This window comes from Shewanella sp. MF05956 (genome assembly GCF_059758055.1).
The window spans coordinates 1-57,671 of the sequence record NZ_JCAYNV010000021.1; the positions used below are offsets into that span (position 1 = coordinate 1).

A 57,671-nucleotide genomic window follows, 5' to 3' on the forward strand; every position below is an offset into this window, starting at 1 on the left:
CCTGTGAATGTCCACACAGATTACTTGATAAATTGTTAAAGAGCGTTGACCGTTTCAGTAGGTCAGGGCTGCGTATTCTACGCATTCCCTTTATGGCGTCAAGTGTTTTTTCAAACTTCTTTTTGCCGTTATCTCTGCCACCTCAATGGCTTGATAACACTCACCGGCTTTTGCTTTCGCTGTCTGCCGTGTCAGTGGATGCGCATTATAGGCAGCTTAAGATTTAGTGCAAGCGCTTTTACGTAAAAAAACGATCTTTTTATGATCTTTTATCACTTTGGCTACTTAACTACATGTTACGCACTATTTACCCCCAAAGTTATCCACAATAGCCCGATTTTGTTGGGATTTAGTCTTACCTAGAAATAAAAAAGGCAGCGTATATACGCTGCCTTTTAATTCGTGAAATGGATTATTAACTTAACTTTCCATGGCACTGTTTGTATTTTTGACCAGAGCCACATGGACAAGGATCATTACGACCGACTTTTTCACCATCACGAATAACGGTGCGCGGTGTTTCTGGTGCTTGTTCTTCTGATCCCGTTAATGATTCTGCTGCTGCGTGTTGATAAGCGTGTTGTATTTTTGCTTCTTCATCACGGCGACGCTGTTCCATTTCATCAACATCAGATTGGGCTTGCACCTGAACTTTAGACAGTACGCTGATAACATCATTCTTTAATGATTCGAGCATTTGCTGGAATAATTCAAATGATTCACGCTTGTATTCCTGTTTAGGGTTCTTTTGCGCATATCCACGTAAGTGAATGCCTTGGCGTAAATGATCCATTGCAGCTAGATGCTCTTTCCACAATCCATCTAACGTTTGCAGCATTACCGCTTTTTCAAATTGACGCAGCACTTGCGCCCCGACCATTTGCTCTTTCGCTTGGTAAGCTTCAGTCCATGAACCTAATATCCGTTCACGTAACGTTTCTTCGTGTAAGTCTTCTTCTTTATCTAACCATTCTTGAATAGTGAGTTTGAGATTAAATTCATTACTGAGACGTTGCTCTAAACCTTTAACATCCCATAACTCTTCAAGTGACTGTGGTGGGATATACTGGTCGACAATACCGGCAATAACATCTTGTTCGATGTTTTTAATGGTATCTTCAATACTCTCAGCGTCCATTAACTCATTACGTTGTGCGTAGACAACTTGGCGTTGGTCGTTGGCAACATCGTCATATTCAAGAAGTTGCTTACGAATATCAAAGTTACGCGCTTCTACTTTGCGTTGAGCATTTTCAATTGCACGCGATACCCAGGGATGCTCAATAGCTTCACCCTCTTCCATACCAAGCTTTTTCATCATGCCCGACACGCGGTCTGATGCGAAGATGCGCATTAAGCTGTCTTCCATCGATAAGTAGAAACGTGAAGAACCCGCATCACCTTGACGACCCGCACGACCACGTAGCTGGTTATCGATACGGCGTGACTCATGACGCTCTGTACCTAAAATGTGTAAACCACCTGCTGCAAGTACTTCGTCGTGACGTATTTGCCAATCTGCTTTAATTTTAGCTTTTTGTTCTGCAGTTGGATTATCTAACGCTTCAATTTCCATGTTCCAGTTACCGCCTAATACGATATCTGTACCACGACCAGCCATGTTAGTTGCAATAGTCACTGCACCTAAACTACCGGCTTGGGCAACAATTTCAGCTTCTTTCTCATGGAATTTAGCATTAAGCACGCTATGTGGAATGTTAGCTTTTTTCAATAATGAATTAAGCAATTCTGATTGCTCAATGGACACGGTACCGACTAATACCGGCTGACCACGTTCACGACAACCTTCGATGTCTTTAATAATGGCGGCATATTTCTCTGGTGCAGTCAGATAGACTAAGTCGGCCATATCGTTACGAACCATAGGACGGTTAGTTGGCACCACAACGGTGTCTAATCCATAGATGTGTTGAAATTCGAATGCTTCAGTATCTGCGGTACCTGTCATACCGGCCAGTTTTTCATACTGACGGAAGTAGTTCTGGAACGTAATTGACGCTAACGTTTGGTTTTCATTTTGGATATTAACACCTTCTTTAGCTTCAACAGCTTGGTGTAATCCTTCTGACCAACGGCGACCTGGCATGGTACGACCGGTATGTTCATCAACAATAATGACTTCATCATCTTGAACAATATAGTCGACATCTTTTTCGAATAATGTATGCGCACGTAATGCGGCATTAACATGATGTAATAAAGAGATGTTAGTGGCTGAGTAAAGTGAATCACCCTCAGCTAACATGCCTTTTTCGATAAGAAGCAGCTCAACTTTCTCTTGGCCTCGTTCAGTTAAATGAACTTGCTTGCCTTTTTCGTCGATGCTGTAATCGCCTTCACCAATTTCATCTTCGGTGTCTTCTTTATCTTGGCGAATTAAACTTGGAATTAACAAGTTAATTTTAGCGTATAGCTCTGAGCTATCTTCTGCAGCACCTGAAATAATTAATGGCGTACGAGCTTCATCAATTAAGATTGAATCGACTTCGTCAATCAGTGCGTAATGCAGTGGGCGCTGTACACGTTCTTGTGGTGAAAACGCCATGTTGTCACGAAGGTAGTCGAAGCCAAATTCGTTGTTAGTACCATAGGTAATATCAGCATTATAAGCTTCTTTCTTTTCATGTTGACCTAAACCGGCAACGTTAATGCCTACGGTTAAGCCTAAGAATTCAAATAATGGACGGTTGTTTTCAGCATCACGACGCGCTAAGTAATCGTTTACGGTAATAACGTGAACACCTTTACCTGATATTCCGTTAAGGTATGCAGGTAATGTTGCCGTTAATGTTTTACCTTCACCGGTTCTCATTTCAGCAATACGGTTACTGTCTAATACCATACCGCCAAGTAGCTGTACGTCGAAGGGGCGCATATCGAAAACACGTTTTGACGCTTCACGAACTACCGCGAAAGCTTCAGCCATGATGCCGTCTAGGTTTTCGCCGCCGTCTAAGCGCTGACGAAACTCTTCTGTTTTGGCTCTTAACTCTTCATCAGATAGCTTTTCATAGTCAGCCTCTAATGCGTTAATTTGATTTACGATTTTGCCGAGATTTTTCAGAGTGCGATCGTTGCGACTTCCGAATACTTTTGTCAGTAGTTTGCCTAACATCTTAATCACTTATCTGTTGTAGGTTTGGCTCATTTGAGCGCATTAACCGTTAATATTATTAACTTGCTTTGCGGTAAACGTACTCTTGTGGATCTATTTGTTGCTTACCGCGCAACACTTCGTAATGCACATGGGGGCCGGTTGAACGGCCTGTGCTTCCCATACTGGCAATTTTATCGCCTTTGGCAACCACGTCACCTACGTTTACTGACAGAGATTTATTATGACCATATCGAGTGCGAAGACCATTACCATGATCTATTTCGACTAACTCGCCATACCCAAGCATGCTTCCTGACCATGTTACAACACCTGCTGCAGTTGCTGTAACATCCGCCCCTTCTTTACCAGCAAAATCAATGCCTTTATGCATTGTTCGTCGGCCGCTAAAAGGGTCATTTCGTAAACCATAGGGCGAAGATAACCAACCTTTATCGATTGGCCGCCCTGATATATAACGCTCTTCATCTATATGGAGATTAGATGCTACTGTTTCAAGTAGGGATAACTGAACATTATTATTATCAATTCTGGATGCCAGCTTACTCATTTCATCGATAAGCTGACTTAATTCGACGCCATTACCTATTTCGCTTAAACCACCGAGTCCAACTTCTGTAGAGAAATCAAATTGATCATCAAGGAGGTTATTTTGCGCAACTTGTTGGCCAAGGGCTTCAAGTCGGGTAATTTTGGCTTGCATTTTCGCCACATGAGCAACAAGTGCTGCTAATTGGGTTTCAGTTGCGGTTTTGAGTTCAATCACTTGTTGCGTTTGCTGTTGACGTAATTGTTTGTTTTCGTCAACTTTAGCTTGTTGGCTAGCAAAGCGGTCAGTGTTGTATTGATATATTCCAGTGCCTGTGGCCATAAGAATAATAGGTAGGAGTAACCACCGTTTGCTGGGTTGCCAACGTGTTACGCCATTTCGACCTTGAATAAAAACTGTTACACTCATAGCCTAATTCAGCCATCTTATTATCATATGAAAAAGCCCCCTCAAGATCTCAGTAATTTAGTCCATTTGTCTGGGAGACTGCCTGAACTTGCCGAGAAAGCAGAACTATTAAATAATCTGAATCAATATGTAAAACAGACATTAAATGGTCCTGTAGCAGAGCAGCTTAAAGTTGCTAATCTCCGCCAGGGTGTTCTTGTTATTGAAACTACATCTGCAGCATGGGCTGCAAGAATAAACTTTCAAAAGCAGAAGCTATTACAACAGCTTCAAATTGACACGCTTCCGATGCTTACCGCTATTGAAGTTAAAGTCAATCCTGGGCTTGCATTAGTTAAACCACAAGTTAGCACCAATCAAAACGTTATTAGTACCACTGCAGCACAACATATTGAAGCATTAGCGGAACATGTCGATGGTACGCTAGGTGAAAAACTAAAACGGCTGGCTGCATTAGCCAGCCGTAATAGGCAATCTTAACGATTAAGCGTGCGCGAGCGCACCCGGAACCATGAAGCTGACGGGAACATCAGCCTCTTTGTCAAAGCTGACTAACTCCCATGCATCTTGCTGAGCAAGTAATGCACGCACGAGTTGGTTGTTTAACGCATGTCCGGTTTTATAAGCAACAAATTCGCCAACGATGGCATGACCTGCAACATACAAATCACCAAATGCATCGAGAATTTTGTGCTTAACGAATTCGTCTTCATAACGCAGACCATCAGGGTTTAATACACGATATTCGTCAAGTACAACGGCATTTTCCATGCTGCCACCAAGTGCAAGATTATTTGCACGTAGGTATTCAATATCACGCATAAAACCAAATGTTCTGGCACGACTAATGTCTTTAACAAACGCTGAAGTTGAAAAATCCATAATCATGTGTTGTTGACTACGGGCAATTTCTGGATGAGCAAAGTCAATTTTAAAATCAACTCTAAACCCTTTAAAAGGTTTTAGCTCAGCCCATTTATCACCATCTTCAACACGCACGGGTTTGGTAATTTTCAGGTATTTTTTCGGCGCCGCTTGTTCTTTGATGCCTGCACTTTGCAGTAAGAACACAAACGGGCTTGCACTACCATCCATAATCGGGATTTCTGGTGCATCGACTTCGATAATTGCATTATCGATGCCTAAGCCGGCAAGTGCCGCAAACAGATGCTCAATCGTTGATATTCTAATACCAGCATCGTTTACTAAGGCTGTACACATAGTGGTTTCACGCACCATATCGGCCTTGGCTGGAATAGACACAGCTGGGCTTAAATCGGTACGCTTAAGTACAATCCCTGTATTTACTGGTGCGGGCATAATGCATAGAGTCACTTTATTGCCAGAATGCAATCCGACTCCAGTGCTCTTCACCATTTTTTGAACAGTTCTTTGAAAAATCATTCATTAACCCGTAAATATCAATATTAAACAAATAGTTGCAAAAATAGCCTAAGACTATCATGCAGAGCTGGTATGACATGCTACCATAAGTTTGGATTTTCACAAAAAAATCACTGACCCAGTAGCAAATCCGTAAACCGGCTTGCAACATAACCTTTATTACAACAGCGTACTCATTAATCACGCGAAAACATCACGTTTTATCCGAGTTTTAGTCAGCCTGCTTACGTAAGAATGCTGGAATATCAAGATAATCAGCATCAGGACGTTGAGAAGGTTGTTGCTGTGGAACCGCGTTGCCTTTTGGCGCCGCATAGCTAGTTTGAGGAATCACTTCTTCAACAGGCTCTGGACGAGGCTCAATGGCAACTGGCTCTGGACGTGCAACAGGTTTAGACACCAATTGAATGTCTGGCTTTTTCTCTGCGCCAATACCGGTAGCAACAACAGTCACACGTAACTCGTCGCTCATTTCAGGATCAATGACAGCACCAACAACAACAGTCGCATTGTCTGATGCGTAAGCTTTAACGTGGTTACCCACAGTTTCAAGCTCTTCGATTGTAATGTCCATACCTGCGGTAATGTTAACCAATACGCCACGCGCACCCGCTAGATCAATATCTTCAAGTAATGGGCTGGCCACTGCAGCTTCTGCAGCTTCTTCAGCGCGATCATCACCACGTGCGACACCGGTGCCCATCATGGCATTACCCATTTCAGACATTACCGTTTTCACATCGGCGAAATCGACGTTGATTAGACCTGGACGAGTAATTAACTCTGCGATACCTTGAACTGCACCAAGTAGTACGTTGTTAGCTGCAGCGAATGCATCAAGCAATGAAGTACCACGGCCAAGCACTTTAAGCAGCTTTTCATTTGGGATCGTAATTAACGAATCCACGTGTTTAGCTAACTCGGCAATGCCCAGTTCTGCATAGGCCATACGCTTTTTACCTTCAAAAGGAAAAGGCTTGGTCACTACAGCAACAGTTAAAATACCTTCTTCGCGCGCAATTTCTGCTACGACAGGTGCGGCACCAGTACCCGTACCACCGCCCATACCGGCTGCGATAAAGATCATATCTGACCCTTTAATGGCAGCACGAATATTTTCGCGATCTTCTTCAGCGGCTTGACGACCCACATCTGGGTTTGCACCAGCACCAAGGCCTTTTGTCACATCACGTCCAAGCTGGATTGTAGAACCCGCGCTTGATTTACGTAATGCTTGCGCATCTGTATTTGTGACGATAAATTCAACACCTTCGATGCTGTGTTTTACCATATGTTCGACAGCGTTTCCGCCGCCACCACCGACGCCGATGACCTTAATCACCGCTTCGTCTGAATGAGTGTCCATGATCTCAAACATTGTCTGATCTCCGTATGTCTGCGTTATTAAAATTCACCTTTAAACCAACTTTTGACCCGATTCAAAAAGCTGGTAACCCCTTGACGCTCTGGTCGCTCGAACTGACGTTCGATAACTCGCCTAGCGCCATAATGAAGCAAGCCTATTCCTGTTGAGTAAATAGGTTGATCCACATATTCGTATAACCCTTTTACAGGCAACGGTGATGCCACACGAACTGGCATACCAAATGTTGCCTCGGCAATGTCAACTGCACCTGATATTGAGGACGTGCCTCCGGTGAGTACAATACCTGCTGCAATTTGGTCTTCTAACCCACTGTCTTGCAGCTGCTTAAGCACGAGCTCAAACAATTCTTGATATCTTGGCTCAACAACTTCAGCCAATGTATGCCTGGACATACTGCGCGAAGGACGACCGCCTACTGACGGAACTTCAATGCTGTCTTCGCGGCTTACCGTTGAACTTCTTGCGCTGGCAAATTGCACTTTAATTTGTTCGGCATGCGTTAACGGTGTTCTAAAAATTTTAGCGATATCACTGGTCACTTGATTACCCGCGACTGGGATAACCGCACAATGACGTAATGCGCCGTTGGTATATACAGCAATATCGGTCGTTCCACCACCAATATCGACGATACATACGCCTAAATCTTTCTCGTCGTTAGTCAGTACAGAGTCTGCTGACGCAATCCCTGAAAACACTAAGTCGTCGACTTTTAACCCACAACGTTCAACACTTTTGGTTATGTTTTTGGCCATATCATTGGCGCATGTCACGATGTGCGCTTTGGCTTCCATTCGCATGCCGGACATTCCAATAGGGCTTTTAATGCCATCTTGAACGTCGATTGAATACTCTTGCGGTAACACATGCAAAATACGGCGCTCTGTCGGTATTTTTACTGAGCGAGCGGTATGAATAACATTATCAACGTCTTCTTGAGTCACTTCTTCGTCGTTAATTGACACCATGCCGTTTTCATTTTGACAAGCAATGTGCTTACCCGAAATGCTTAAATACACTGACGACACTTGGCAATCAGCCATTAACTCAGCCTGATCTAATGCACGTTGCACACTGCGTACTATAGAGTCGAGATCGTTAACACCGCCCTTGTCCATACCACGTGAAGGATGGTTACCTAAACCAATGACACTAATCTCACCATCAGGTAATACTTCACCAATGATCACTGCGACCTTGGATGTCCCTATATCTAGCCCCACGATGAGGTTTCTTTCCTGATTTTTGGTCATTTATTGTCGACTCTCTGTTTTGAATCACCCCAGCCTACTGCAAACCCGGTATCGTAACGTAAATCAACGGTTGCAACTGGTTTATCACTTTGCTTCAACGTCGGATACACATTAATAAAGCGTTGTATCCGTGACATTTTATCTTCTCGCCCGAGCTCAATTTCAATCCCGTTGGCTAATACTGCATGCCAAGCATGACGAGGACTTAAACGTAAATTGACTAAGGTGAAGCCATTTATTGTTAGTAAATCATTTAATTGCTGAAAACTGGTTAACACCTCTTGCTCAGTTCCTTCTGGACCTGATAAGAGTGGTAAACTGGTGTGTTCTGCATGCGCAAGCGCTTCAAAAACCTCACCATTTACATTCAACCACGCGGTGTTATTCCAATGTGCCACTGCTTGTTGCTCTTGCAGAGTCACTTTAAATTTTGCCGGCCACTCTCGTCTTACTGAAGCATGATAAACCCACGGTAAGGCTTCTAATGCTCTTTGCACATCAAGTACATCTGCGCTAAAAAAACTATTTTGCATTAACGATTGCAGCGCATTTTTAATCTCGTCATCGGTGGTGTAAAGCCTCTCACCTTTAACGGCTACCGCCTCAATGGGCAGAGCATCTGCATCATTAAGCAGATTATGAAGCTGTATTCCACCCCAAACAACTGTGCCAAGCACACATAGTAAAAACAGTACGCCAGTGCAAAAATACCAATTTACACGAGCTAGATTCTGTTTTAATTGGCGCCCTTTATCGCTCCACGACACCTTAAATCCGCCTCTGACGTTGTTCCGGGGTTAGCCCCAAAAGATCGGCCATTATATCGACCAATCCTTTAGGATTAAAGCTCGATTTTTCAACACAACAATTGATGAAAAATCAATCATTTCCTTGTTCTTCTTGCTGACCTTTAAATCCTAATTCGCTAAGGGCTAATTCTTTCGATAATGCCCCGATATTGCCTGCACCTTGAGTAAAAAATAAATCACCATCCTGTAATACATCTGGCAAGACAGCGGCTAATTGATCTGGGCTGGCAACAAAAATAGGATCAATTTGCCCACGCAAACGAATTGAACGACACAACGCTCGTCCATCAGCACCTGGAATAGGTGCTTCACCTGCGGCATAAACATCAAGTAGCAGTAAACAATCGACTTGCGACAACACATCAACAAAGTCTTCATATAAATCACGTGTACGACTATAACGATGCGGTTGATACGCCATAACGAGGCGTTTATCTGGCCAACCCGCTCGCGCAGCTTTAATCGTTGCCAGCACTTCACTTGGATGATGACCATAATCGTCGACCAACATGACACTACCGTTAGGAGTCGCAAATTCACCTAGGTGCTGGAATCGACGGCCAATGCCTTCAAACTCTGCTAACGCTTGTACAATCGAGTTATCATCTATGTCGTCTTCACTTGCTACCGCTATCGCGGCTAAAGCATTCAATACGTTATGCTGCCCAGGTAGATTTAAGACAATGTCTAAATCATCCTTATTATGGCGTTTCACAGTGAAGCTTGATTGATGGCCATTTTGCGCAAAATTAATCGCTTGCACATCGGCATCTTCACTAAAGCCATAAGTCACTACCTGGCGACCAATACGCGGCATAATTTCACGGATGACATCGTCGTCAATACACATAACGGCAACACCATAAAACGGCAAGTTATGTAAAAAATCGACAAAGGTGGTTTTTAACTTTTCAAAGTCGCCACCATAAGTATCCATGTGATCCGCTTCGATATTGGTGATCACACTGACCATTGGCTGCAAGTGCAAAAAGCTTGCATCGCTTTCATCCGCTTCAGCAATCAAATAACGGCTTTTGCCTAAACGTGCATTAGTGCCTGCGCTGTTGAGCAGTCCACCAATCACAAATGTTGGATCACGCTCTGCCTGACCATACACACTGGCAATTAAACTGGTGGTTGTTGTTTTACCGTGAGTGCCAGCAATAGCTACACCATGACGATAACGCATCAGCTCTGCCAGCATTTCAGCACGGCGAACAATCGGAATACGTAATTCTTTTGCAGCAATAATCTCAGGGTTTTGCGGGTTAATTGCGGTAGACACCACCACCACATCAACTTGCTCAACACTTTGGGCCTGATGGCCAATAATGATTTTTGCACCCAAGCTTTGTAGGCGTTCTGTTACGCTATTAACCGCAATGTCAGAACCACTGATTTGATAGCCTTCATTGACTAACACTTCGGCAATACCACCCATGCCAGCACCACCGATGCCAACAAAATGAATGCGCTTGATCCGTCTCATTTCAGGGATCATGCTACGAAGTTGTGCGTATCTTTCTGTCTTTGTCATTTCAACCCTTTGTTGCAACTGAGGCACAAATATCTGCTACTCGTTGAGTGGCATCTAACACTGCAACGCCTCGTGCTTTTCGGCCCATTTGGGCGAGTTCTTCTCTATGTTCAGCAAACAACTGCAATTTTTCAGCAAGATTGTCTGCATTTAAAATCGTTTGCGGTAATAAAAAGCCTGCACCGGCATCAACCAACACTGACGCATTTACGGTTTGATGATCGTCTACTGCATGTGGATAAGGCACCAAAATACTTGGAAGCCCTACTGCGGCGAGTTCAGATACGGTTAACGCACCTGAGCGACAAACAACCACATCTGTCCAACGATAAGCGGCTTCCATATCATCAATAAATTCGGCCACATTAACCGTGTCTAGCTGGCCTAATTGCTGATAACTGGCTTTAACTGCAGTATGGTTATTTTTACCCACTTGGTGCCATACCGTAATCGAGTGATGTTTGCTTAAATGAGCTACCACTGCAGGCATCACATCATTGAGCACTTTGGCACCTAAACTGCCACCGACCACTAAAATGCGTAACGCATCGACTTGCGGCTTTTTGGTTTGTTCACCTAATGCGATAAGCTCTTGGCGAATAGGATTACCAACAACTTCCACATTCGCGACGTTATTGCCAAAGGTATTGGGAAACGCGCACAATACTTTTTTAGCAATTTTAGACAGCAATTTATTTGTCATTCCGGGTATTGCATTTTGCTCATGCAAAACGACTGGTACACCCGATAACTTACCCGCTACACCGCCAGGGCCGCTGGCAAATCCACCCATGCCTAAAATGACATTCGGTTTAAAATCATCTATCACGGCTTTAGCTTGAATAATCGAACGCACTATTTTAAATGGTGCGGCTAATTTTCTAATAAGGCCATTGCCGCGAACACCTTTAATATCAATAAACTCAATATCAAAGCCGTGCTGAGGCACTAAACGCGCCTCCATTCGGTCAGCCGTGCCTAACCAACGCACTTGCCAGCCTTTTTCAGCCAAATATTTCGCCACTGCCAGAGCAGGAAATACATGCCCGCCAGTGCCGCCTGCCATCACCAAAATACGTGGAGAACGACTCACATTGCTATTCATTAACTTGTTCTCCCTTGGACGGCTTGCACCAAACTCAGCCGGCGCTCGTAATCAATTCTGACCAGTAACATCACCGCCGCGGTCATGACCCATAAACTACTGCCGCCATAACTAATAAAGGGAAGTGTTAACCCTTTAGTTGGCAGCATACCAATACTGGCGCCCACGTTAACGACTGTTTGGAAACACACCCAAATCCCGACGCCGTATGCCACGTAGCTTTCAAATGGACGCTGCATCTTTAAACACAAGTTGCCTAATCTAATCGCACGGATAGCCACAAAAAATAACGCCAGCAACACCATAATGATGCCAACAAAACCGAGCTCTTCACCTATCACGGCAAAAATAAAGTCGGTATGTGCCTCAGGTAAATAAGCTAACTTCTGAATACTGTTACCTAAACCTTGGCCAAACCAATCACCACGGCCATATGCCATTAATGATTGTGTTAACTGATAACCACTACCAAATGGGTCTTCCCATGGGTCCATAAACGAGGTCACTCGTCGCATACGGTATGGCTCAAACAATATCAGCAGCACAAATGTGATGACCCCTAACAAAATCAACGCCATAAAGTCGATGATTCTGGCGCCGGCTAAAAACAATAAACTTACCGTACACACGAACAATACCACCACGGTACCCAAGTCAGGCTGCAATAGAATTAACAATGCAAATAAACCATATACACCAATAGGTTTAATAAAGCCTTTACGGTTTTCGCGTAACTCACCATGACGCCTAACCAAATAGCCTGCCATGTAAACAATAAACACAAACTTGGCCATTTCAGCGACTTGAATACGTATTGGCCCAATAGACAACCAGCGCCTTGCGCCGTTTACCGAGGTACCAATAAACAATACGGCAATGAGCAATACCAGTACGCCTAGCATCAACATGCCACTGTTTTTTTCCCAGTAGCTAACCTCAAACTTCAACACAAAAAACGCAATCACCACACAGCCAACTAAATACAGCACGTGGCGATACATAAAATAAAATGGATCGCCAGTTAGCTTTGTGGCTTCCGGCATAGAAGCCGACATCACCATGACAAAACCAAAACACATCAAGCCAATAATCGCCACTAAAAAACTGCGATCATACAGCGGCATTCCCGGTGCACTTTTGTCAGACAACAATGACGGTAAAGCCCAATTCAAGCCTTGTTTAAACAAGCTGAGTTGTTGCTCGTTACTCGCCATCGGGTAACGACTCCACACATTGCTTAAAGTCATCGCCACGAGCCATAAAGCTCTTATACATATCTAAACTGGCACAGGCAGGCGACAGTAAAACGATATCACCAGACGATGCTAATTCTGCCGCTTTGGCTACCGCTTCTGCCATACTATTAACGGCTATTGAGTCTGCTTTTAACTTGGCAATTTTAGGTCCATCACGACCTAACGTAATCAGCTGAGTAATGTTAGCCAGCGGTTCAGTAAGCGGACTGAAATCACTGCCTTTACCGTCACCGCCCGCAATTAAATATAAATCACCCAGGTGCGAATTTAACCCTTCTAATGCAGCAACGGTTGCACCTACGTTTGTGGCTTTTGAGTCGTTAATATACGACACACCTTGTTTGACACTGATCAATTCACAGCGATGGCTTAAGCCAACAAAATGCTTCGCGACATCAACCATCGACTCTTTATCGACACCACAGGCATACGCGAGTGACATTGCCGCAAGTAAGTTGGCGTGGTTGTGGCTACCAATCAATGACACTTCATTTAAGTTAACAATCTCACTGTCGCCATGAAAAATCTTGCCATCACTTAATCCCCAAGCATCGCCTTCTGGTACGCCAAGGCAAAAATGATTTTGGTTCATTGGCTCTAATGGATACGTGAGCTCATCATCAAGGTTATACATCACAAATCGACTTTGTGGGTATAAACGTAATTTGGCTTCGCGATACGAGTTCAAGTCACTGTAGCGATCCATATGATCTTCGCTAATGTTTAAACAGGTCGCAGCAATACAATTTAACGAATGCGTGGTTTCCAACTGAAAACTCGACAATTCAAGCACATAAAACTCAGCATCTTCGCTGAGTAAATCCAATGCCGGCGTGCCGATATTGCCGCCAATGGCGACTGACATACCGGCTTTTTGCAGCATCTCGTAAACCAATGTGGTCACGGTAGATTTACCGTTTGAGCCGGTAATACCAACAACACAAGGTTTACGATCGGCAATCTCACGAGCAAATAACTCTACGTCGCCAATGACTTCAATACCCATGTCCAGTGCAGCACGCACTTCAGGGGTATCAATAGGTACACCAGGGCTGATAATGATCTGACTCGATTGCACTAAGTAGCGACAATCAAACCCACCCTTTATTAATTCAATATCTGCAAATTCTTGTGCCAGTGTCTCGGCCCCAGGAGGATTACGACGACTGTCCATCACTAAGGGCTTAATGCCCTTGGTTGCTAAAAAACGCACGACTGAAAGCCCTGTAGCTCCCAAGCCTAAAACAATGTGCGTGTACTTAGATTGCATAATATCTACCTTAATGATTGCTTAGCGTAGTTTTAGAGTCGCAAGACCCAATAACACTAAAAACAATGAGATAATCCAAAAGCGCACAATAACCCGTGGCTCTGGCCATCCTTTTAACTCATAGTGATGATGAATAGGCGCCATACGGAAAATACGCTGACCGCGCAATTTGTACGAGCCCACTTGTAAGATCACCGACACGGTTTCCATTACAAATACACCGCCCATAATCACTAACAAAATCTCTTGGCGAACCAAAATCGCGATAACACCTAATGCAGCACCTAATGCCAATGAACCAACATCGCCCATAAATACTTGTGCTGGGTAAGTGTTAAACCACAAAAAGCCTAAGCCAGCACCGACCATTGCGGTACACACAATCACGAGTTCACCGGCTAGAGGTAAATGCGGTAAATGCAAATAACTGGCAAATTGTGCATGACCAGACAAGTAAGCAATTAACGCAAATGCTGCCGCAACCATAACCGTTGGCATAATCGCCAAACCGTCTAAACCATCGGTTAAGTTCACGGCATTACTCGCGCCCACAATGGTGAAGTAAGCCAGTACAATAAACATCAACCCAAGTTGTGGCATCACGTCTTTAAAAAACGGCACCACTAATTGTGTTTCGCCATTCATGGTCGAAGAGCTGTATAAAAACACCGCCACGATGATTGCAGCTATAGATTGCAGTGCATATTTCCAACGAGCAATAAGGCCTTTAGAGTCCTTTTTAACCACTTTGCGGTAATCGTCAATAAAGCCAATCGCACCAAAACTGCCTAACACAAACAGCGTGACTAATACGTAGCGATTCGATAAATCACCCCATAGCAACACGCTGATAAAAATACCTGCAAGGATCAGAATCCCCCCCATTGTCGGGGTGCCACGCTTGCTGAAATGCGATTCTGGACCGTCATCACGTACAACCTGACCAATTTGCAGCATTTGCAGACGCTTAATTAAAATCGGTCCCCACCACAAACTAAACACCAATGCAGTCAACAAGCCTAAAATAGCCCGGAACGTTACATATGAAAAAACGTTAAACCCGCTATAAAATTGGGTTAAATACTCGGCTAGATAAACCAGCATCTACACTAACTCCCCACGCCCATAGGCATTCAATAAACTGTCGACAACCCGCTCCATAGCAGCGCTGCGAGAACCTTTAACTAAAATAGTCACATTGCCTTCAACATCTTTGAGGTGTTGTTGTAATGCGACAATCAATTTGTCTTGTGCTGAAAAATGCTCGCTACCAAAAGCCTCACTGGTATAGCCCGAAAGTTGGCCGCAACAGAATAAACCCTCTATTGCTGCATTTTTCGCCTGCAATCCAACGCTGGCGTGCAAAGGGGCAGCATTGTCGCCTAATTCGCCCAAATCTCCCAGCACTAAACAACGATAACCATCACGTTGTTGCAACCAATTGATTGCAGCACTGACTGAAGTGGGATTTGCGTTATAACTGTCATCAATTAACAGCATGCGCCCGAGCTTATGCGGTTGCATACGCCCTTTTACCGGTTGCAATAATACAAACCCTTGCGCGATAACCGATAACGGAATATTGAGTGCTAGACACATAGACGCGGCAGCGAGTGCATTACTGACTTGGTGTAATCCTGCCAGAGGTAATTGCACCGCGACTTGCTGACCATTGAAGGTCAACATGAACTGGCAACAGCCATTTTCGTCAGCTTCAATATCGATAGCTTTAACGTCTGCATCAACGTCTGCCTGACACGAAAAATGTAACTGCTTGTGGCCTTGCGAGCGTTGCAGCATATAAGGGGCATATTTATCATCAGCATTAATAATCGCAGTGCCATTGCTAGCCAGATGATTAAAAATTTCTGATTTGGCTTCGGCCACACCCTCTAGCGAACCAAAGCCTTCTAGGTGTGCACTGCCAATATTATTCACTAATGCCACTTGCGGTTGCACTAATGAAGAGGTGTAATCTATTTCACCACGATGATTAGCACCTAACTCAAACACGCCATATTCATCGCCTTGAGTTAAACGCAGCAGTGTTAACGGTACGCCGATTTCATTATTGAAATTACCCGCGGTAAATAACACCTGGTGTTGTTGCGATAAAATAGTGGCAACCATTTCTTTCACGCTGGTTTTACCGTTAGAACCCGTCAGCGCAATGCTGATTGGGTTAACGTGTTGACGCACAAGCGCGCCAATATTGCCCATGGCTTTTTGAGTGTCGGTAACTACAATTTGCGCAACATCAAACGGCAGAACATGATCAACCAACAATGCCGCTGCGCCATTATCGATGGCCGTTTTGGCAAAATCATGGCCATCAAAACGCTCACCTTTTAACGCTACAAATAAACACTTTGCTTCAATTTTGCGACTATCGGTACTTACCGATGTAATTTCATGGTCACAACCTTGGCCATTACCGTCGTCAACACCGTCGTCAACACCGTGTAATGCGCCCTGTAAGTGCTCGGTAATCTGCGCTAAAGATAAACTTATCATAATGTGTCCTTAGACAAAGCAAGTGCTAAAGCGCGTTCATCATAATCGATACGTTGGCCTGCAACTTCTTGATAGGTTTCATGCCCTTTACCTGCAAGCAATACAATGTCGTCTGCTTGTGCTAATGCTGCAACACGAGTAATAGCCTCTATACGATCAACATGTGTTAGCACATTATTGGGTTGGCTGATGCCTTGTAAAATATCGTTGATAATGGTTTGTGGATCTTCGCTGCGCGCATTGTCGCTAGTGATCATCACTTTGTCTGCATATTGCTCAGCGGCTTGCGCCATTAATGGTCGTTTACCTTTGTCGCGATCACCGCCGCAACCAAACACACACCACAAGGTACCCTGGCAGTGCACGCGCAATGCTTTTAGTGCTTGCTCAATGGCATCTGGCGTATGCGCATAATCAACCACTAGAGTGGCTTTATTAGCAGCGGAAAAACGCTCCATTCTACCGGCAACAGGGACTAAATTTGGTATCACCGCGAGCATGGCGGTCATCGACATGCCTTGCAAATACAACGCTGCAATGGCTGCGACTAAATTTGATAAATTAAACGCGCCAAGTAAGGGTGATTCAACGCTGGCCGATAAACTGCTTTGGCCATTTAATGCTGGATAATGCAACACAGCGCTCACACCTGCATCATGGTATTGCACCTCGGTACAATAAAAGTCGGCACTGGCATCGCCTTGAGTACTGAACGACTTAATCTGACGATTAGCGAGCTCAGCAAACCACTTGGTACCTGTGGCGTCATCAATGTTAATCACACCGTGTTTTAAGCTAGGGAAATGAAATAAGCGTTTCTTAGCAGCGGCATAAGCATCCATATCACCATGATAATCAAGGTGATCACGGCTTAAATTAGTAAAAATAGCCGTTTCGAAGGGGACGGCCTCTACACGGCCTTGCACTAAACCATGGCTAGACACTTCCATGGCGCACACTTTCACCCCTTGAGCATTAAACTCGGCTAATTGCTTCATGACGGTGATGGCGTCGGCCGTTGTATTACCGCTGTCGACTAATTGTCCCCAAATGCCATTACCTAACGTACCCATAACGGCCGCTGGGTGTCCGAGCAAATTCACGATTTGTGCAATGATTTGGCTAACAGAGGTTTTGCCGTTAGTGCCAGTTACGCCAATTAATGCTAATGAATGGGTATGAGTTGCATAGAATTGGGCAGCAACGGCAGACAACTGTCGCGACAGTTGGAAAAAATACACCAACGGAACTTGGTATTGCTGTAAATCGACTAAGCCGTGCTGATCAGGATTATCAGTATGAATCAATATTGCAGCAGCGCCGGCATCAATAGCTTGTGAAATATACTCGCGACCATCGACTTTATAACCAGGTAGAGCAACAAATAATCCACCTTGGCTGACGCTGCGGCTGTCTAGTGTTAAGCCATTAATCGACTCTGAGCCAGCATAATGAAACCACGGTGCTAATAAATCATTTAATAACATCATGCTGCGCTCCTTGCGCAGTGGCTAAATGGATAGCCTCTCGCTCTGAAATTGGCTCAACATTCAGCATTTGCAATGCCCCGGACATAATTTTGGCAAAAGCAGGCCCTGCGACATCACCGCCATAATATTTGTCACCTTTCGGTTCATTAATCACCACTGAAATCGCTAATCGAGGTTTGTGAACAGGCGCGACACCGGCAAATAAGCCAACATAATCATCACCATAACCTCCTGCAACGGCTTTACGGCTGGTACCGGTTTTACCCGCCACCGGATAACCGTCAATATGAGCCTTTCTCGCGGTGCCGCCCAGTTCGGTCACGCCCACAAGCATTTGCATGACATCTTTAGCCACTTGAGTAGAAATAACTTGCTCGCCTTTAGGGGCTTGCTTGAGTTTTAAAATCGAAACGGGATACAACACACCGCCGCTGCCTAACGTGGCGTACATACGCGCAATTTGCAGAGGCGTCGCGGTAAAGCCATAACCAAATGATAAGGTGGCGCGTTCAAAGTCAGACCAGCGGTTGCGGTCATGAATAAGCCCAGCACTTTCGCCAGTTAAATTGATGCCAGAATAATTACCCAGCCCCATTGACTGATAAGTGCCTAATAACTGTTGCACCGGCATAGACAATGCCAACTTACTGATGCCAACGTTACTTGATTTAACAAGGATTTTCGCCAGCGACATCTCACCATAGTTGTTAGAGTCGCGCACTTGACGACCACCAATACGCATCCAACCTGGCGAGGTTTGGATAAGCTCATTTGCCTTAACGGTGCCAGCTTCTAATGCAGCTGCAACCACAAACGGTTTGACGGTAGAGCCAGGCTCAAAGGTGTCGGTTAATGCGCGATTACGCATACGGTGAGTTTGTAAGTTGTCGCGAGAATTAGGATTATAAGAGGGAGTATTTGCCATTGCTAACACTTCACCGGTGAGCACGTCTATCACCACAACGGAGCCCGATGTTGCTTGGTACATCTCAGTGGCACGCTTGAGTTCACGATAGGCCAATTGCTGAATACGTTGGTCAATACTTAATACAAGGTCGTTCGAGCTTTCACCCTCCTGCACCATATCTAAACGTTCAACTACACTACCGTCGCGCGACTTACGCACTTTTTGTTTTGAGGGTGTACCAGTAAGCCAGGTGTTGTAGGTATTTTCGATACCTTCAATACCCACGTCATCGATATTAGTAATACCGATTAACTGGGCTGCTATTTCACCACTCGGATAATAACGACGCGATTCTGACTTAAGATAAATCCCGCCAATTTTGAGCTGTTGAATGTAATCAGCTACAGCAGGAGTCACTTGGCGTTTTAAGTAAACGAAACGTTTTTTCGGGTTGCCTTTTACTTTACGAACCAATTCATCGACAGGCTCTTGCAATACATCCGCTAGAGCTTGCCAACGACGCATGTCTTTAAATGCATTTTGATCGTGAGCATGCTTAGGATCAGCCCACACCGCACGCACAGGAACGCTGACAGCGAGCATATCGCCGTTACGATCCGTAATTAATCCACGTTGAACTTGATTACTGGTGGTACGCAAGGTGCGCATGTCACTTTCGTGCCGCAGTTTGTCAGGCTCAATAATTTGAATATAAGCTGCACGTGCAATCAGGCTGCAAAATAATAGCAAAACAAACCCCACCACAACGTATAAACGCCATGGAATCAGTTCGTGATTTAATTTTCGTTTTGCTTGTCTTGCCATAATCCCTATGCTCACTGAACTCGAATGATGATTTCTTCTTTTGGAAGCGGCCGCGCCATATTGAGTTCTTTTGTTGCCATTCGCGTCACACGGCTGTGTTCAGACTGCGACTGCTCTTCTAATAATAAGTTGCGCCATTCAATATCTAATCGATCTTGCTCTTGCAGCAAATGGTCCCACTGCGATATCAATTGTCGCGTCACATGGCTGGTATACACCACAACAATGCCATTAGAGACGACTAACATCCCCAACAACACAATCCACTTGTGACGCCAAAGATCTTGCAACACAATTCGAGGTAAACTTAATGTCGATTGGCTCACATTAACCTCAAAGACTAATAATCTAAGCGCTCAGCAACTCGTAAAACCGAGCTGCGGGCACGAGGATTTTGTTCTAATTCTGCATCAGAAGGCTTTAGAGCCTTACTAACCGCCTTTAATTTACGCGATTTATTAAGCTCTGCTTCCATAATAGGCAATCCATATGGCACGCTTTCAGCTTGGCTATGGCGGCGAATAAAACGCTTTACCATACGGTCTTCTAACGAGTGGAAACTGATCACCGACAAACGCCCCTGTGGCGCCAATACCGTTAATGCACCTTCAAGAGCTTGATCAATCTGCTCTAGCTCGCTATTGATATAAATACGAATTGCCTGAAAAACTCGCGTTGCAGGGTGCTTATTGCGTTCTTTATTTTTAGTAATACGTGCGATTAAATCGGCTAAATCTTTAGTACGTAAAAACGGTGTTTTTTCACGGTCTGCCGCAATACAGCGAGCAATATGACGAGAGTTTTTCTCTTCGCCATAGGTTTTAAATACCCATGCCATGTCTTCAATTTCAGCGCGAGCAATCCATTGAGCTGCCGTTTGCCCCTGACTGTTGTCCATACGCATGTCTAATGGTCCGTCTCGTAAAAAACTAAAACCACGTTCGGCATCATCTAACTGCGGTGACGACACGCCTAAATCCAATAACACGCCATTAATTTTACCGGTCAGTCCTAACTCTTCGACATATTGTGCTAATTGACCAAAACCGCCATGTACGATTTGAAACCGCGGATCATCTGCAAATTGCTTTGCCGCTTCAATGGCTTGAGGATCGCGATCGATTGCAATTAAGCGACCGTTTTCACCCAAATGGCTCAGCACATGACGAGAATGTCCACCACGACCAAACGTGCCATCAATATAGATGCCATCACGTTGGATATTGAGACCATCAACGGTCTCATTCAGTAATACAGATAAATGGGCAAACTCTTGGCTCATTGGGTTCTTCTAACCTTTTGGTCTCTACAGTGAAAAGTGTGCCAAGCGTTCATTGCTGGCTAAATCTTGGCTGTGGATGAGTGTATTACCGTCATCCATCTGTTGCTGCCAAGCTGACTCTTCCCATAGTTCAAATTTATTCAGTAAGCCCACCAGCATGGTTTTCTTTTCTAAGCTGGCAAAACTTCGTAAAGCCGGCGGAATCACAATGCGTCCGTGGCTGTCTAGTTCACAATCTTGGGCATGACCTAGTAATTTTCGTTTAAAGGAACGTTCAAGTGGAACGGTATCTGACAGCAATTTAAGCTTTGCTTCAATCTGCTCCCATTCATGTAATGGATAAATCAACAAACAGGCGGATTCAATATCAACAGTGATAATCACAGTACCGGCATGCTCTACACGTAACGCGTCACGGTATCTCGCAGGAATTGCGATCCGTCCTTTAGCGTCCATATTGATAGCACTGGCACCCCGAAACACGTTATGAGACCTCTTTTGTTAGCATTTGATCCACAATGATCCACTTTTCCCCACAAATGCTAAGTTTAGGGACTCTATGCAAGTGTTGTCAAGCAATGGACAGATATATTAAATCCAGACCCCAAGCGGGTTAGCAGCAAATTAATCTCAAACGGGATGAATGACAAAGCCAGTTGTTAAAAACAGCTTAAAATCAGGGTAAATGAGTTAAACCAGACACATAACGGTCATTTTATCGGCTAAAAATCGGTGGTGATCTTTTTATTAACATCTCTTAATAGCGCTAACAATCCACCTTTTGGTTGAATTAGCACCGCAATCGATGCGAATTAATCAGAATAAAAACTCACAAATTGTCGATCTTGATCATTAATTAGTGTTAAAAAAGCACTCCCATCTTCATTTGCACGGCAACTATTATGCTAAATGGCCATACTTTACGCCGCTTTCATCGCTGGTTTGCACTTTTTGCCGGGTTACAAATGTTCTTATGGATATTGTCAGGGGCCTACATGGTGTTAATGGACATCAATTTCATTCACGGTGATACACTAACATCGGCGCCCAAAAACGTTGCTCTCACCACAGTGACTTATCCAATAACAACGTTACTGAAACACTATCCAGACGCGAGTCAAATACGTTTAACTCAGCGACAAGGGCAGGCATTTTATCAATTCACCTCGCAATCACAGTTAATTATTCTTAATGCCAACACGGGGTTACCGCTTGATCCTCTGACTGAACAACAAGCCAAACATATTGCGCTTAGCGCTTATACTGGAGCGGGCGTTATTAGCAGTGCGCAGTTATATGTACAAACCGCTCCCAGTGAGTTAAACCCTAAATGGTTACCTGTGTGGCAAATTAATTTTGCCGATATTAAACAAAGTAGTTTGTATGTCTCTGTAGACACAGGAGAAATCGTGACCAAGCGCCATGTGTACTGGCGTTTATTTGATGTTATGTGGATGCTGCATATTATGGACTACGATACGCGCGACAATATCCATAACAATCTACTGACGTTAATGACCAGTTTGAGTTTGCTCACGGCACTGTTCGGCACAATGTTGTTATGGTTTCGCTTAAGTCACAATAAAAAGGTGGCTCGATGATCCGCTGGCAACAATTGCATAAATGGCTGGGGTTATTGATTGGCTTGCAACTACTGCTGTGGATAGTTACTGGCTTATTGTTAAACATGATTCCGTCAGCCTGGTTTTCTGCCAGCATGCATCAACAACAATCTGTATCAGCACAAGCAATACCAATAAGCCTGCAGATGACGGTGTCGATTAATGATGTGGTGAGGTTATCTCACATGCCGCTTAGCGACATAGAATTAATCACCATTCTAGCCCGTCCGGCTTATCAACTGACTCAAGTGAATGGTCAGCAAGTGTTTGTATGGGCCGACACCCTACAAACCACGACAAAGCATCAGCAGGTATTAAGTAGAGTGAGCCTGACAGATCTGCAAATACATCAGATCGCCCGTGCCAGTTATCGCGGCGATGCCAAACTTGCACCAGCAAAGGTACTTAAACACGACACCACAATGCCTGCTGGTACATTAATGTTTGCTGCTAGCGATGGCGTCGATACCCGTATTTATGTTAATCGCCACTCAGGTAGCGTGATTGCGCATCAAAATAATCGCTCTGATTATCAACAATGGTTATTGATGTTACATTTTATGGATTACAACTCGGAAAATGGCGTAAGTTTTAATCACCTCTGGACACAGATAATTGCCGTGTTAAGCCTTATATTTGCTATCAGTGGCGTTCGTTTATTGCTGTATCAATTACAGCAGGGATTTTTCTGGTCAGCGAGAAAACGGCCAGTAACGGTAACACTCTATGATTCACAGAAATTAATCGCTCAAATCAGCGCTAAGTCGGGGTTAATGCTCGACAATATCAACAAGCATGCAAGTACTTTACACACTAAAGGATTTATTACCGAATGTGGCGGTGGAGGTCAATGCGGCCAATGTGTTGTGCGGTATTTATCGACACCGCCTTCCGCCTGCGAGTATGACATCGCCAAATTAAGTAAACGCAAGCTAGCTCAAGGTTATCGCCTCAGTTGCCAACACATCATCAGCAATGCCGACCTTGGTTTAAGCCCGCAGCAAGTCAGCCAATGGTATGAAAATACACCGGATGTTAATCCATAATGAAAGATGATTAAATTTTAGCCTGACGATGCCGATAACAGGTATAGTTAACAACATAACGATTGTATTTATTGGCTCAGGAGGACGCAACATGAGTATCGACAGCATTTATGCCATGTTAGCGAGACCTGTGCGCGCGGTGAGTGAGCGAAGAAGGATTGTTGAACAAGTGCGAGGCTCTAGCGCTATTAGCGCCGACAGCCATGAAGCGCCGCAGTCACAATTACCCCCTCACATAACTCATAAAACCGTTGTTGCTAAAAAAGTCCTTGTCCGCAAAGAGCGCCGCTCAACATTAGGCAGCATAGATGACAAAAAGAATGATGGCAGTCGATTAAGAAGAATGAACACTGACGAGCGCTTTTCCACTCGTGGAGAAACCGCCAGCCAGCTTATTGATATAGAGATATAATACCATTCCGCGTTAGTAAGTGATCTCTCAGCGAGAATTTAAAAGGGCTTAAACAAGGCGAATGACTGAATGAATAGTGGTTCTCTTTCGAAGTCATGCAACGCAGTGTAAGCCCTTTAAAAACTCGCCTGAAAGGAATGCCCCAGCGGCTTTTGCTCTGCGTTCTCGCTATTTGAAAGGGAACAACCATTACGACATAGCGACGCCTTAATCAAAAACCGCTGGACGCATTCTGAGTGGTCAATTATTAATGCGGAATGGTATATAAACCTTATTTTTTAATCTCGACCTAATTATTGCGGAGGACTATTAGGGCTCACTTGCGACACCGCTTTTTTCCAGCCAGCGTAAATTTCAGCTCTGTGGTCATGATCCATCGTAGAGATGAATTCGCGCTCAGTAGATAACATGGCTTTTAGTTGATCAGTAGACTCCCACACACCAACCGCTAAACCTGCTAAAAATGCCGCGCCCATTGCCGTTGTTTCGGTCACTAATGGTCGAATCACTTTCGCCCCTGTAATATCGGCTTGAAATTGCATTAAAAAGTCATTAGCCACCGCACCGCCATCGACGCGGATTTCGGTTAGTGGCACATCCGAATCTTTACTCATTGCATCCAAAACATCACGAGATTGATATGCAATGGCTTCTAACGCTGCACGTATAATATGGTTACGATTCGCACCACGAGTAAGCCCAATAATGGCACCACGGGCGTCTGCATCCCAATATGGCGCGCCTAATCCAACAAAAGCAGGGACTAAATACACACCATTGGTGTCATCCACTTTTTCTGCAAAATATTGGGTATCGCAAGCGTCAGCAATTAAGCCTAGCTCATCGCGCAGCCATTGAATTACCGCCCCGCCCATAAAGACAGACCCCTCTAGCGCATAGTTGACTTTAGCGTCGGCACCAATGGCTACTGTGGTTAACAATCCATGTGTCGACTCAACCGCTTTCTCGCCTGTATTCATCAATAAAAAGCACCCAGTTCCGTAGGTATTTTTAGCCATACCCGGTTCGATACAAAGCTGGCCAAATAGCGCAGATTGTTGGTCGCCTGCCATACCCGCAACCGGAACATGGTTACCTGCCAGTTCGGTGTAACCGTAGATGGCGCACGACGGTTTGATGCTTGGCAGCATGGCGCGTGGAATATCAAACAACTCAAGTAAATCTTGATCCCATTCTTGGGTGTGAATATTAAAGAGCATGGTGCGTGATGCATTAGTCGGCTCGGTAACATGCACTTCACCTTGGGTAAGTTTCCACACTAACCATGTGTCAACCGTACCAAACAATAAATCACCGGCCTCGGCTTGTTCGCGAGCACCTTCAACATTGTCTAAAATCCATTTTATTTTTGAAGCAGAAAAATACGGGTCTAATACCAGTCCAGTTTTTTGGCGTACCATCTCTTCGGCGCCTTGCGCTTTAAGTTGTTGGCAAATACCTTGGCTACGACGACATTGCCACACAACCGCATTACAAATAGGTTTGCCAGTGTGTTTATTCCATACAATGGTGGTTTCACGTTGATTAGTAATACCAATGGCAGCCACATCATGACGGCTTATACCTGCACGCGTTAACACTTCAACCAATACTGAGCTTTGCGATGACCAAATCTCCATTGGGTCATGCTCAACCCATCCCGCTTGAGGATAATGCTGAGTAAACTCTCGATGCGCAACGGCGACAATATTCGCTTGGTGATCAAACACAATCGCACGAGAACTGGTGGTACCTTGGTCTAACGCGACGATGTATTTCTTAGCAACCATCTGATTTCCTATATCATTTTGACATGATTATTTTTATATGATTTATCTGCTTAATAAGCCAATAGCACATCCTACATCGACATATAAATTTAATGCAAGTATTAGTCTTTGTTTCACAGTAATAGCAAATGGCTTATATTTCTTATGATGATACTTCCTACCAATAACCTCTCTTTAATAAAAAGCCATCCTGGCAGCATCAACGTTATCATCATAGTATAAAAAAGCCCCGCAAATGCGAGGCCCAGCGAGCTAGATTTCAAAGACTTTTACATCTTATAGCTTAGTTGTACACCGGTTAACCATACATCACCAGTAGCTTCACCATTGAAGTCGATAGATGCGAGACCAAGTAAGTCTTGAGATTCGCTTATCGGTGCATCACCGTGCATACGAATATAAGTGACACCAAGATCGACACTCAAGTTTTCAGACACTTGGTAGCCAGTCCCCATACTAAACCAGAAACGATCTGTGTCTGGAATAGTAGTAGTACGGTGTTCATCATCGACTGCCGTTTTATCAAGTGCAAAACCTGCGCGTAACGTCCACTGATCGTTTACGGTGTAGGTTGTACCAATGGCATAGCGCCAGCTGTCTTTAAAGTTTTCTTCTTTCACAATATCTGACTCAATATCGCCCGTCGGTTTAACCTCTCCAGGGAAGTAAGCCACTAGTCGCTCAAATGTACTCCACTCAGTCCAATTGATGCTGGCATGCATCGCCCAGTTCTCTGTTAGTTGGTGATAAGAAGCCAGTTCAGCAAAAGCAGGCAATTCGATAGGCAGATAGCCATCAATCTTAATATCTTGTCCGCCGTCATACACCACACCAGAGACTGTACCGTCTAAATCTAGGTCGACACCACTGTGATAAGCTAATCCGATGCGGTTGCTGGTATTGATTTGCCAGCTCGCTCCTGCTTTCCAACCATAGCCAATGTCATCACCTTCCATTGATTTAAGTTCTGTACCTGCCGATGGTAAACGTGCTGATATGCTTGCTGGCACATTAGGGTTGGCACTAATGGCACCAATCCAAGCTGGCGTTGTTGCGCTAACTTCACCTTCGCCATACACCATACGAAGGCCGGCACCCACAGTAAACTCATCATCAATGCGATACGCGATGTTAGGATTAAATTCAACCGTAGTGATGGCTGTGTGGCTACCAAAAATAGCTGCCGCACTTGTTTTTTCGGTTTCGGTGGCTAGGCCATAGTTAGCATTAACCGCCAGACCCCAAGTCCAATGATCATTCAATTGGTTAGAGTAATAAAAATTAGGTACGAGTGCATTATCTGCAACATCGATTTCATCAGCATTCATCACAACTGCATCTGGGCCTAACAAAGGAGAGGTGACACTCACGTCGCCTAACACATCGACATCAGGCATCACGTAAATACCGCCTGTAGAAAGCTGACGGCCTTCAAGATACGCTAGCATTGCTGGGTTACGCGCTTGAGTTGAGGCATTGTCTGCGATGGCAGCTTCACCCGCATACGCTCGGCCCAAACCGGTAGCTGAAGATTCTGCAAGCTGAAAACCTGCTGCGTTGACTTGAGTTGTTGCCCCAAAGACAATGGCGCTGATCGCCAATGTTAACACTGTTTTTTTCATTTTCATTCTCTGTGTTTAAGATTCATACTGCTTAAATCGACCTAAATAGAGCAAAAGCTCGATTCAAATGAGGGCATCAGTGTACGGATCCCAAACCGCTTTGCAACTGGCGTCAGCTTGCACAATGGAGACAATGGTAAGAATTGAAACTGTGATCTAGCGCAAGGTTTTAATTTGTATGAGTGGGTAAAAAAGTAAAAATATAAATAACTGTACGCTCAAATATAATCACCGACAGAAAACAAAAAAATTATCTTTAAAAAACATAAGCATAGACAACGAAAAATAGCACGCTAGTTAGCTTTAACGGTCAGTTTTAGTCGCTTATGTTCACGTGCCACAGAATGATTTAACCTCTTGCAAACATAAATTAATTTACAAATAAAAATAAAAAAACCTCTCTTTGCGAGCAAAAAGAGGTTTTCAACACAGAACTATCACTCATGGTTCATTTATCTAGCCAATTAATTAGTCAATTAACTCGCTAATCAGCAGTGTCATAAGCAGTCACTGCGGGAGCCTAAGCCGTATAAATGACATTGTAAATCGCTTACGCATACCATGGTGGAATTTGGGTTTCATAGTCACTAATGTGCTGTTCAAATGACAAGGTTAAACCTATCGCATCAAGGCCATTAAGCAGTTTATGCCTAGCGGATTCAACCAAACTAAAGTTAAATACAGCACCAGAAGGTGAAGTTACCTTTAAGGCTTGTAAATCGACGGTAATTTGTGCGCCTTCTTCGGCTGCAACTTCATCGATTAATTGCTGTACTTGCTCTGCAGGTAACTTAACGGGCAATAGGCCGTTATTGATTGAGTTGCCGTAAAAAATATCCGCAAACGTCGGAGCAATAATCACTCTTAGCCCAAAATCAGCTAAGGCCCACGGCGCATGCTCGCGCGATGAACCACAACCAAAGTTTTCTTGGGCTAATAAAATTGATGCGCCTTTATAACGTGGCTGATTAAGTACAAAATCAGGATTGGGTTTATCACCTGCATCATCCAAATAACGCCAATCATGGAATAAATGTACGCCAAAACCATCACGAGTCACTTTAGATAAAAATTGCTTCGGAATAATCTGATCGGTGTCGATATTTGCACTGTCGATGGTTACCGCTAAACCGGTATGGGCAGTAAATGCTTGCATGTTTATCTCCTATCTCGGTTTAGTAAGGTTGACGAATATCGACAAAGTGACCTGCTATCGCTGCTGCTGCTGCCATTGCAGGGCTCACTAAATGCGTTCGACTACCACGACCTTGTCGACCTTCAAAGTTACGGTTACTGGTTGATGCACAACGGTCGCCCGCTTCTAAGCGGTCATCATTCATCGCCAAGCACATAGAGCAGCCCGGTAAACGCCATTCAAAACCAGCTTCAATAAAGATTTTATCTAAGCCTTCTGCTTCTGCTTGCAGTTTTACCTGGCCAGAACCGGGTACCACAATCGCCACTACACCCTCTGCCACCTTACGGTTTTTGGCATGCACAGCTGCTGAGCGTAAATCTTCAATACGTGAATTAGTACAAGAGCCAATAAACACCTTATTAATGCTGATGTCTGTCATTTTGGTACCCGGCGTTAAGCCAATGTACTCTAATGCTTTAATCATACTGGTGCGGTTGGTCATGTTCGGCTCATCTTGCGGATTCGGCACCACGGCATCAATGGCCACAACTTGCCCAGGGTTAGTACCCCAGGTTAATTGTGGTGCAATGTCGTTAGCATCTAAAACCACTTCAACATCAAACACGGCATCTGCATCAGTTTTAAGCTCAGACCATGCTGCAACTGCTTGCTCCCACATCGCATCTTTTGGTGCAAACTCACGGCCTTTTAAATAATTAAAGGTGGTTTGGTCTGGTGCCACCATACCGGCTTTAGCGCCCATTTCGATAGCCATGTTACACAAGGTCATACGGCCTTCCATGGTTAATGCTTCAATAGCTTCACCACAAAATTCAACCACGTAACCGGTACCGCCATCCATACCTAACTTGCCGATAATAGCTAATACGATATCTTTGGCAGTGACGCCATCGGTCACCTTGCCGCGTACTTCTACTTTCATTGTTTTGGCTTTTAACTGGCGCAGTGTTTGGGTGGCAAGCACATGCTCAACTTCAGAGGTACCAATACCAAATGCCAATGCACCAAATGCGCCATGAGTGGCAGTGTGCGAGTCGCCACATACAATCACCGTACCGGGTAAGGTAATACCCAGTTCTGGCCCCATTACATGGACAATCCCTTGGTTAGGATGGTGAATGTCGTATAAACGCACACCAAACTCTTTACAGTTTTGCGCTAAAGTCTCAACTTGCGTACGTGCCATTGGGCTTAACGCATCTAAACTTGCACTGCGTGTTGAGGTGTTATGATCCATGGTGGCAAAGGTTTTTTCTGGGGCACGTAATTTACGGCCTGCCACTTTTAAACCACTAAAGGCTTGGGGAGAAGTCACTTCATGCACTAAATGGCGATCAACATACACTATTGGCGCTTCGCCCTCTGGGCTCGCCACAATATGCGCATCCCACACTTTTTCGTATAAGGTTTTACCTGTTACTTGAGCCATTACACACCTTCCTGAATTGCTTGAGCGATATAATCACCCATCTGTGCTGTCGACTTAGCTTCGCTGCGCTTATCTGCCGTTAACAGTTCACCGGTTAAGTAACCATTTGATAATGCTTTGGTGACTGCACGCTCAATAGCGTTTGCTGCATCTTCTTGCTTTAAGCTGTGACGTAACATTAATGCCGCAGATAAAATTTGCGCAACAGGGTTGGCAATGCCTTGACCTGCAATATCTGGCGCACTACCGCCTGCGGGTTCAAATAAACCAAAACCGGTGCTGTTCATACTAGCTGATGATAATAAGCCCATCGAGCCGGTTAACATGGCAATTTCATCTGATAAAATATCACCAAATAAGTTTGAACATAACATCACGTCAAATTCGTCAGGACGACGTAACAGCTGCATAGTCGCGTTATCAATATAGATGTGCTCTAAGGTCACATCCGGAAAGTCTTTAGCAACCTCTTCAACAACCTGACGCCATAAGACTGAGCACGCTAACACGTTAGCTTTGTCTACCGAAGTCACTTTGTTTTTACGGCCACGGGCGGCTTCGAATGCAATGCGGGCAATACGGCTGATCTCGCGGCGACTATAGCGCATGGTATCAAACGCTTCTTCGTCATCACCTTCACCTTGACGACCTTTTGGTTTGCCAAAGTAAATGCCTCCTGTTAGCTCGCGCACGCACAATACATCAAAACCACGGGCTGAAATGTCACTGCGCAGTGGTGACATATGCTCTAAACCATCGTGTAATTTTGCTGGGCGTAAATTACAAAATAGCTCAAAATGGCCCCGTAATGGTAATAATGCGCCACGTTCTGGCTGATCATTAGGCGGTAAGTGTTCCCATTTAGGGCCGCCAACACTGCCAAATAAAATCGCATCAGCGGCTTCACAACCTTTTAAGGTAGCGTCAGGCAAAGGACAACCATGATTATCAATCGCGATGCCGCCAACATCATATTCGGTGTAGCTAATATCCAATCCAAAACGTGTTTCTACAGCACTTAACACTTTACGTGCTTCAGCCATTACTTCTGGACCAATACCATCACCCGACAAAACTGCTATTTGATAACTCATACGCCACCTAACTCCCTTTCTTTATGGATCTGCTGTTTAAAATCAGCCACTTTATCTGCGCGATATACTAAATTCATCACATGCACTAACGCTTGTGCTGAAGCTTCAACGACGTCTGTTGCTAAACCCACACCGTGGAACATTTGTTCGTTATATTTAGCGGTAATATCAACTTGTCCTAGTGCATTTTGACCTTCGCCTTTTGCACTTAACTTGTAATTGGTAATATTGATTTTACGTTCTGTTGCTCTGGCAATGGCATTATAGGCCGCATCGACAGGACCATTACCTGTGGCAGCCTCAGTAATATCTTTACCGTCAACAGCAATACGTACCGTGGCTGTCGCTACACCTTCTGTAGAATCTGAATGCACCATCATGTGCTGAAGCTGATACTTATCGTCGTCTTGCGCTTGCGACTCCATAAACACCAAGGCTTCTAAATCGTAATCGAATACCTGACCTTTTTTATCCGCTAGGGTTAAAAACTGCTCGTAAAGGCTGTCCATATCATAATCGCTTGGCTGATAACCCATTTCTTCCATGCGATGTTTAATCACATGACGGCCTGAGCGCGAGGTCATGTTTAAGTTGTTACGATTAAGACCGATACTTTCTGGCGTCATAATTTCGTAGGTATTTTTTGCTTTTAGCATGCCGTCTTGATGAATACCTGACGAGTGCGAAAATGCATTAGTACCGACAATCGCTTTGTTTGCTTGAATAGGCATATTGCAAAGCTGACTCACTAACGACGATGTACGGTGGATCTCTTTAGCATTAATACCGCAATCCAAATCAAGTAAACCTTTTCGGGTTGCCAGGATCATCGCGATTTCTTCTAGTGAGCAGTTACCTGCACGCTCACCAATACCATTAATAGTACATTCAATTTGGCGCGCGCCCATTTCAACCGCGGCAATCGAGTTAGCCACCGACAAACCTAAATCATCATGACAATGCACAGAAATAACTGCTTGGTCGATATTGGGTACGCGATTAAAAAGCGTTTTAATAATGCCACCAAACTCACTTGGCACGGTATAACCAACGGTATCAGGGATATTAATGGTACGAGCCCCAGCTTTAATCGCTTCCTCAACCATACGGCACAAATTATCTATTGGCGTACGGCCAGCATCTTCACATGAGAACTCAACATCATCGGTAAAACGTCTGGCGTATTTAACCGCATTAACGGCCATTTCTAATACATCATCGAAAGAACGTTTTAATTTACTTTCGACATGAATCGTCGAGGTAGAAATAAAAGTATGAATACGGAACTGATCAGCAACTGATAAAGCTTGTGCGGCGGCATCAATGTCTTTTTCAAGCGCACGAGATAGCGCACACACACGACTGTTTTTAATGGTTTTAGCAATAGTTTGCACTGAGTGAAAATCGCCAGGAGACGACACAGGAAACCCCACTTCCATCACATCAACGCCCAAACGCTCAAGAGCCAACGCAATTTGCAGCTTTTCTTTAACGGTTAAGCTCGCGGCAAGTGCTTGCTCACCATCACGTAACGTAGTATCAAAAATTATGACTCTATCGGACATCGAATTTCTCCATCGACCATCTTGTATGTATTTAACCTAACTGCAAACATCACAACTGGCTCGTTTCAAAAGGGCTATAAACAAAAAACCCCGCGGCTATTAGCGCGGGGTTTGTGTATGCTGAATAATTTATCTCGCATGTAACACAAAGGACTCCGCGCAGTCTATGCGAGAGAGGAGAAGGAGTCCGAGTAAAATCGATTGTGTGTTCATGGTTTTAGTATTCACTTAAAATAATTTTATATTCACATTACGTAATATTGAGTAAATAAATATTCTGTATACATTTTTCTATAGTTAATATTTAACGCGAGCTGGCTCCGCTGTCAACCCTAAATTACTCAACTTGAGAAAGATTACGACGTACTAGTACCTCATTACACTCAGCACATGCAATCTCGCCAGGGCTCAGAGGGCATATTTTTATCATAAGTAGCTAACAGTGCTAGATCAAAATTTGTGAACTTAAGTGGCTGCATCGTTTATATATTTATGTATCCACGATTAAAAAATCGTATACTTCAAGCAACCCAATTTGAGTAGATGTAACCGATGACCCGTTCGAAAGAAGCCAATAAATATAAATTTAATCGCATTATGAGCTTTATGGTTAGTTTATTGCTTTTTACCATCGCGGCACCGGCATTATCTCTGCCTTCGCAAGAGCTATTACTCAGTGACGACATCGTCCAGAAAACTCAGTCACTCAATGTCAGTGAACAATTGGATGTGATTAATAGTATTAACTCGCAAAAATCAGAAGATGCAAGAACACTCTTAACAGAGCTTGAACGCCAACAAAGCACTCAATCTTTTAGTAACATAGAAACCTTGCGATTAAGCTTACTGCGTTGCTTTAATTTACTCGAGTTTGGTGAGTTCAGTCAGGCAATCACGCTTGCCAAGCAAGGTGAAACCAATGCACGACAATTAAAATACGATGTTGCTAGGCCTTATTTTATTCAGTGCGAAGCTTCTGCAAATCAAAGCCTTGGTAATGTATTGCAAGAGCAACGTCTGACAGAAGAAGCATTGAGACTAGCAAGGCGATATTCTGAAAAACAAGCTATTGTTAATAGCCTGTATTTACGCAGTAGACAAAATACAAGCTTAGAAAATTACAACCAATCGATTGAAGATTTACGCTTAGCATTAGATATTTTTGATGAAGCACAAGAACAATTTCAGCAATGGTATTTACTGCCAAAGTCATTCGTACAGCAGGAAATATCAAATGTTTTTTTCTCGATGGGTGATATTAAAGAATCACTCCATTTTGCTGAAGTAGCAGCAAATGATTCATCAGCATTTGGTAAGCTTAACTTTGCATTTGCAGTTAATTTGGCGCGCATAAACATAGAAATAGATAATAAATCAGACGTATTACTATATTTACAAAAAGCAGAAGCTGAAAATAACAGAAACATAGTCGAACGAGATTTAGCTGTTGGTAATGCGCTACTTGCCGCTATCAACTCTTATATTGGAAATAACGATAAGGCTGAACAACAAGCATTATCAAGTATAAAAGCCTTTACCAAATTCAAGGAGCCGCTATATGTCATGCGTATAAAACGGACATTAGCCAAGATTTATCTCGCGCAGAAAAAAGATACTCAAGCAATATCATTGCTCAATGAGATTATCGAGCAAGCTAACGAACTTAAACAATTTTCCGATCTGGAAGAGTTTACTCAGATCATTAGTGAATATTATGCAGCAAACAATCAGTTTGAATTAGCTTATCAATTTCAGGTGCAACGCTTTGATGCAACCAAACAAGCCACCGCTAAACTCAATAGCGCTCACTTTATCCAGTATCAAGCCCGCTTAGCAGAGCAAAATAACCCCCAACCTATCGATGAAGAACCAATATCTAATATGAATCAAAATCTTGCGATTACCGCATTGATTATCTTATTGTTATCGATTGGTTTGGTACTCTTTCTAACTAAAAAACCACAAGCGGTATTAGTCGACAAAAAAGAAGAAACTCAACAACAACGGATTGACAATGCACTGCTCAATGCCAAACAAGGTCATTATCAAATGAGTATGCTACTGGTTAATATCAATCGTATCCGTCAGGTGGATATTCCCTATGTTGAACAGCAGTTTCAATTGGCATTAAGAGAGCAAGATCTGCTATTTCGCCATAGCCTCGATGAGTTAATTATTTTGTTGCCCCACACATCATCTGCCGGGGCAACTAGAGTCATGCATCAAATAGAACAGATACTCAGCAATTGGAAAAGCGATGTTAAAACCAGTATCGGTCTGGCGAGTTTACAACAGTTAGACACATTTGAAGTCTTGATGAAGCGAGCGATATTAAATCAATTGAGTAAAATGAAACCACAAGAAACCAAAGTCACTTAACTGACACTTGACCATTACACACGCGTATTTAAAGCATAAAGGCTAAGCGTTAGCCTTTTGTTAAATAGTCACTGATCTCATCTAAAAACTCACCGCCAAAACGGTCAAGTTTTATTTGGCCAACACCGTTTACTGCAAGCATTTCACCAGGGCTGGTAGGCAGCATGGCTGACATTTCAGCCAGCGTAGCATCGTTAAAGACCAAATACGGTGGAATGTCATGTTGCTCAGCGAGCTCTCGGCGCAAGAGTTTTAATCGTGCAAATAATTTACGATCGTACTGCTGTACCGCGCGGGTATTCGGTTTACGCTTAACATCGAGTAGCTGGATCCGCGGCTCAGCCAACATTAAGGTCATTTCAGCTTTTAAAATTGTTCTTGCTGCTGGGTTTAAGCGAATACTTGAACCTCGAGTAATATCCTGACTCGCCAACCCTAAGTGAATTAACTGCCTCAACACACTGACCCAATGTTCTGTCGATTTATCGGCACCGATCCCCCAAGTGGTTAATTTGTCATGGCCTCTATCAACCACATTTGCGGCTTTAGAACCTCTGAGTACATCAATTACATGGTGAATACCAAAGCGTTGTTGTAAGCGATAAATACACGACAATACTTTTTGGGCATCTTCGGTGCCATCGTAACGTTTAGGCGGGTCCAAACAAATATCGCAGTTACCACAAGGCTCAGATGCCACCTCATCAAAATAATTCAGTAATACCTGACGGCGACAGGTTTGCGCCTCAGCAAAAGCAGCCATAGTGTGTAACTTATGAAACTCAACTTGTTGCTGCGGACCGGGCTCTGATTGCTCAATTAAATGCCTCACCCGACCAATATCGGCAGGGTCAAACAACATGTACGCTTCTGCTTCTAAACCATCTCGTCCCGCTCGGCCGGTTTCTTGATAATAAGCTTCAATGCTTTTAGGGATATCGTAATGCACCACAAAGCGCACATTTGATTTGTTAATTCCCATACCAAAAGCCACCGTGGCAACCACAATATCAATCTGATCTTTTAAAAATTTGTCTTGTGCATCAGCACGCTCATCTTGGCTCATCCCCGCATGATATGCTTGAGCATTAAATCCTTGTAAACGCAGGCGCTCTGCCACTTCATCCACTCGGCGGCGACTACTGCAATATACAATACCGCTGGCACCATTTTGTATCGTGACAAACTGACGCAACTGGTTGGCTGCATTTAATTTTTCAGCCACGGTATAACGAATGTTTGGACGGTCAAAACTTGATAATAAGGTATACGGAGCAATATTTAAGCGCTCACAAATACTGAGTCGTGTCGCTTGATCTGCGGTGGCAGTTAATGCCATTAACGGAATATACGGAAAATACGCTTTTAACTGCCCAAGGGCTGCATATTCAGGCCTAAAATCATGGCCCCACTGGCTGATACAATGTGCTTCATCTACCGCAAACATCGAAAGTTCAACAGATTGCAAACGCTCAATAAAGTCTGGACGCAATAATCGTTCCGGCGAGACATACAAGAGTTTTATCTCACCTGCATGCAGTTTACGAAGCACTTCAGCACTTTGCTCACGCGGTAAAGATGAATTGAGATACGCTGCAGCCACACCGCTTTGCAACAAACTGTCTACTTGGTCTTTCATTAATGAAATCAGAGGCGATACAACGACTGTCACACCCGGCAAGACTAAAGCGGGTAACTGGTAGCACATACTCTTACCGCCACCAGTAGGCATTATCACTAAGGTGTCTTGGCCTTGTAAACTGCGCTCAATCACTTCTCGCTGCCCTTCACGAAAGGCACGATAACCAAATACCTGCTGTAAACTGGCCGATAACACATCCTGCTCTGCAGCTGTATCAAGAGTTGGGCTTGGCGTTGAAGTCAGATTATCCATTCACACTATGATGTCATTTAAAGGATGGTCATTTTAAAGCACTCAGCCACAGATGTCTTGAAGCAAAGTGCAATTGCTACAATTAACACGCCAATGATGATTGAGTATTGAACACTTTAGCGTTAGATTAAATACTCTATGCGCATTGAAAATACATACAATAATAAATCAACCTGAGCACGGGATAAGGGATGAATTTATACTGTTTAAAATCAACATGTTATCTACCATCACTTTCAAGCTTGTCATTTGTTCTGCTAACAAGGCGAATTGACGCGTCAATAGCTAGCCTATTGTAAGTCGATTCAACGCAGTTAGCAGGGCAAAGGACTGTTTGAAAGGCGTTTATTATCCCGAGCTCAGGTTAAATACGACAAGGATTGCCCATGACTTCATCTATTCAAGATAAAGCCTTACAACAAGTTGCAGAGATTTTTGATAAACACGTACCATTCCATAATTTACTCGGATTAGACATTAAACATTACGACATTAATGGGGTTGAGGTCGTAATAAAAATGAAACCCGAACTGATTGGTAACATCCATCAAAACATTCTTCATGGTGGCGTTACCGCAACGTTACTTGATGTAGTAGGTGGTCTAACCGCCTTTGCGGGGCTTGTTGCCAGCCGTGATGACTGGACAATGGAAGAATTACAACAACGCTTAACCACCTTAGGCACCATTGATATGCGGGTTGATTTTTTGCGCCCCGGTCGCGGAGAAATATTTACCGGTACCGGCACAGTGATTAGGGCGGGCAACCGAGTATCGGTTTGCCGAATGGAATTACATAATGAGTTAGGCACTCATATTGCTTTTGGTACAGGCACTTATATGGTGGGTTAATTTAACATCGGCAATGTATCTACGTCATTGCCACGTTAAACTGACAGCTAACCAATAAAAACAAATCGCTTAATCACTTGTGTCATCAATAGGGGCGACCTACAATCGCCCCTCTTTTCGTTGTTGCCATTGTTGACTCACTATGCCTGATTTAGAATATCGTAAAGGGGTTTTCCTCGCGATTTGCGCTTACACCATTTGGGGTATCGCCCCTTTATATTTCAAACTATTACATCAAGTTCCAGCCACTGATATTTTAATGCACCGTGTTGTATGGTCATTTCTGTTTATGATCATTTTGATGCAATTTATAGGTGGATTCAGTCGCTTACGCCTCATTCTTAAACAGCCCAAGCAACTACTCATTTTGCTCACAACTTCGATATTAATCGCAGCAAACTGGCTTATTTTTATCTGGGCAGTCAATAACGACCACATGCTGGATGCAAGCTTAGGTTATTTTATTAATCCATTGTTTAACGTATTGCTAGGCATGGTGTTTCTCGGCGAACGCTTACGTAAATTACAATGGGTTGCGGTTACATTAGCGAGTGTGGGTGTCCTGGTGCAGTTAATCTCGTTTGGTTCAATTCCGTTGGTGTCTTTGGCCCTTGCAGCAAGCTTTGGTTTTTATGGTTTACTGCGCAAAAAAGTCAATATTGATGCAAAATCTGGCTTACTGGTTGAAACGGCTATTTTATTACCGGTTGCACTCGGTTACTTATTGGTCACGTTAGACAGCTCACCTGTTAGCATGTTAACCAATAGCCTTAACCTCAACTTACTGTTAGTGGCTGCGGGTATTGTCACCACCATCCCACTTTTATGTTTTGCCGGTTCGGCGGTCAGAATTCCATTTTCTATTTTGGGTTTCTTTCAATACATTGGCCCTAGCATCATGTTCATTCTTGCGGTGAAACTGTTTAATGAGCCTTTTGACATTGAAAAAGGCATCACTTTTTGTTTTATCTGGGGAGCACTGGTGATATTTATTGGCGACATGGTACTGCAACGCCAGCGTCGTCATGTGGCCACTAAAAAAGCGGCTGCAGTGAAGATTTAATCAATAGGTTGTTTGGACTGTGCGCTAGCATGCAACTTTGCTAGCTCTTCATCTGCATCGATTACGCTAACCAAAATCACTCTATCTTGGCTTATTGGCAACAGTATAACTTGCACAGGATCGGTGACAGACAGCAAGGCTTTAACGCCATTATTTAATGAAAACCAACCCAGAGCATACCCAGGCAAGCCCAAACCATTTGTTCGCCACTTAGCAGCGTATTCAGGCTCTTCAATCAGGTTAACTACACGCGCTTGTGCAAAATCAACGTGGTCAGTATCTATCTCATTCGAATACAGTGGAATATTTACCCGCAACAGTTTGTTATCCCAAGAAATATTACTGCTAAATGATTGATATAAAATAAAGACAAATAAGGCCATTAGCGGCAACATGATGCCTAAAGTAAGATATTTAGCATTACTCGGAATGGGTTTCACAAAAATAAAGACGGTTAACGCGAGCAAACCTAATAATACTGCAATAACGCTGTTTATCGCCCCTGAATCAAGTGGCGTTAACGCAATAACATCCATAAGTCCTCCTCGGTAAAGCTCATATTATACCGCTCACTTTCGTTTATTTTACCTATAAAAAATGCCGGAATAACCGGCATTTTATGGTGTGTATCAATTATAAATCGAGCGCTAGAATTTTTGAACGACGCTGATAGTTGTACAATTGTTTTTTCTTGTTTGGTAACTCTTCAACATCAACAATATTAAAACCGTGCTCTAAAAACCAATGGATACTGCGAGTCGTTAATGCAAACAAACGTGAATAACCACGCACTCGCGCTTGACCAATAATGTTATTCAATAAGATGCTGCCTCGGTCGGCATCACGATAATCAGGATGCACCACTAAACACGCAAACTCACCGGCATTATCTTCTTCAAATGGGTATAGCGCAGCGCAACCAATAACTAAGTTATCGCGCTCAACTAACATAAACTGCTCAATTTCCATTTCAAGCTGCTCACGAGAACGGCGCACTAAAATACCTTGCTCTTCTAATGGACGAATTAAGTTTAAAATACCACCTATATCACTGATCGTGGCACGGCGTAAACGCTCTGCACTTTGTGTCACAATCTGAGTACCAATACCTTCGCGAGAAAACAGCTCTTGCAGTAATGCACCATCGTCTAAATAGCTCACTAAATGACAACGTGGCACTCCACGACGACACGCTTCTACACTGGCCTTTAAAAACGCCATAGTGCCTACCGTTGTATGATCATCTACAGACATGGTTTTTAGCATTTCTTCGATGTCATCAGGCATTAACTCAGCAATCACTTCGCCATGTTTGCCGATGAGGCCGTTAGTATCACTAAAACCAATAATTTTGTCTGCTTTAAGCTTAATGGCGACTTGAGTTGCCACTTCTTCAGCGGTGAGGTTAAAACTTTCACCCGTAACAGAAGCCGCTATCGGCCCCATCAACACAATGCCGTTATTGTCGAGTTGACGGCGCAAACCCTGCGCATCAATACGACGCACCTTACCACTCAAACAAAAATCAACACCGTCATCGACACCTAGAGGCTGTGCAATAACAAAATTACCACTCACTACGTTAATTTGTGCATTTTGCATTGGCGTATTGCCTAAGCTCATCGACAATCTTGCAGTAATATCAAACTGAGTCGCACCGGCTACCTGCTTAATGATTTTTAAAGTATCTTCATCCGTAATGCGGATGCCATTATGGTATGCCGGCGCGATACCCGCAGCCTTCAGCCCTGCATCAATTTGCGGCCTAGCACCATAAACTAATACCACTTCAATCCCGAGTGAATGCAACAAAGCAACATCATTTAAAATGCCGCGAAATTGCGGATGCGCTAATGCTTCGCCACCTAACATGACGACAAAAGTTTTACCTCTATGGGCATTAACATAAGGAGCAGAATGACGAAATCCATCAACCAGTTCAGTGGTTCTCACAGGCAAATTCACCTCGGTAATTAGTTTGGTGTTAGTCATACTTGCAACCTGAGTGCAGTTACAAGCCAGAATGTAGTATAGAATAATGATGGTATTGCATTTTAATTCACTTTTAAAGCATTTTATTTCACATTAAACAAAAAATAGTTTGTCCGTTAAGTGTGAAAAAATCATTACAGCCATAACGTTAGTTTAACTGAATGCACTATCTTGCTTTACGCACTTTTGCTCTCTCAAACAGCATAAACTTTATCATACCAATCATTATTAGAATATGATCTATTTTAGACTGCGCCACTAGGGCCGGTATAATGAAAATGACTGTAGGTGTATTAACCTACATCAAAGGCATTTGAAGCAGTAATGGGTCTAGTGGCATTGCCCCGAAGGGCGAATTTATCAGCATTGTCTTCTTTGTTAACGTACAACTGCATGGATAATTTTCGCTAAAAGAGCACAATCTAATGTGGATTGGTGTCAGTATAGCTTACTTTTCTTTAGGCATAAAAAAAGCCCCAATGAAGGGGCTTTTTTAAGAATCAAAAATCAATTACTTGATTTTAGCTTCTTTGTACATAACGTGCTGACGAATAACTGGATCAAATTTCTTGATTTCCATTTTCTCAGGCATGTTACGCTTGTTCTTTTCAGTAGTGTAGAAGTGACCAGTTTTAGCACTAGATACTAATTTGATCTTCTCACGATTACCTTTAGATTTAGCCATTTTCTATTATACCTTCTCGCCACGGGCACGAAGTTCAGCAACAACAACTTCAATACCTTTCTTATCGATAATACGGATACCTTTAGTAGATACACGTAGTTGTACGAAGCGTTTTTCTTCTTCTAACCAAAAACGGTGGTTTTGTAGGTTAGGTAAAAAACGACGACGAGTCGAATTTTTAGCGTGCGAACGGTTGTTACCAACCATTGGCTTCTTGCCAGTTACTTGGCATACTCTTGACATGTCAATCTTCTCCAAAACAAATTTTTAACGCTCGAGCATTAATGTGCCTCGTATGGCCGTCGCCCGAGGCACAAAGAGGGCGCATTTTATACACGATTGACCATATAAGATCAAGCAGTGTTTATACAATCCATCCTCGCTCGGCAAAGGAGACTATCTCCTGATCACCTACAACCATATGATCTAACAAAGAAACATCTATGGTTGCCAATGCATTTTTTATTCGCTCAGTTATTCGCCGATCAGCCTGACTTGGCTCTGCAATGCCAGACGGGTGATTGTGACACACTATCACCGCTGCTGCTTTTTTCTCCAACACAAGGCTAATAACCTCGCGAGGATAAACAGAAGCGGAATCGATGGTGCCACGAAATAATTCTACAAATTGAATGACTCTATGTTGGGTATCCAACAATAGTAAGGCGAACACTTCATAGGATCGGTCTGCTAATTGTCTCATTAAATAGTCCCGAGTTAAATCAGGATTTGTCAAAATTTGCCCTCTTTGTAGATTTTCATGCGCAATTCGCTTAGAAATCTCGGCTGCAGCCTGTAATTGAGCATATTTTACCGGCCCAACACCGGCTAATTTGCACACTTGGCTCTTCGATGCACTTAACAAGCTTCGTAAACCACCAAACTGATTTATCATTTCGCGGGCTAAATCCACTGCATTTTGACCCGCAAGACCATTTCGTAAAATCACCGCTAATAATTCAGCATCAGACAAATGCCCTGCACCATTTAGTAATAACTTTTCTCGCGGTCCCTCACCTTGAGGCCAATCTTTTATACCCATGTATGCTCCTTGTTATCTTAAAGACGCCATACCCTCGACGAATTCAACCAAGTTGCATAAATTCGTTACTACTACGCCAATACTGAATTGATGTGCCTTTAAAAACCCACGTTGAAATCATGACATCTTCTTAATGGGTGGCACGCTCTCAATTATTTACACTCTCTTATAATCAGTTACACAGTATGGTCGATATTTTTGAGATTGGATCCACGCAAATTGTCACAGGTTTGTGATATTGTTAGCCGCAATTAGGATAGAGTCGGATAATGCACAACATGCTGACAAATAAAAAAGTACTACTCGGAATTGGTGGCGGCATTGCTGCGTATAAAAGTGCCGATCTTATTCGTCGCTTAAAAGAACGCGGCGCAGATGTACGAGTCATCATGACCCAAAGCGCCATGAAATTTATTACACCATTAACGATTCAAGCGCTTTCAGGCCATCCTGTTGCCTCTGATTTGCTCGATCCTGCTGCGGAAGCCGCAATGGGGCATATCGAACTGGCACGCTGGGCAGACGTAGTGTTACTCGCTCCTGCTACAGCAAATTTAATGGCACGTATTAATGCCGGCATGGCAGACGAGCTACTCACCACCACATGTTTAGCCACGAGTGCGCCAATCATTGTGTGCCCCGCCATGAATCAACAGATGTATCAAAACATCGCTACCCAAGAGAACATGGCCAATCTAGCCCGCAAAGGCTTAATCATTTGGCAGCCAGCCTCAGGCAACCAAGCCTGTGGTGAAGTCGGCCCAGGTCGTATGCAAGAGCCCGTCGCCATAGCCGAACAACTGGTGCAGTTTTTTGGGCCAAAGTCTTTACAAGGTCATAAATTATTACTCACCGCAGGGCCAACCCGTGAGGCAATTGACCCGGTGCGTTATATTTCAAACCACAGCTCTGGCAAAATGGGCTTTGCTCTGGCACAAGCCGCTGCAGAAATGGGCGCAGAAGTGACACTCGTCTCAGGGCCGGTCAATCTTGCCACACCAGTCGGTGTTAAGCGTATTGATGTGGGTTCTGCACAACAAATGCTCGATGCCGTAATGCAACAAGTTGAACAACATGATATTTTTATCGGTTGCGCCGCAGTAGCAGACTATCGAATTGCCGATGTCGCCGATCAAAAAATTAAAAAATCGGCAGAAGAAATGCAGCTTGCGCTGGTGCGTAATCCTGATATCTTAGCCACGGTAGCTCAGCACACAACACGACCTTTCACCGTCGGTTTTGCCGCTGAAACGAACGACGTAGAGCAATACGCTCGCGGTAAACTACAGCGTAAAAAGCTGGATATGATTGCCGCTAACGATGTCTCTATTCAAGGCTTAGGCTTTAATGCCGATAGCAATGCACTACAAGTATTTTGGCAAGACGGCAGCCAACAACTGCCCGCAACAGACAAACTCACACTGGCGCGCCAATTACTCACATTGATAGAACAACAACTAAAAAAATCATGAAAACACCCATTGAACTAAAAATTCTCGACTCGCGTATTGGCAGTGAATTTCCGCTGCCAGCTTATGCTACTCCCGGTAGTGCAGGCATGGACTTACGCGCAATGACTGACACGGCAATGGTCATAGAGCCAGGACAAACCGTATTAATTCCAACAGGTATCGCCATTCATGTGGCCGACCCAAGCTTGGCAGCAGTAATTTTACCGCGCTCAGGCATGGGCCACAAAAACGGCATCGTGCTGGGTAATTTGGTCGGTTTAATTGACTCCGATTACCAGGGGCAACTTATGGTGTCATGTTGGAACAGAAGTGATAAACCATTCACACTCGACATTGGCGATCGTTTAGCCCAATTAATGTTTGTCCCTGTTGTACAAGCAGAATTTAACCTAGTGGATGAGTTTAATAGCTCAGATCGTGGAGAAGGCGGATTTGGTCACTCTGGTACCAAATAACCTTTTCAAGTAGTCACTGAGCCAAGGAACACATCATGGCCGAAAGCCCAAAAATAAACCGTCGTGAACATATTTTACAATGCTTAGCCCAAATGCTTGAGACCAGCCCAGGTCAACGGATCACCACCGCTAAGCTTGCCGCCGAAGTGGGCGTGTCTGAGGCCGCACTGTATCGACACTTCCCCAGTAAAGCGCGAATGTTTGAAGGTCTGATTGAGTTTATTGAAGACGCGATTCTCTCGCGGTTAAATATCATCATGGACGAAGAAAAAGACACCATGACCCGCTGCCAATTAGTATTACAGCTATTGTTGGTGTTTTCTGAACGAAACCCGGGGATTTCTCGCGTATTAAATGGCGATGCACTGCTAGGTGAAAACGAGCGCTTACGCAGTCGAATCGACGTGTTATTTGCCAAAATAGAAACCCAAATAAAACAAATTCTACGCGAAAAAACCTTACGTGAAGGAGTAGGCTTTAACATCGACGAAGCCATACTGGCCAATCTATTGTTAGCGTTTGCCGAAGGCAGAATTTCACAGTTTGTCCGCAGTGAATTCAAACAAAAACCCACACTGCATTTTGATGAACAATGGACCTTTATTCAGCAACAATTGTTGAGAAGTTAATTGAATCATCCATTTCGTTTCTTTAATGCTGAAACCGTGAAAAATATTATGACATAACGCTTAAGTGTTTAATCAACAAAAGCCGATACTTGAGTAGAAGGATCGGCTTTTTTATTGGCTGCGGTATTAATTTACAGCGAATCGCGCTATTCTCCTTTTCCCCTATGGGGCAGCCAAGTGGGTGTTAATCTACACTCATACAAACAGTGATATCGAGTCGTTGGAGGATATATGGCACTCAGTGAAGCCGCAATTAAAGTACAAGCAGCGCTAAAAGATCGTGGGTTAGAAACCCCGATGCTGCCAAAAACTTCCACGCCTGAAGAACGTAAAGTCAAAATTGAACACCATATGCGTGAGATTTTGACCTTAATGTCACTCGATTTAACTGATGACAGTTTGGCAGACACGCCACGTCGCATCGCCAAAATGTATGTTGATGAAATCTTCTCGGGGCTCGATTACGAAAACTTTCCAAAAATCACCGTCATTGAAAACAAGATGGGGGTTGATGAAATGGTGCGTGTACAAGACATCAGTCTTACCAGCACCTGCGAACACCATTTAGTGACCATTGATGGATTCGCGACTGTGGCTTATTTACCGCGAACTAAAATTATTGGCTTGTCTAAAATTAACCGAATCGTGCGCTTCTTTTCCCAACGTCCGCAAGTACAAGAGCGGTTAACCCAACAAGTGTTAGTGGCGCTGCAAACCTTGCTTGAAACGAAAGACGTAGCGGTAAAAATGGATGCGGTACATTACTGCGTTAAATCTCGTGGGGTAATGGACTCAACCAGTTCAACCACCACCACGGCACTTGGCGGTATTTTTAAGTCTAACCCTGCTACCCGTGCTGAGTTTTTACACCAAGTGAAATAGCGTACACGGATTACGGATTACGGATTACGGATTACGGTAAAAAGTGTAATAAAAAGCTGCATCAATATGACTATTGTGCAGCTTTTTTAATTTTCCAGCCTCAGCGAATCAGTTTGTCTACACTAAATTCCGTATTGCTCGCGATATGAGCGAACAGAGGCTAATTCAGCTTCCATTCCTGGTTTTTCAGACAAGTAATTAATTAAATCAGCTAACTTAATAATCGACACAATCTCACAGCCAAAATCGCGTTCAACTTCTTGAATCGCCGACAGCTCGCCCTTGCCTTTTTCTTGGCGATCAAGTGCAATCAATACGCCAGCAAGCTGGGCGTTATGCGCATTAATAATTTCCATCGACTCGCGAATCGCCGTACCAGCAGTGATCACATCGTCCACCAGCATCACCTTACCTTTGAGCTCACTGCCGACTAAACTGCCGCCTTCGCCGTGGGTTTTAGCTTCTTTGCGGTTAAAGCAGTATGGAATGTCAACATCGTGATGATCGCACAGCGCAACGGCTGTAGTTGTGGCAATCGGAATACCTTTGTATGCTGGGCCAAATAACAAATCGAACTCAATGCGCGAGTCCATTAACGCCGCAGCATAAAAGCGGCCTAAACGCGCTAAGTCTTTACCCGTATTGAACAATCCAGCATTAAAAAAGTACGGACTCGTACGACCAGATTTAAGGGTAAACTCACCAAAACGTAACACTTGGCGGGCTAAAGCAAACTCAATAAATTCGCGTTGATAGGCTTTCACGGTTATTCCTCTTCATCAAATTTTAGATTAAAAAAAAGGACCGTAATCGGTCCTCATTTTTCAACAGCATATTAACTTAATGCGGCTTTTTGCACATCGACAATTTCGCGAATACTGTTTTTAGCTAACACTAACAACTCAAGTAACTCTTCATGGCTAAATGGTTCGCCTTCTGCAGTGCCTTGAATTTCGATAATCTTACCGGTTTCAGTCATCACAACGTTCATGTCAGTTTCAGCAGCGCTGTCTTCAATGTATTCTAAATCACTGATCGCTTCGCCTTTGTAAATACCCACACTCACTGCAGCAATTAAAAACTTAAGTGGGTTAGCTTTAATAATACCTTTACCACGTGCCCAGTTAAGCGCGTCAACTAACGCCACACAAGCACCAGTAATAGCAGCAGTACGTGTACCACCATCAGCTTGAATAACATCACAATCGATAACGATAGTGTTTTCACCTAACAACTTCATATCAACGGCTGAACGTAATGCACGGCCAATTAAACGTTGAATTTCTTGAGTACGGCCAGACTGCTTACCACGAGCCGCTTCACGGTCCATACGGCTGTGCGTTGAACGCGGTAACATGCCATATTCAGCAGTAACCCAACCTTGACCCTGGCCTTTAAGAAAACGTGGAACGCCTTCAGTGAAACTGGCTGTACATAATACTTTTGTGTCGCCAAACTCAACTAAAACAGAGCCTTCAGCATGTGCAGTAAAAGAACGCGTAATAGTAATAGGGCGAGTTTGAGCTGGTGTACGGTTACTTGGGCGCATGAAAAGTCCTGTAGTCGAATTCATATCAGATTTGAGCGCATATTATAGAGGTTCGCGACGCCAGATGCCACGACAAACCCACGCTAATCGCTATCGGTAACATGATCGTCCACTAGCGTTATCGCGGATGTTGTTGATATCGGCCAAGATAAGCCACAATTATCGCCACTAATCCTTTAATCCAACGACCTAAAACGGCTATAATCATCCCACATTTGCGTAATAACATAACAGGACACTTCATGATCCAAAGCATGACAGCCTACGCTCGTATCGAGCACAAAGCAGAATGGGGCACAGCCTCATGGGAAATTCGTTCAGTCAACCAGCGCTACCTAGAAACCTACCTGCGCCTACCTGAGCAGTTTCGTAGCTTTGAACCTGTCTTACGCGATCGCCTACGTAAACGCTTAAACCGCGGTAAAGTAGAAGTGAATCTACGTTATGAGTTAGCCGACAACAGCAGCAACGAATTGCAACTCAACCAAGCGCTAGCAAAGCAGTTATTAAGTGCTGCTAATTGGTTAAAGCAAGAAGCCGGTCAAGGCGAACTAAGCTTAACAGACGTATTACGCTGGCCTGGCGTGCTTGCCTCAGCCGAGCAAGACATGGACAGCATTGGTGCAGAACTGATGACAGCCTTTGATAATGCAATCGATCAGTTTATCGAAGCGCGCGGCCGTGAAGGTGAAGCGATTAAAGACATGTTACTGACTCGCTTAGACGGTGTAATGGAGCAAGTGAACGTTGTGCGTGAGCATATGCCAACGGTAATGAAATATCAGCGTGAAAAACTCACTAACCGCTTAGCCGATATTGCTGGTGAACTAGACCCTGCACGTATCGAACAAGAAATGGTACTCCTAGCGCAAAAGCAAGATGTCGCCGAAGAAATGGACCGTCTTGAAGCACACGTAGCAGAAGCTCGCCGCATCCTTAAAAAAGGCGGCAGCGAAGGTCGTCGTTTAGACTTTATGATGCAAGAGTTTAACCGCGAATCAAATACCTTAGCCTCAAAATCAATCAGTGCAGAAATCACTTCGGCCGCTGTTGAATTAAAAGTATTGATTGAGCAAATGCGCGAGCAGATCCAAAACGTAGAATAAACAGCTTAGTTCTAACACAATCTTATAAGCCTGTGTCATAACATTAAGCCCAGCATTTGCTGGGCTTAATTGTTTTAGATTTTAGCTACAAGTTATTTGATGCTCTGTCTAATATTCTCTCTGGTGATCCGCTTAGCCATATCCTTTATTCCGGTCAATATTGATTCACGGATATGCACTGGAAAATCTTGAGGTAACTGTGAGCTAACTTTAGTGATTACTGAGTCAACTGAATTGGCTATTTCATCCATGATGTCCGCCATAGTTACAGTATCAAAACCCACAGCCTTAGCTGTTTGAATAAAGTGCCTTGGAAAGATTTGTGCAACTTGATACTTCTTTCCTTTCGTCGCTTTTAATCCCATAGCCAACTTAGCATCCCTAATATTTAATCCTGATCCTCCTATCACTGGATACAAAGATAAAATATCGTAAAAGGGTGTTAATCGATATCCGCCACCAGCCTCGAGGAAAAGTGAAAAGTTTTTAGCATGGCCATCGGTTGCAGCTAATAACCAAAACAATACCTGAGACTTCATGAAGTCATATCGATCTTGCGCTGAATTTGTCGAACCCAATAGAAAAGACATGATCTGCTCAATACTTGGCCCTCCATGACTTTCGTATTTTTTCGCGGGTGAAAAATTTAAACTTTGGCAAAAGTCCTCTTGGGGCAAACGCATAATCCATTTACCATCAGATGAGAGCCTGCGGTCAAAGCGTTCCACAGCAAGCGCCTTAACATCACCCACCTTAATGACCGAGCATTGCGGTACATCTAAACCAAACTCCCTCACAATCATCATACATAAGTATTCATTTTCAACGCTGCCAGACATATCAAGAGTATGTGAATGACTCTGTATTGAACCTATGGGCAGCTTAATGATGTGTGTTGTCGGGGTTGCCTTAATAGGTAGCCGCCACTGTCCATCTAGATTAAGTAAGGCAGTTTTTTCTTGAGCACCTGCAATCGATATTCGAAAGTCATCTTCATCGGTTAACATGCCTAGTGGAATATCCGACTGATAACCCTTTAACACTCTTTCCAATTCTTTATCTGATAAGGGTTTAGACTCAATCTTTTTGATATCAAACGGCTGTTGATCATGTGGTACGAGTTGCAATGCACCGACACTGTCTTGGCCAACTTTTGCTAATAAATCGAATGCTTGGGTCGATTGAGCATTGTGGCGAACAACAATTCTATTTCGCACCTCTAGATTATCAGGCAGTAAATTATCAAAAAAATTGTAAACCTCATCGCCTTTATAAGCTTGCTTTCTCAGTGGCATGGATAAAGATATAGGACGACTGCTAGGGGTATCTAACCATTGCTGTTCATACTTAAACAGATGGGAGCCCGTGGTCGATTTAGTAAACTCTCCTACAAGGTATCCATTCATATAAACATCGAGGATTGCCATTACCACTCCTCATTCCATTGATGCTCTGTGGATTTAGCTTGGTCACCACCAGATTCACATTTCAATGCAGAGTTTCTCACCTTAATGTCTAATTCAAGGTTTAACGCAGATAAAATTTTGAATAACGTTTCTAACTTGGTCGAGTCAGGGTTCTGCTCAAAACTAGACACGGTATCCTGACGAATACCGACCTTACTCGCCACTTTAGTTTGCGATAGTTTCATATTCAGCCGTGCATCTTTGAGATACGTACTAAGCTGTTTTGAGTTCGTCACCTTCATAATCGTTTTACCTGTAGAGATAGTCTCACCACTACTTTACACGCTAAAGCAGGTAAATCAACATTTACACGCTACAGCCGTTAAAAATAACCTTACACGCTACAGCCGTTAAATTATCATTACACGCTATAGCGTGTAAAAAACCGTACAACGCTCGAATCTTAGTACCAACATCCAGCAATCTTATAATCAACCGCTGGTGTACTCTGCTATAAAGGTTGGCCTACAATGGCTATCACCGTGTTTTAACTCGCTTACCGCATTCAATAAAGGCTCTTAATGACCAATCCTTACTCTGCTAAACAATGGTTACAGCTAAGTATGCAGCAGCAAGGTTTGTTGCAGCCTTTGGGGTCGTTATCAGAATTGATGCAGCAATTAAGTTATGTGCAAATCGACTCTATCAATGTGGTCGAGCGCGCACATCATCATGTGTTGCACAATCGCCTAGCAGATTACTCTCCTGCCATGCTTGACGAGGCTATGAACGATAAAACCGTGTTTGAATACTGGTCCCATGCGGCGGCATATTTACCCATAGATGATTACCGTTTTAGCTTGTATCGCAAACAACAATTACAACAAGGCGATAAACATTGGTTTGAGCCTGAGCATAAAGTCATGCTCGAAGTAAAAGCCCGCATAACAGCCGAAGGCCCACTCAAAGCAAGTCAATTTACACATAATGCTGATGTTAAAAATGGATCATGGTGGGATTGGAAACCCGCTAAAAAAGCGCTTGAACAATTGTTTATTCAAGGCGAGTTAATGGTGGCTAGGCGTGATAAGTTTCAAAAGGTTTACGATTTAACCGAGCGCGTTTTACCACGAGATATAAATGCTACTGTGCCTAGTGATACCGAGTACGCTCAACATTTAATTAATCGTTATTTAGCGGCGCATGGCTTTGGCAATTTGCAGCAAATTCAGTACCTACGCAAAGGCCTTAAGCCATTACTGACCAAGACCTTGGCGCAAATGTGTGAACAAGGCGATATTGCCAGCTTTACCGATCTACACACCAAACAAGCTTACTTTTATCAGCCTAAGCTTACGTTACCCACAAGTATTCCCAACAAAGTGTGGCTGCTTAATCCGTTTGATAATTTAGTCATTCAACGGCAAAAACTTAAGCAATGGTTTGGTTTTGACTATCAAATCGAGGTGTATGTGCCTGAGGCTAAACGCCAATACGGTTATTACTCATTACCCATTTTATGGCGTGACCGCTTTGTTGGACGTGTGGATGTAAAAGCAGACCGTAAAAACCAATGCTTGTTACTGCAAAATCTGCACATTGAAACGCAAATATTGACGAACCAGCATGATGAGCCACATGACAAGGCGCATTTGGTTTCTGCACTCATTGAAGCGATTGAACACTACACTCAGTTCAACAACTGCCAACGTTGGCAGTTCTTACAATGTAACGATAAAACGATTGCCCAGATGTTACTCAAAGCAAGTCAACAGGGTATTTAACGGCCCCCTCTGAACGCCCAACACAGCTCGCCCTCACCAAGTAATAAGTGACTCAACACATTACATGCGGTTGTATGTAATGTTGTTCACGTTTTAAACATTTATTACCATCCCCGATTCAATAGCTTGAGTTAAGTCACTAACCTCAAATTCGTTGTGAGATACCTTCAAAAGGCTAAAAATAATAACAACCTACATAAATCCTAAGCGGGGAGTACACACGATGTTTTATATACACATGCTGCTGTTATTAGCGGTGATATTTGTTGGTATCCGCCATGGCGGAATCGCCTTTGGTTTATTGGGCGGCTTAGGCGTATCGGTACTGGCATTTGTATTTGGCGTTGCACCAGGTGCTCCACCCATAAGCGTAATGCTGATTATTCTGGCGGTGGTCGCGGCCTCGGCAACACTAGAAGCAACCGGCGGCTTAAACCTATTAGTCAAATTCGCTGAAAAACTATTACGCAAACATCCTGAACATATCGTCTTTTTAGGCCCACTATGTACTTATTTTCTAACCGTTCTGGTTGGTACTGGCCATTCGGTTTATCCACTTCTACCTGTTATTTACGATGTAGCCTATAAAAAAGGCATTCGTCCTGAACGCCCTTTAGCGATGGCAACTGTCGCCTCGCAAATGGGCATTACCGCCAGCCCCATAGCGGCAGCCGCTGCGGTAGTATTAGCTACAGCTGTTGATAATAATCTTGATATCAGCTTAATCGATGTGCTTATGGTGACCATTCCAGCAACCTTAATTGGTTTGCTTGTGGCCTGTACCTGGAGCTTAAAGCGCGGTAAAGATTTAGATAAAGATGAAGAGTTTCAGGCACGATTAACCGATGCTGATTTTCGTGAGGCGTTAATCGATCCACAAGATGACAATGCCGAAACACCACAAGCACAATCAACCGCTAAGAAAGGCTTAATCGTATTCTTACTGGGTATTCTGGCCGTTATCATAGTGGCCATGTTCAGTAAGGAGCTACTCCCTACAGGCGTCAGCATGTCGGTCGCAATTCAATTTATGATGCTGTCTGTTGGTGGTGTCATATTACTCGCAACCAATATATCGCCTAAAAAGATTGCCACCAGTAATGTGTTTACCGCCGGTATGACCGCGGTAATCATTATTTTTGGTATTGCCTGGATGAGTGACACCATTATTGAGCACCATAAAACCTATTTGGTGAGCGCGGTGAGCGACATTGTTAGCGTGTATCCATGGACATTTGCTATCGCGATGTTTGTGTCATCTATCTTCTTAAAAAGCCAGGCGGCAGTATTAACCATTATGCTGCCATTAGGATTTTCACTCGGCATTCCAGCACCAGTATTAATTGGTGTCCTGCCAGCGTGTTATGCCTACTTCTTCTTCCCGTTCTATCCAAGTGATTTGGCCGCAATCAGTTTCGACAGAACCGGCACCACCCACATTGGTAAGTACGTGCTCAACCACAGCTTTATTATTCCAGGCTTTATCGGCGTAATCACCGCAACATTTGTGGGTTACTTTATTTCAATGGCGATTAACTAATTTCTGCTAAGGTGTTTGGAGTTGAAGCATCAGGCAGGGAGTTAAGCGGTAAACCGCTAGTAAATTGACCCCAAAATCACTAGCATCAATAACAATGGCAGCCAACGTGGCTGCCATTATTGTTTTTAATCATTGAGAACCTAAAGACCTAAGAGCTAAAAATAAAGACCTAAAAAACTAAAATGATCTGATGTGTTATCGACAGGTTCATGGGTTAATCTGCCCACAATATCGACCGCTGCAACACGCCGTAAACCCATCCATGGGGGCTTGACGAAAACATCCTGTTTTCAACAGTTGCCTGTGCCAATATGGTTGGCTACCCGATAGCTAACTTGGCAGTCTCATGCCACATAAAATCGGGCATAGGCTCATCAAGTTGCCATGTAATATTCATCGGTTGTGACCCTGAATGTTTTATATATTTCACAAAACCAAAATTAACAAATCCCATGGTACGGCCGTTTTCATCTTTAGCTTGTTCTCGTACAAACAAAATCAATTTTCGTCCCATTTTTTCGTGCTCGATATAGCCCAAACCTCTGCCATACTCTGGTCTTGCACTATTTTGAGATTGCCAATGAAATAGCGATTCATTAATCGCGTAATCATGATACATAGTCGTCGGTGAAAATTGTTTAACAGATTTTTTCAAGGTAACAAATAGTAGTTCAACATTAAGCGCCTTAAGGACTAGAACACCTTCACGAGCTGTCGATTTTTTGCTAAAAACGCTTGCGCCACAGGCGGCGAGTATTTGCTCTCGGGTATACCTAGAATGCACTTTCAAAGATGGAATTGCTGGGATCTGCATTCCAAGTTCATTATGATGTATACGCTTAATAAGTAACGATATGACATCAAGCAGTTCAGCTTGTAACTGTGTATGCCTCAAGGCTGCTAAGCTTTGCTTTAGGCTAGTAAAGCCTAGCTCGGAGCCTGATTTATCCCAGAAATTATAATGGCACATTAATGCAAATTGGCACTGAATTGTATTGGTATCATCAAAGCTAAAATTGTCGATAATGAGCTGCTTTAAAAACTGTAAATATGAGATAGAACTGCAAGCGAACAAATGATTATTTATCGCGCGATAGTAGGCTTTAGCCAGACTCGCATCTAAATTTGGCTCATTTATTTGATTTCTATTTGCGCTGTCAACTAGTTCTAGCCAACTCATTTTTAGCCTATAAATATCTTCTAAATTAACATTTGGGTTAAAACGTAAAAAATTAACCAAGGTTAAGGTAAGCGTACTTTGGTGCTCGAAATTATTAATGAGCTGTCGCAACCTGCTAGCATTCATGGTTGCACGGCTAATATTTCGTAAAATCATTGCCTGAGCCTGTTCTTCTAACTCAATTCGGCAACCTAAAGGCAAATGAGGAAAATCACTCGTTATCTCATCTTTAATAGACTGATTAGTTTTACCAACCAGCGCGCGAAACTTTTGTGAAAAGTCATATTCATCACGAGAATTACCCACAAAATCCAATACTGTACAGCACTGTTTATCATCGGTTAAACGCAATCCACGTCCTAACTGCTGCAAAAAAATAGTTAAGCTTTCGGTTGGACGTAAAAACAATAAAGTATCGACTTCAGGAATATCGACACCTTCATTAAAAATATCCACCACGCATAATATATTCACATGACCGCTAATTAAACTTTGGCGTTTGTGTTGCCTCTCATGACTGTTATCACTCGTAAGCACATCTGCACTAATACCGGCTAAGACAAACTTCTTCGTCATGTATTCTGCATGTTCTTTGCTAACACAAAACGCCAGGGCTTTGATCTGACGAATATCAGTGACTGTATCGTTCAAGCTGCGAATAATGCGCTTCACTCTTTGCTCATTATGAGTATAAAGATGACTTAGCTCTGCGATATCATATCGCCCTTGATGCCATTTAATTTTGCGAAGATCTGTATCATCATCGATAGCAAAGTATTGGAAAGGACATAAATAGCGCTGATTAATGGCTTCGGGTAAACGAATTTCCGCAGCAATGACTCCACAAAAGTCATCTAGTATATTTTGCCCATCATGGCGCTCCGGCGTAGCAGTTAACCCTAATAAAATATTAGGACAAAAATGTGCTAGCAATCCACGATAGCTACTAGCCGCAATATGATGCACTTCATCTATCACAATATAATCATAAAAATCAGCGCTAAGTGGTAAATTGTCCAATTGCAGATTCAAGCTTTGTACCGAAGCAAACAAATGACGGTAGCTATTCGGCTTGTGCTCGGCAACCCACAATTCACCAAACTGGTTATTCTTCAATACACCACGATACGCAGACAAAGCTTGCTTAAGTATCTCCTGCCGATGAGCCACGAATAAAAAATTAGCTTCAGGATAATGTTTATAAAAGCGGGCAAAATCAAAAGCTGATATTAGGGTTTTACCGGTCCCCGTTGCTGCAACAACGAGATTTCTAAAACGCTGGTGTACTTGACGTTCAACATTTAACTGCTCAAGAATTTCTCGCTGATGTGCAAAGGGCTTTATATCAAAATGAAATGCACTGTTATCGCTACATCCACCCCTAGCTTCTCTTAGCGCCTCATGAAGTTTGTTTTTAGCCTCAATATTGCCATCAAATAATTCAAATTCACTCGATTGCCAATATGATTCAAAGGTATTAAGAGATTTATCTATAATGTGGGGAATTTCTTGAGTGGTTATTTTTAAATTCCACTCAAGGCCACTCGTCAGCGCAGAATGCGACAAATTAGATGAGCCAATATATCCAGTGTGAAATCCTGTTTCACGTAGAAATAAGTAGGATTTGGCATGCAGACGTTCGCGCTTAGTGTTGTAACTCAATTTAACTTCTGTATTTGGAAGGCTTGCTAAAAACTCCACAGCTTTAGCATCTGTCGCGCCCATATAAGATGTCGTGATTATCCGCAGGGTTTTGCCGCTTCGAGTGAACTCTTCCAGCTCATTTTTAAAAATCCGAATACCGGCCCATTTAATAAAAGACACTAACCAATAAATTTTATCCGCTGAGCGGATCTCACGCTTAAGCTCAGTGTCTAAAGAAATACCCGCGTTACTGCCACAAAACAACTCACTTTGACTTAATCCTGTCAGCGGATAAATGGCCTTCGTAAATTCAGGAAAGTCAGTTGATATCGGGTTTTTCTTTTCAAATAGCGCCGTCAGAATACGACCTTTGCTATCAAGCAAGTTTTCAGTGATCAATTGATCATCTTGAACATGATCTTTTAACCACAATACTAACTTATTTGCTAAGTCGATTTGCTCAGTGAGTTGATTTGTACCACTGGGGATTGCATCAATGGCACTCTCCATTATTTTCGTCAAAAACCTAGATAGCCAGACACTCGCCTCAGCACTCTCAAGCGGCCTTTCCCCTAAATAGAAAACATCACGATCTATGCTTTTATCTATCAGTTGAGTAATGAGCTTTTCATATATACCAACTTGTTCCATGTCGGATAAGCCTTTAAAAGTAAGGAAAATAAAAATATACCATAACAATATTGTTGCATGGACTATCTAAAATTTAATATTTATCAATTGAGTACGGTAACAGCTATCGAGTTCACTACACCAAAACATACCTTGTACTTCTACCGCCAGCGCCAGTCTTGACCAAACACTGTTGATCCACAAGTTGAGCCAAATGTCGGGTGGCAGTGGCGCGGCTGACTTTAGCGACTTTTTGATATTGGCTACTGCTTATCCCATCATTAAAGTCACCATCGAGTAACCTATTCAGCACTTTCACTTGTTCTGTGGTTAACGCTGGAGTGAGTAAGTGTTGATCAACTCGACGCCAAAACTGGGTTTTAGCAGTAGTTTGCTCAATGATATTGAGTGTGTGTTGAATAGCGTCATTTAAGGTGTCTAAAAACCACAGCAACCAAGGTGTGATATCTAAGCCACCTTGCTGGGTAGACTCTAATATTGCGTAATAGCCTTTGCGTCGCTCAAGAATACTAACTGACATTGTGTAAAAATGAATCGAGCGATGCTCAGCTTGCGCGAGTGCTAAGTCGGTGAGTAAACGCGTTATACGTCCGTT

49 protein-coding genes (1 of these 49 running past the window's edge) are annotated in these 57,671 nt (G+C 43.4%); 14 read left to right on the forward strand and 35 right to left on the reverse strand.

All coding sequences use genetic code 11. From position 1 onward, the window contains the following. Nucleotides 1-415: 415 nt before the first annotated feature. Together secA and AC19MX_RS18845 are read right to left on the reverse strand one after the other, a co-directional pair. The gene (secA, locus tag AC19MX_RS18840) at nt 416-3,136 is read right to left on the reverse strand and encodes a preprotein translocase subunit SecA (RefSeq protein ID WP_432403782.1); all 2,721 of its coding nucleotides are present in this window, start codon (nt 3,134-3,136) and stop codon (nt 416-418) included. 58 nt (nt 3,137-3,194) lie between these two features. Then, nucleotides 3,195-4,094 carry a M23 family metallopeptidase gene (locus tag AC19MX_RS18845; protein ID WP_432403780.1) on the reverse strand — a complete coding sequence of 300 codons (900 nt, stop codon included), beginning with the start codon at nt 4,092-4,094 and terminating at the stop codon, nt 3,195-3,197. A 27-nt stretch (nt 4,095-4,121) separates the two neighbouring features. Here AC19MX_RS18845 and AC19MX_RS18850 point away from each other — a divergent pair, with 27 nt between their 5' ends. Then, the gene (locus tag AC19MX_RS18850) at nt 4,122-4,574 is read left to right on the forward strand and encodes a DUF721 domain-containing protein (RefSeq protein ID WP_188958953.1); all 453 of its coding nucleotides are present in this window, start codon (nt 4,122-4,124) and stop codon (nt 4,572-4,574) included. Nucleotides 4,575-4,577: 3 nt separating this feature from the next. On the opposite strand, the gene lpxC is transcribed toward AC19MX_RS18850, so the two are convergent. The 15 genes from lpxC to mraZ all read right to left on the reverse strand — a co-directional run bounded on the left by lpxC (nt 4,578) and on the right by mraZ (nt 21,616). Next, nucleotides 4,578-5,498 carry a UDP-3-O-acyl-N-acetylglucosamine deacetylase gene (gene lpxC, locus AC19MX_RS18855; protein ID WP_432403778.1) on the reverse strand — a complete coding sequence of 307 codons (921 nt, stop codon included), beginning with the start codon at nt 5,496-5,498 and terminating at the stop codon, nt 4,578-4,580. 211 nt (nt 5,499-5,709) lie between these two features. Beyond that, entirely contained in the window at nt 5,710-6,876 is a 1,167-nt protein-coding gene (gene ftsZ / locus AC19MX_RS18860) for a cell division protein FtsZ (protein WP_432403775.1), read from the reverse strand. Nucleotides 6,877-6,902: 26 nt separating this feature from the next. Continuing rightward, nucleotides 6,903-8,138 carry a cell division protein FtsA gene (gene ftsA, locus AC19MX_RS18865; RefSeq protein ID WP_101088499.1) on the reverse strand — a complete coding sequence of 412 codons (1,236 nt, stop codon included), beginning with the start codon at nt 8,136-8,138 and terminating at the stop codon, nt 6,903-6,905. Continuing rightward, the gene (locus tag AC19MX_RS18870; RefSeq protein WP_498299472.1) at nt 8,135-8,905 is read right to left on the reverse strand and encodes a cell division protein FtsQ/DivIB; all 771 of its coding nucleotides are present in this window, start codon (nt 8,903-8,905) and stop codon (nt 8,135-8,137) included. The genes ftsA and AC19MX_RS18870 overlap by 4 nt, the downstream gene beginning before the upstream one ends. Nucleotides 8,906-9,017: 112 nt before the next feature. Beyond that, on the reverse strand, nt 9,018-10,484 hold the full coding sequence (gene murC, locus AC19MX_RS18875; protein WP_498299474.1) for a UDP-N-acetylmuramate--L-alanine ligase: 1,467 nt from the start codon (nt 10,482-10,484) through the stop codon (nt 9,018-9,020). A gap of 1 nt (nt 10,485) precedes the next feature. Further along, a complete protein-coding gene (gene murG, locus AC19MX_RS18880; RefSeq protein WP_432403768.1) occupies nt 10,486-11,589 on the reverse strand; it encodes an undecaprenyldiphospho-muramoylpentapeptide beta-N-acetylglucosaminyltransferase in 1,104 nt (367 codons plus the stop codon). Further along, nucleotides 11,589-12,803, reverse strand: a complete 1,215-nt coding sequence (gene ftsW, locus AC19MX_RS18885; protein ID WP_498299525.1) for a cell division protein FtsW — start codon at nt 12,801-12,803, stop codon at nt 11,589-11,591. The genes murG and ftsW overlap by 1 nt, the downstream gene beginning before the upstream one ends. Then, a complete protein-coding gene (murD, locus tag AC19MX_RS18890; protein ID WP_498299476.1) occupies nt 12,793-14,115 on the reverse strand; it encodes a UDP-N-acetylmuramoyl-L-alanine--D-glutamate ligase in 1,323 nt (440 codons plus the stop codon). The genes ftsW and murD overlap by 11 nt, the downstream gene beginning before the upstream one ends. Before the next feature lie 21 nt (nt 14,116-14,136). Then, nucleotides 14,137-15,219, reverse strand: coding sequence for a phospho-N-acetylmuramoyl-pentapeptide-transferase (gene mraY, locus AC19MX_RS18895; protein WP_498299477.1), 1,083 nt, complete (start codon nt 15,217-15,219; stop codon nt 14,137-14,139). Next, nucleotides 15,220-16,629 carry a UDP-N-acetylmuramoyl-tripeptide--D-alanyl-D-alanine ligase gene (locus tag AC19MX_RS18900; protein WP_498299479.1) on the reverse strand — a complete coding sequence of 470 codons (1,410 nt, stop codon included), beginning with the start codon at nt 16,627-16,629 and terminating at the stop codon, nt 15,220-15,222. It abuts the gene before it with no gap. After that, nucleotides 16,626-18,119, reverse strand: a complete 1,494-nt coding sequence (gene murE, locus AC19MX_RS18905) for a UDP-N-acetylmuramoyl-L-alanyl-D-glutamate--2,6-diaminopimelate ligase (RefSeq protein WP_498299481.1) — start codon at nt 18,117-18,119, stop codon at nt 16,626-16,628. Before murE ends, AC19MX_RS18900 begins: the two co-directional genes overlap by 4 nt. After that, nucleotides 18,103-19,851, reverse strand: coding sequence for a penicillin-binding transpeptidase domain-containing protein (locus AC19MX_RS18910; protein ID WP_498299483.1), 1,749 nt, complete (start codon nt 19,849-19,851; stop codon nt 18,103-18,105). Before AC19MX_RS18910 ends, murE begins: the two co-directional genes overlap by 17 nt. 11 nt (nt 19,852-19,862) lie before the next feature. Continuing rightward, complete coding sequence (gene ftsL, locus AC19MX_RS18915; protein ID WP_432403756.1) at nt 19,863-20,177, reverse strand: cell division protein FtsL; 315 nt, start codon at nt 20,175-20,177, stop codon at nt 19,863-19,865. Nucleotides 20,178-20,191: 14 nt separating this feature from the next. Then, nucleotides 20,192-21,133 (reverse strand): 16S rRNA (cytosine(1402)-N(4))-methyltransferase RsmH, encoded by a 942-nt coding sequence (gene rsmH, locus AC19MX_RS18920; RefSeq protein WP_432403754.1) that lies wholly within the window; start codon nt 21,131-21,133, stop codon nt 20,192-20,194. Nucleotides 21,134-21,157: 24 nt separating this feature from the next. Next, the gene (gene mraZ / locus AC19MX_RS18925; RefSeq protein ID WP_432403752.1) at nt 21,158-21,616 is read right to left on the reverse strand and encodes a division/cell wall cluster transcriptional repressor MraZ; all 459 of its coding nucleotides are present in this window, start codon (nt 21,614-21,616) and stop codon (nt 21,158-21,160) included. A 419-nt stretch (nt 21,617-22,035) separates the two neighbouring features. On the opposite strand from mraZ, the gene AC19MX_RS18930 reads away from it, so the two are divergent. The 3 genes from AC19MX_RS18930 (at nt 22,036) to AC19MX_RS18940 (ending at nt 24,213) form a co-directional block, all read left to right on the forward strand. Further along, complete coding sequence (locus AC19MX_RS18930; protein WP_498299485.1) at nt 22,036-22,734, forward strand: peptidase; 699 nt, start codon at nt 22,036-22,038, stop codon at nt 22,732-22,734. Continuing rightward, complete coding sequence (locus tag AC19MX_RS18935) at nt 22,731-23,801, forward strand: PepSY domain-containing protein (protein WP_498299487.1); 1,071 nt, start codon at nt 22,731-22,733, stop codon at nt 23,799-23,801. The genes AC19MX_RS18930 and AC19MX_RS18935 overlap by 4 nt, the downstream gene beginning before the upstream one ends. A 91-nt stretch (nt 23,802-23,892) precedes the next feature. Continuing rightward, nucleotides 23,893-24,213 carry a hypothetical protein gene (locus AC19MX_RS18940; protein WP_498299489.1) on the forward strand — a complete coding sequence of 107 codons (321 nt, stop codon included), beginning with the start codon at nt 23,893-23,895 and terminating at the stop codon, nt 24,211-24,213. Between the two features lie 293 nt (nt 24,214-24,506). On the opposite strand, the gene glpK is transcribed toward AC19MX_RS18940, so the two are convergent. The 6 genes from glpK to leuA form a co-directional block, all read right to left on the reverse strand. Continuing rightward, entirely contained in the window at nt 24,507-26,003 is a 1,497-nt protein-coding gene (gene glpK, locus AC19MX_RS18945) for a glycerol kinase GlpK (RefSeq protein ID WP_432403744.1), read from the reverse strand. A gap of 269 nt (nt 26,004-26,272) precedes the next feature. Beyond that, nucleotides 26,273-27,625, reverse strand: a complete 1,353-nt coding sequence (locus AC19MX_RS18950) for an outer membrane protein transport protein (protein WP_498299491.1) — start codon at nt 27,623-27,625, stop codon at nt 26,273-26,275. 550 nt (nt 27,626-28,175) lie between these two features. Next, complete coding sequence (gene leuD / locus AC19MX_RS18955) at nt 28,176-28,781, reverse strand: 3-isopropylmalate dehydratase small subunit (RefSeq protein ID WP_432403739.1); 606 nt, start codon at nt 28,779-28,781, stop codon at nt 28,176-28,178. A gap of 19 nt (nt 28,782-28,800) precedes the next feature. Beyond that, on the reverse strand, nt 28,801-30,213 hold the full coding sequence (gene leuC / locus AC19MX_RS18960; RefSeq protein ID WP_498299493.1) for a 3-isopropylmalate dehydratase large subunit: 1,413 nt from the start codon (nt 30,211-30,213) through the stop codon (nt 28,801-28,803). Next, nucleotides 30,213-31,307: a 3-isopropylmalate dehydrogenase gene (gene leuB, locus AC19MX_RS18965; RefSeq protein WP_498299494.1), complete on the reverse strand. Its 1,095-nt coding sequence runs from the start codon at nt 31,305-31,307 to the stop codon at nt 30,213-30,215. Before leuB ends, leuC begins: the two co-directional genes overlap by 1 nt. Beyond that, a complete protein-coding gene (gene leuA, locus AC19MX_RS18970; protein WP_432403733.1) occupies nt 31,304-32,872 on the reverse strand; it encodes a 2-isopropylmalate synthase in 1,569 nt (522 codons plus the stop codon). The genes leuB and leuA overlap by 4 nt, the downstream gene beginning before the upstream one ends. Nucleotides 32,873-33,424: 552 nt before the next feature. Between leuA and AC19MX_RS18975 the strand changes: the two genes are divergently transcribed. Continuing rightward, nucleotides 33,425-35,251 carry a diguanylate cyclase domain-containing protein gene (locus AC19MX_RS18975; protein WP_498299496.1) on the forward strand — a complete coding sequence of 609 codons (1,827 nt, stop codon included), beginning with the start codon at nt 33,425-33,427 and terminating at the stop codon, nt 35,249-35,251. Nucleotides 35,252-35,300: 49 nt separating this feature from the next. On the opposite strand, the gene recQ is transcribed toward AC19MX_RS18975, so the two are convergent. Next, a complete protein-coding gene (recQ, locus tag AC19MX_RS18980; protein WP_498299498.1) occupies nt 35,301-37,145 on the reverse strand; it encodes a DNA helicase RecQ in 1,845 nt (614 codons plus the stop codon). A 386-nt stretch (nt 37,146-37,531) separates the two neighbouring features. On the opposite strand from recQ, the gene AC19MX_RS18985 reads away from it, so the two are divergent. Both AC19MX_RS18985 and rarD read left to right on the forward strand, forming a co-directional pair. Continuing rightward, entirely contained in the window at nt 37,532-37,996 is a 465-nt protein-coding gene (locus tag AC19MX_RS18985; RefSeq protein WP_432403725.1) for a thioesterase family protein, read from the forward strand. 142 nt (nt 37,997-38,138) lie between these two features. Beyond that, entirely contained in the window at nt 38,139-39,059 is a 921-nt protein-coding gene (rarD, locus tag AC19MX_RS18990) for an EamA family transporter RarD (RefSeq protein ID WP_498299500.1), read from the forward strand. Here rarD and AC19MX_RS18995 read toward each other — a convergent pair. The 5 genes from AC19MX_RS18995 to radC form a co-directional block, all read right to left on the reverse strand. Continuing rightward, complete coding sequence (locus tag AC19MX_RS18995) at nt 39,056-39,595, reverse strand: PH domain-containing protein (RefSeq protein WP_498299502.1); 540 nt, start codon at nt 39,593-39,595, stop codon at nt 39,056-39,058. The two genes, rarD and AC19MX_RS18995, sit on opposite strands and share 4 nt — an antisense overlap. Nucleotides 39,596-39,692: 97 nt before the next feature. Then, nucleotides 39,693-41,012 carry an amino-acid N-acetyltransferase gene (argA, locus tag AC19MX_RS19000; protein WP_498299527.1) on the reverse strand — a complete coding sequence of 440 codons (1,320 nt, stop codon included), beginning with the start codon at nt 41,010-41,012 and terminating at the stop codon, nt 39,693-39,695. A gap of 550 nt (nt 41,013-41,562) precedes the next feature. After that, entirely contained in the window at nt 41,563-41,736 is a 174-nt protein-coding gene (rpmG, locus tag AC19MX_RS19005; RefSeq protein ID WP_011494790.1) for a 50S ribosomal protein L33, read from the reverse strand. Nucleotides 41,737-41,742: 6 nt separating this feature from the next. After that, nucleotides 41,743-41,979 carry a 50S ribosomal protein L28 gene (gene rpmB / locus AC19MX_RS19010; protein ID WP_137223931.1) on the reverse strand — a complete coding sequence of 79 codons (237 nt, stop codon included), beginning with the start codon at nt 41,977-41,979 and terminating at the stop codon, nt 41,743-41,745. A gap of 121 nt (nt 41,980-42,100) precedes the next feature. Beyond that, nucleotides 42,101-42,778: a RadC family protein gene (radC, locus tag AC19MX_RS19015; RefSeq protein ID WP_188959009.1), complete on the reverse strand. Its 678-nt coding sequence runs from the start codon at nt 42,776-42,778 to the stop codon at nt 42,101-42,103. Nucleotides 42,779-43,056: 278 nt separating this feature from the next. Here radC and coaBC point away from each other — a divergent pair, with 278 nt between their 5' ends. The 4 genes from coaBC to folE all read left to right on the forward strand — a co-directional run bounded on the left by coaBC (nt 43,057) and on the right by folE (nt 46,216). Beyond that, on the forward strand, nt 43,057-44,250 hold the full coding sequence (gene coaBC, locus AC19MX_RS19020; protein ID WP_498299504.1) for a bifunctional phosphopantothenoylcysteine decarboxylase/phosphopantothenate--cysteine ligase CoaBC: 1,194 nt from the start codon (nt 43,057-43,059) through the stop codon (nt 44,248-44,250). After that, the gene (gene dut / locus AC19MX_RS19025; protein ID WP_498299506.1) at nt 44,247-44,705 is read left to right on the forward strand and encodes a dUTP diphosphatase; all 459 of its coding nucleotides are present in this window, start codon (nt 44,247-44,249) and stop codon (nt 44,703-44,705) included. Before coaBC ends, dut begins: the two co-directional genes overlap by 4 nt. A gap of 35 nt (nt 44,706-44,740) precedes the next feature. After that, entirely contained in the window at nt 44,741-45,334 is a 594-nt protein-coding gene (gene slmA, locus AC19MX_RS19030; RefSeq protein ID WP_432403714.1) for a nucleoid occlusion factor SlmA, read from the forward strand. A gap of 231 nt (nt 45,335-45,565) precedes the next feature. After that, a complete protein-coding gene (folE, locus tag AC19MX_RS19035; RefSeq protein ID WP_188959021.1) occupies nt 45,566-46,216 on the forward strand; it encodes a GTP cyclohydrolase I FolE in 651 nt (216 codons plus the stop codon). A 122-nt stretch (nt 46,217-46,338) separates the two neighbouring features. Here the strand turns inward: folE and pyrE are convergent, their stop codons facing one another. Next, a complete protein-coding gene (gene pyrE, locus AC19MX_RS19040; RefSeq protein WP_498299508.1) occupies nt 46,339-46,980 on the reverse strand; it encodes an orotate phosphoribosyltransferase in 642 nt (213 codons plus the stop codon). Nucleotides 46,981-47,051: 71 nt separating this feature from the next. Continuing rightward, the gene (gene rph, locus AC19MX_RS19045; protein ID WP_498299510.1) at nt 47,052-47,765 is read right to left on the reverse strand and encodes a ribonuclease PH; all 714 of its coding nucleotides are present in this window, start codon (nt 47,763-47,765) and stop codon (nt 47,052-47,054) included. Nucleotides 47,766-48,007: 242 nt separating this feature from the next. Here rph and AC19MX_RS19050 point away from each other — a divergent pair, with 242 nt between their 5' ends. Beyond that, nucleotides 48,008-48,871, forward strand: coding sequence for a YicC/YloC family endoribonuclease (locus AC19MX_RS19050; protein WP_432403707.1), 864 nt, complete (start codon nt 48,008-48,010; stop codon nt 48,869-48,871). Between the two features lie 92 nt (nt 48,872-48,963). Here the strand turns inward: AC19MX_RS19050 and AC19MX_RS19055 are convergent, their stop codons facing one another. Further along, complete coding sequence (locus tag AC19MX_RS19055; protein WP_498299512.1) at nt 48,964-50,298, reverse strand: type II toxin-antitoxin system HipA family toxin; 1,335 nt, start codon at nt 50,296-50,298, stop codon at nt 48,964-48,966. Further along, complete coding sequence (locus AC19MX_RS19060) at nt 50,298-50,579, reverse strand: helix-turn-helix domain-containing protein (protein WP_498299514.1); 282 nt, start codon at nt 50,577-50,579, stop codon at nt 50,298-50,300. The genes AC19MX_RS19055 and AC19MX_RS19060 overlap by 1 nt, the downstream gene beginning before the upstream one ends. Nucleotides 50,580-50,858: 279 nt before the next feature. Between AC19MX_RS19060 and AC19MX_RS19065 the strand changes: the two genes are divergently transcribed. Next, entirely contained in the window at nt 50,859-52,061 is a 1,203-nt protein-coding gene (locus tag AC19MX_RS19065) for a winged helix-turn-helix domain-containing protein (protein WP_498299516.1), read from the forward strand. A gap of 223 nt (nt 52,062-52,284) precedes the next feature. Further along, entirely contained in the window at nt 52,285-53,601 is a 1,317-nt protein-coding gene (locus tag AC19MX_RS19070) for an anaerobic C4-dicarboxylate transporter (protein ID WP_498299518.1), read from the forward strand. 319 nt (nt 53,602-53,920) lie between these two features. Here AC19MX_RS19070 and AC19MX_RS19075 read toward each other — a convergent pair whose 3' ends face one another. Further along, entirely contained in the window at nt 53,921-57,076 is a 3,156-nt protein-coding gene (locus AC19MX_RS19075; protein ID WP_498299520.1) for a DUF3427 domain-containing protein, read from the reverse strand. 115 nt (nt 57,077-57,191) lie between these two features. Then, nucleotides 57,192-57,671: the final stretch of a Fic family protein gene (locus AC19MX_RS19080; protein WP_498299522.1), read on the reverse strand. 624 nt of this gene lie beyond the right edge of the window; only the last 480 of its 1,104 coding nucleotides appear in the window; its start codon lies beyond the right edge, outside the window; the stop codon is at nt 57,192-57,194.

Bases quoted from the DNA above. Each gene is read 5' to 3' on its own strand.
- secA (WP_432403782.1), bottom strand. From the start codon at position 3,136: ATGTTAGGCAAACTACTGACAAAAGTATTCGGAAGTCGCAACGATCGC.
- AC19MX_RS18845 (WP_432403780.1), bottom strand. From the start codon at position 4,094: ATGAGTGTAACAGTTTTTATTCAAGGTCGAAATGGCGTAACACGTTGG.
- AC19MX_RS18850 (WP_188958953.1), top strand. From the start codon at position 4,122: ATGAAAAAGCCCCCTCAAGATCTCAGTAATTTAGTCCATTTGTCTGGG.
- lpxC (WP_432403778.1), bottom strand. From the start codon at position 5,498: ATGATTTTTCAAAGAACTGTTCAAAAAATGGTGAAGAGCACTGGAGTC.
- ftsZ (WP_432403775.1), bottom strand. From the start codon at position 6,876: ATGTTTGAGATCATGGACACTCATTCAGACGAAGCGGTGATTAAGGTC.
- ftsA (WP_101088499.1), bottom strand. From the start codon at position 8,138: ATGACCAAAAATCAGGAAAGAAACCTCATCGTGGGGCTAGATATAGGG.
- murC (WP_498299474.1), bottom strand. From the start codon at position 10,484: ATGACAAAGACAGAAAGATACGCACAACTTCGTAGCATGATCCCTGAA.
- murG (WP_432403768.1), bottom strand. From the start codon at position 11,589: ATGAATAGCAATGTGAGTCGTTCTCCACGTATTTTGGTGATGGCAGGC.
- ftsW (WP_498299525.1), bottom strand. From the start codon at position 12,803: ATGGCGAGTAACGAGCAACAACTCAGCTTGTTTAAACAAGGCTTGAAT.
- murD (WP_498299476.1), bottom strand. From the start codon at position 14,115: ATGCAATCTAAGTACACGCACATTGTTTTAGGCTTGGGAGCTACAGGG.
- mraY (WP_498299477.1), bottom strand. From the start codon at position 15,219: ATGCTGGTTTATCTAGCCGAGTATTTAACCCAATTTTATAGCGGGTTT.
- AC19MX_RS18900 (WP_498299479.1), bottom strand. From the start codon at position 16,629: ATGATAAGTTTATCTTTAGCGCAGATTACCGAGCACTTACAGGGCGCA.
- murE (WP_498299481.1), bottom strand. From the start codon at position 18,119: ATGATGTTATTAAATGATTTATTAGCACCGTGGTTTCATTATGCTGGC.
- AC19MX_RS18910 (WP_498299483.1), bottom strand. From the start codon at position 19,851: ATGGCAAGACAAGCAAAACGAAAATTAAATCACGAACTGATTCCATGG.
- rsmH (WP_432403754.1), bottom strand. From the start codon at position 21,133: ATGAGCCAAGAGTTTGCCCATTTATCTGTATTACTGAATGAGACCGTT.
- AC19MX_RS18930 (WP_498299485.1), top strand. From the start codon at position 22,036: ATGCTAAATGGCCATACTTTACGCCGCTTTCATCGCTGGTTTGCACTT.
- AC19MX_RS18935 (WP_498299487.1), top strand. From the start codon at position 22,731: ATGATCCGCTGGCAACAATTGCATAAATGGCTGGGGTTATTGATTGGC.
- AC19MX_RS18940 (WP_498299489.1), top strand. From the start codon at position 23,893: ATGAGTATCGACAGCATTTATGCCATGTTAGCGAGACCTGTGCGCGCG.
- glpK (WP_432403744.1), bottom strand. From the start codon at position 26,003: ATGGTTGCTAAGAAATACATCGTCGCGTTAGACCAAGGTACCACCAGT.
- AC19MX_RS18950 (WP_498299491.1), bottom strand. From the start codon at position 27,625: ATGAAAAAAACAGTGTTAACATTGGCGATCAGCGCCATTGTCTTTGGG.
- leuD (WP_432403739.1), bottom strand. From the start codon at position 28,781: ATGCAAGCATTTACTGCCCATACCGGTTTAGCGGTAACCATCGACAGT.
- leuC (WP_498299493.1), bottom strand. From the start codon at position 30,213: ATGGCTCAAGTAACAGGTAAAACCTTATACGAAAAAGTGTGGGATGCG.
- leuB (WP_498299494.1), bottom strand. From the start codon at position 31,307: ATGAGTTATCAAATAGCAGTTTTGTCGGGTGATGGTATTGGTCCAGAA.
- leuA (WP_432403733.1), bottom strand. From the start codon at position 32,872: ATGTCCGATAGAGTCATAATTTTTGATACTACGTTACGTGATGGTGAG.
- AC19MX_RS18975 (WP_498299496.1), top strand. From the start codon at position 33,425: ATGACCCGTTCGAAAGAAGCCAATAAATATAAATTTAATCGCATTATG.
- recQ (WP_498299498.1), bottom strand. From the start codon at position 37,145: ATGGATAATCTGACTTCAACGCCAAGCCCAACTCTTGATACAGCTGCA.
- AC19MX_RS18985 (WP_432403725.1), top strand. From the start codon at position 37,532: ATGACTTCATCTATTCAAGATAAAGCCTTACAACAAGTTGCAGAGATT.
- rarD (WP_498299500.1), top strand. From the start codon at position 38,139: ATGCCTGATTTAGAATATCGTAAAGGGGTTTTCCTCGCGATTTGCGCT.
- AC19MX_RS18995 (WP_498299502.1), bottom strand. From the start codon at position 39,595: ATGGATGTTATTGCGTTAACGCCACTTGATTCAGGGGCGATAAACAGC.
- rpmG (WP_011494790.1), bottom strand. From the start codon at position 41,736: ATGGCTAAATCTAAAGGTAATCGTGAGAAGATCAAATTAGTATCTAGT.
- rpmB (WP_137223931.1), bottom strand. From the start codon at position 41,979: ATGTCAAGAGTATGCCAAGTAACTGGCAAGAAGCCAATGGTTGGTAAC.
- radC (WP_188959009.1), bottom strand. From the start codon at position 42,778: ATGGGTATAAAAGATTGGCCTCAAGGTGAGGGACCGCGAGAAAAGTTA.
- coaBC (WP_498299504.1), top strand. From the start codon at position 43,057: ATGCTGACAAATAAAAAAGTACTACTCGGAATTGGTGGCGGCATTGCT.
- dut (WP_498299506.1), top strand. From the start codon at position 44,247: ATGAAAACACCCATTGAACTAAAAATTCTCGACTCGCGTATTGGCAGT.
- slmA (WP_432403714.1), top strand. From the start codon at position 44,741: ATGGCCGAAAGCCCAAAAATAAACCGTCGTGAACATATTTTACAATGC.
- folE (WP_188959021.1), top strand. From the start codon at position 45,566: ATGGCACTCAGTGAAGCCGCAATTAAAGTACAAGCAGCGCTAAAAGAT.
- rph (WP_498299510.1), bottom strand. From the start codon at position 47,765: ATGCGCCCAAGTAACCGTACACCAGCTCAAACTCGCCCTATTACTATT.
- AC19MX_RS19050 (WP_432403707.1), top strand. From the start codon at position 48,008: ATGATCCAAAGCATGACAGCCTACGCTCGTATCGAGCACAAAGCAGAA.
- AC19MX_RS19055 (WP_498299512.1), bottom strand. From the start codon at position 50,298: ATGGCAATCCTCGATGTTTATATGAATGGATACCTTGTAGGAGAGTTT.
- AC19MX_RS19060 (WP_498299514.1), bottom strand. From the start codon at position 50,579: ATGAAGGTGACGAACTCAAAACAGCTTAGTACGTATCTCAAAGATGCA.
- AC19MX_RS19065 (WP_498299516.1), top strand. From the start codon at position 50,859: ATGACCAATCCTTACTCTGCTAAACAATGGTTACAGCTAAGTATGCAG.
- AC19MX_RS19070 (WP_498299518.1), top strand. From the start codon at position 52,285: ATGTTTTATATACACATGCTGCTGTTATTAGCGGTGATATTTGTTGGT.
- AC19MX_RS19075 (WP_498299520.1), bottom strand. From the start codon at position 57,076: ATGGAACAAGTTGGTATATATGAAAAGCTCATTACTCAACTGATAGAT.